Consider the following 55,893-nt stretch of genomic DNA (forward strand, 5'->3'; position numbering starts at 1 on the left):
CCGGCAGGACAGAGGGGGGCGCCGTAGGGCGCCAGCCGAAGCGATTTGCACTCCACAACCCATCACCACGAGGCGCTGACCCATGGCCATAACCCCGACCGACATCGCCAACATGGCGCTGGCTGTCCTCGACGAGGCGCCGATCGACAGCCTTGACCAGGACATCAAGGCCGCGCGCTTGCTCAATGTGCATTTCGACCTGACGCGCGAAGCCGAGCTGACGAAATACGCCTGGGTGTTCGCCATCCTTTCGGCATCCGTGGCCGGCAGCGATACCGGCAGCGGCGCCTGCACGCTGAACTTTGCCTATGAACTCCCCGTCGATTGCCTTCGTCCGCTGCCGCTTACCCACAATGGCGAGCCGGACGGTGTTGCGATCTCGTGGCGGCAGGAGGCAGGGCTGGTCTACAGCGACCAGGCGGGACCGCTGACCATCCGCTATGTCGCGAACCTCACCGATCCCAACGACTGGGACGCGCTGTTCACCGAAGTGCTGGTGGCGGCGCTCGCCATCAAGGTCGCGCATCCGCTGACGCACAAGGCCGGCATGATCGACATTGCACGTTCGGCCTATGACCGGGCGCTGGACGCCGCCTTCACCGCGCAGGCCATCCAGCGCGGCGGACGGCTTTCGATGTCGAGCTGGGCGCGGCAACGCGGCGATAACCGGTTTGTCGGCGTCGGGACCATGCGCTGATGGCGACGCTCTATCCGGTCCAGGACGTCTTCACCCGCGGCGAGATCTCGCCGCGCCTGCATGCGCGCGCCTCGCTCGATCTCTACCGGGCGGCGCTGTCGAAATGCGAGAACTTCGTCACCCTGCCGCATGGCGGCATCCGCAAGCGCGGCGGCACCTGTTTCGTCGGCGAAGTCAAGACATCCGGCAAGGCGACGCGGGCGATCCCGTTCATCTTCTCGGCCGACCAGGCCTATATGCTGGAGTTCGGCAATCTTTACATCCGCGTCTACGCCTATGGCGCGCGTGTCGGCACGGTCGAGGTGGCCTCGCCCTATCTTGAAGCCGACCTGTTCGATCTCGACTATGTGCAGTCCGCGGACCAGATGTGGATTTCCCACAGGGACTATCCGCTCAAGGTACTGACGCGCACCGCCCATACGGCATGGGCGCTCGACGATTACGCGATCGACGACGGGCCCTATGACGACATCAACGATACGCCGACCACGCTGACGCCGGCCGATTACGGCGCGCTGACGCCAAAGATGACGTCGAACACCGCGCCTTCCGGCACGGTCTCAGGCATGGGCGGGGCAGGAGACGCCTACCAACTTTTCGACAAGGCGACGGAGACGGACAGCGGCATCGCCGGCGCCACCAACGGCTCGGTCACCTACCAGCTTGCCGGTGGCGCCCAGGCCATCGTCGAGAACTATTACCTGACCGCACGCACAGGCGGGACGGTCGATCGCACGCCGACGATCTGGGTGCTCGAAGGATCGAATGACGGCGCGACATGGGTGACGCTCGACAGCCGCACCGGCGAGACCGGGTGGTCAGGCGGCGAAACCCGCTACTACGAATTCCTCAACAAGCTGGCGTTCGAATATCACCGCTTTACATGGAAGGCGATCAACGGAGCCTCGGACAGCGCGTTTTCCGAACTGAACCTCAACCGGGCGGCGGCGAGCCAGACGCCGTTCGACCTCACGGCGTCATCGACCGCCGGCATCAATGGCGGCGCCGGTTTCCAGGCTTCGGACGTCGGCCGGGCCATTCGCCTGCTTGCATCCGACGGCCGTTGGCGCTGGGCCAAGATCACCAGCCGCACCAGCGCCACGGCGGTGAAAATCCAACTGCATGGATTTGCCCTGCCGGACCTCAGCCCGATATCGCGCTGGCGCCTGGGCACGCTCGTGCCCGGGAAATATGTCGAAAGCGGATCGCTCTACGAGGAGCGCCTGGCCTTCAGCCGCAAGTTTTCGGTCTACGCCTCGGCAACGGGGGATTTCAACAATTTCGCATTGGGCGAGAAGGATGACGACGCGCTGGAATTCCTCCAGGCCGGCGGCGGCCAGGCGAACGACATCACGTGGATCGCGGAATCGGACGGTGCCCTGCTGATCGGGACGCTCGGCGGCATCCGCGCGCTCTCCGGCTCCGGCATCGACGAGGCATTGACGCCGTCCTCGTTCAAGAACCGGCGCTCGCGCACATCGGGCTGCGCCCGCATCCGCCCGGTCGATGCCGGCCAGTCGTTCCTCTATGTCACACGCTCGCGCCGCTCGATTGCCGAGCTGACGCAGGCTTCCACCGGCCGCTTCACCTCCGACGATATCGGCCAGATATCCGAACATATCCCGAAGAAAGGCGTGGTCGAACTGGCGTTCCAGACCGACCCCGACCCGATGCTGTGGTTTCCACTCGATAATGGCGAGCTCGGCGGCTACACCCACCAGCCCTCGCAGGAGGTGCGCGGCATGCACCGCCACCGCTTCGGCGGGGCCTTCAGCGGTTCCGGCTGGGCGGCCGTCGAAAGCGCCGTCGTGACGCCCGGCCAGGACGGCGTCGACGATATCTGGCTGATCGTCAGGCGGACCATCGGCGGCGTGACCAGGCGCTATATCGAGATCATGACGGCGCCGTTCGAGTATGGGGCGCTGGAGGACGCCTTCCAGGTCGATTGCGGCCTGACCTATTCGGGCGCCGCCGTGAACACCGTGTCCGGGCTCGGCCATCTCGACGGCGAAAAGGTCGACGTGCTGGCTGGCGGCAAGGTCTATCGCGGGCTGCCGGTCGCCTCCGGCCAGGTGACGCTGCCCGGCGGCGCCATCGCGGCCAAATGGCAGGTCGGGCTTGCCTTCCAGTCGCAGGCCGACACGCTGGAGCTCGACGTCGCCGGCCGGGACGGCTCGATCCTCGGCCGGCGCAAGAAGGTGGCGGGGGTGATCCTGTCCCTGCTCGAGACCGACACGACGGGGCTTCAGGTACAGTCGCTGATCCGCGGCCGCTGGGAAAGCGTGCGCATGCCCTCCATCGTCGCGTCCGACGGCAAGGCGAGCCTGTTCACCGGCAATGTCGAGGTGCCCATCGACGATAGCTGGGAAGGGCAGGGCCGGGTGCGGATCCGCCACGTCAACCCGACGCCCTGCACGATACGGGCGTTCACGCCCGTGTTCGACGCCGAGCCTTAGGGGGAGGCGCTGAAGCTGCCATCTCCCCCCTCGTGGGGGAGATGGCCGGCAGGCCAGAGGGGGGCGCTGTCCCGCCGGCCTGTCTGCAATTCAGCCCACTCCTATCAGGCGCTCGTCGCTCGTGACTTGATCAAAGCCGCGATCCTTCGCGCCCCCTCTGCCCTGCCGGGCGTTCGTTGCTCGGAAAGCCAGGCAATTGGCTTTCCGTCCGCTGCGCGGACCGCTCCTCAACCCCCACAAGGGGAGAGATCGGCGCTCCACCGCCTCCACCCCTACCACAAGGAACCCCACCCCGTGACCACATCCCCCCATGCCGAAAAGCTCGGCAGGGCGCGGACGGCTGCCGAATACGCTGCCGTCATCGCCTTGCTCGATACCGACCTCAACGATGCGATCGCCCGCCGGCGCGGCTGCGAACAGGCCGAGGACCGCGCCGTTTTCGGCGACGGCGATCTCTCCGCCGCGCGCATTGCGCTGGACGACTGCAACGACGTCGTCGCCCTGCTGGAGAAGATCATCGCGGCAGCGGACAAATGCCGTGCCGCGGCCGCCGCGGCAGAGGCGCGCGCCGCCGTCGAGGCGCTGGGCGAGCAGGCGAAAGCCAGGGCGGAGGTGCTGACTGAGCGCTGGCGCGCCGTGCGCCGCCTGGTCGAGCTGTTGCGCCAGGAACTGTTCGAGGCCGATGCGCTCGCCCGCGCGCTCGCCACCGCCAACGGCCTGTTCGACGCCGCCGGCATGCCTGACCTGACGGTGAACCTGGCCCTTGCCCGCCGCGCCGCCATGACCGGGCCGCGTGCGGCGGCGCCGGCGCGCCTCAGCCGCCCGGCGCTCCAGGCCGACAGGCTGCTTCTGTCGTTCACCAACCCCGGCGGCGCGCTTGACCCGCGACCGGCGCTCGGCGCGCGGACGGCCAGAAAAACCCCCATTGCCGCATCCGAGCGAGGCTGACCATGTGCACATTAGCCCTTCTCGGCACGGCCATCTCAGTGGGTGGCGCATTGTTCGAAGGCCGGCAGCAGAACCAGGCGGCCGGTTACCAGGCCAAGGCCTACGGGCAGCAGGCGCAGGCCGATGCGCAAAGTGCCGCCTTCGAACAGAGCCAGGAGCGCCACAGGCAGGATCTCCTGCTGTCGCAGGCGCGAGCCCAGGCGGGCGCCTCCGGCGTCGGCATACAGGGCTCGCCCGCCGAGGTGCTGGCGGCCAATGCCAGGCAAGGCCAGCTCGACCTCAAGGCGATCCAGTACGGCTCGGCGCTGCGCCGGAACAGTCTCGACAGCCAGGCCGCGCTCGCGCGCTTCTCCGGCAGGCAGGCGGCGACGGCGTCGGTCTTCAAGGCCGGCGGCAGCCTCGTGTCGGGTCTCTCGCGCCTCTACGACCCGACCAAAGCCGTGACCTTCGGCAAGGGCGCCTTCCCGCCGGCGCCGGGCGGCGCCTTCACGGGAGGGCTCTACTGATGGCGACGATTCCCCTCCAGATTGCGCAGCGCCGGCTCGACACCGGCAACGGCGTCTCCTATCCCGAGGGGTCGCCGGCCGGCAGGGCGATGCAGGATCTTGGCGACGAGCTTTCGGCCGTCGCCGAGCGCTACCGGCAGATGAAGGAACAGCAGGAGGCGTTCGATGCCGAGCTTGCGCGCCGCCGGTTCGCCGACCGCATCGCCCAGGCGGAAGACGAGGTGGCGGCGAATGCGCCGGCCGACGGCAGCGGCCTGCATGACGCGATGTATGGCGAGGTCGACCCGCGCAGCGGGCAGGTGGTCAAGCCCGGCCTGTTCGACAGGCTGTTCGACGAGGCTCTGCCTGAAATACCCGAGAGCCGGCGCGCCGATTTCGCCAGGCAGAAGGAGCCGATGCGCGCGGCCGGCTCGCCGCGCATGGCGGTAAGGCAACACCAGCGGCGCCAGGGCTATGAGCAGGCCCAGGTGGACACGGTGCTGCACACCAACGCCATTGCGATCGCGCAGGGCGACCCCGACGACGCCGTGACCTTCGAGGCCGCCCGCCAGGATGGGCTCGACCTCATCGACAAGATGAGCCTCGACCCGCAGATCAGGCAGCAGGTGGCGAAGGACTGGTTCAGCACCACGGCCAGGATGCGCTTCGAGGCGCTGATCGCCAAGGACCCGAAGCGAGCGCTTGAGATGTTCGGTGTGGGGGCGCCGGGAGAGTCTTCCAGCAGCGATGCCTCCGACGGTCAACCGGTCAGCTGGATCCGAGTTTCGGGCAACTCAGATGCGGCGGCAACGAAAGGCGATCGTGTTGGAAAGCCGACGCCGGATGAAATTGTGGCGCAAGCGTTTGGGGAAGACATTACCCAAGAAGATCGGCCAGCGCTGCTCCAACAGGCGCAGGCCGCCCACGCTTCTCGGCAAGTTGAAACGCGCACCCGGATTGGCCTCGCCGAGCAAGTCGCACCTAAGGCGATCAGAGAGACCGGCAGCTATTCAGGACCGACTTTTACGCCTGAGAATTTCGCCGCGCTCTATGGCACGACGGAAGGGACAAAGCGATTTCAGGCCTTCAATCAAGCGCTTGATGTCAGCCGCCAGTTCTACGGCATGCGCACGATGTCTAACGACGCCGTGCGGGCCATGGTCAAAGAGTCGGCGCCCAAGGCCGATAGTGCGACACCGGAAGAGGACCGGGTGCGTCATGACGCAATAGCCGCCGCGGCTGACCTGACATTGCAAGCGAGGCAGGACGATCCGGGCGGTTATGTACGCAAGACGTTCGCGAGCCTCGACGCTACCTGGAACAATCTTTCGAAGCCGGAAGACTATCAAGCTGCCATCATCGGCTCGATCGCCGCCCAGCAGCAGTTAGGTCTCAAATCCGTTCAGCCTCTGCCGAATTCCGTCGCTGAAGACGTCAATAACAAGCTCAGTGATGGGAGTCGGCTGCAGCAGGCCAAGGAAGCGGATCTGAGCAACATGCTCCAGGCAACACCTCCGGCGCTACGCCCAGCGATGCTTGATCATTTGCTGCAGACGAGGGTCGCTAAATCAAACGAAGGCATAGTCGACGACGGGTCCCTAGCATCGATGGTGGATCCGGAGAAATTGGCCAAGTCAGCTGAGGCTGTGCGGCGAGCGTTATCCGGAGAAGGGCGAAAGCCGGAATGGCTGACCAATTATATTCCGACCAACCAGGAATGGTTGGGAGGATTGATCGCCGGCGATAGTGAACGCGGAAGTCTACGGCGGCTTCTTGCTCAAAAGCTTGTGGGCTCTGACGGGCTCGGCGAAACCGGCATCTCCTTGGCTGATGCCACGCCGTTCGCGGTGTCGTTTGCGCTTGAAAAAACCGCGAACGCGGCACTGGACGGCAACTACGGCGAAGCATTGCTCAACGTGGCGGGAGCAATTCCCGTCGAAAGACTGGCCAGGCCGGCCTTGGAACAGGCCGGAAAGATTGCCAAACCTTGGATCGAGAGCTTTTCCTTATTTTCGAAGCGGTCGGCTGAACTTGCTAAAAGCAGCGAGGTACTTGTTCGTGGCGTCGATGCTGAAACCCTTCGATTCCAGCAGAAGCTCGCACGCTCAGTCTTCCCACGGCGTGCAAGGAAGAGGACGCGTCCGGGTGAAATATCTGAAAATGCTTTTAGTACCGCGTTACTGGCTTCGTTGCTCGCTAGGGATCCCTCTGCTATTAAATATGCTGGAGCAAAGGTTGGATGGACAAAATCAAAGAACTACCGAAAAACCTTCTTTGATGCCAATCCTACGCTCAATAGCAGCGACTATGTGGTTCATCACAGCGTCGAGAAGCGAGTGCTCAAAAAATATCCGGGGCTTTTTACGGAGGAAGAGCTGCATTCGCTTGAAAACCTTCGCGGAATAAGAGCGGATTTCGATATAAATTTGCATCTAAAAGTCATTCGATCAGAATGGGACGAATTTTATAGGACGCACGCAACCGCTACGCGGCAGCAAGTTCTTGACTACGCAACGCACTTAGACAAAAAATATGGGCATTTGTTTGATCCCCCGGTAGGTGATTGATGAGATACTATGAAGTAAAGCCTCTAGTAGCCGGTGAGCTAGGCGATGACACTGTCGAGGATGCCAGCGTTCATCCGCCCATTGTGAGCAAGCTCCACTATCATTTCGCGGGCTGGCTGGGAGATGCACTCGTGACCTCGTTTCCCTGTTTTCTTGTGACCGAAGAAGCCAAACGTGGGTTGCTCGCTATCGGCATCTCTGGCGCCACATTCGCCGACGCGCAGGTGACCATATCCGAGGATTTTCACCTGGTGCAGCCCGACGTCGTGCTCCCTCCGTTTGTCTGGCTCAAGGTGGACGGCAAGGCAGGTCACGACGACTTTGGGATTAATCAGAACCTGTACCTCGTTATATCGGAGCGGGCCCTCGATGTGCTTGATGAACTGGGGCTTCCTTCCGCATCCATCGAACCGTTCCACGTCGGCAACAAATAGTGTGGCACCCACGTCGTAGCAGACGTTAAAACGCCGGGTCAGGGTGGAGTTCAGAAGCGGCGTTATTACCCGGCTAGAAGTCCGAAGCCGCTCACTTGAAAGCGGTCGCTTTCGTCAACTTCTTTCGCCATGTTGATCGTGGAGAATAACGCCAAAGCTCATCTGGGCAGCGTCACATGCTAGTTTTCGGTCAATGTCAGCACCGGACTGGACGAGAAGATCTTCCCGTTGCCTCGCCACCGGTCGCGACTAGATGGCAATATGAACGGATGGAAATTCGAAGATCCAAGAAATTTAGCTGTCATTTCGACCCGAAAATATTTCGTGGCTGCGGCTGGATTGGATACGCTTCACATGATGCCGACAATGAGTCGTGGCAATTCTACGGACATGAGGCTGAAGTTGATGAAACTGACCTAATGCTGGTAGGCTTGGGCGAGGTGGTAGAGCTTGATCACACTATTGCGCAGTTAGCGGATTTACTGTTGGGCTGGCATGCTTGGCGCGATACAAAAACCTCGCCATGGCAGCGGGGGAAAGTCTCTTAGATGCATCCAGAGCTGAAGCGGAAATGGATGTTTCCCATGAAAAAGCTCTGGCCGATGGTGGAGCGGATCATGTATCAAATGTTCAGCCGCGTATCAGGGAAGACCACATAAGGCTCCATCAGGAGGCTGGTGATTTTCGGCGTTGGGCCAAGAGACGATGGCGGAAGAATAAATGAAGTAATGGAGAGGGTGTGTGAACGCAATTACCCCAGATCTCAGTACAGTAAGCCGTTTGCCGCTTCCTGAGCGTGATCAAGACGCCGATGATAATCTTGATGCAGCTCTTCAAGAGGCCCGTGAATATATAAAGTTTTATGATTGGGGAAAGAATATAAAAACAGAGTATCTTGGATATGGCGCCGAGGGAATAATATACATTTTTCTCTTCGAGATTTCACCGGGGAGACCAGATGTGCCCCAATGGATGTGGGTAATCGTGGGTGATGTGCCGCCAGCTTATATGCCCGGCGACGATGTCGAGACTCCGTACGAGGCGCTGGATGGATATATCGGCGCAATGGACGAGTGGGTTGAGGCCGCGCGTCAGGGGAAGTCAGTGGCGAAGCTGATCCCTGTGAATGTCCCGGCGAACCCCGCCAATGCCGAGATGTTGGGCGGACGTCTTAAATTCCTCGATGAAAAGATTCTGCCGCTGCTTGAAAAGTGATGTGTAGGCACTTGTATCGGCAATGAGGCGTTTTTGACCCGGATTGCCGAACAACGGCAAAGCGGTTGGATTCTGGGGGGAGAGGCAGGCGAAGAAGGAAATCAGTGCACTGTCACCGCCGCTTTTCCTGGGTGGAGAAGATGACATCTCAAATCAGGAGCTGTCGGACCTCGAGGTTTATTGGCATATTATGGGCCACGTCATAGCGAAGGTGAAGGGATTGCCTCCGGGACCCCCAATAAACCTCAAGTCGTAAATTGGAATGGCAGCCTCTAAATTGTTGCATTGGCTCTAATCCATATGCGCGGCGCTGGTCGCGGTGCCCAATCCTGACGATCGAACCAATTGACTAGACCGGGGAGAGACCAACCGCGGAAGAGCGCATTCTGCCCGAGCTCGGAGAGACGGCTACATTTTTCTGATGAAGCCACCTGAGCGGGAGGCCGGAGGCACCGGCTTCGAGAGGAAAGGGATTCCGATCGTTTCGATCCTATGCGGTGACAGGTGTTGGCTCTCGAGCTCGGCAGCGACAAGGTGGAGATGACCGAGGCGGATCTCTCCAAAGACCTGAAAAGGGGAATGCGGTGGTCGCAAGAATATGGCGTAGCCTTGTTGCGTTTGGCCAGATGATGGCTGGGGCGGAAGAACTTCGGCCCGTTGCCGTGACGGCAGAGAATTCGGTAATGAGATACTATGAAGTAAAGCCTCTAGTAGCCGGTGAGCTAGGCGATGACACTGTCGAGGATGCCAGCGTTCATCCGCCCATTGTGAGCAAGCTCCACTATCATTTCGCGGGCTGGCTGGGAGATGCACTCGTGACCTCGTTTCCCTGTTTTCTTGTGACCGAAGAAGCCAAACGTGGGTTGCTCGCTATCGGCATCTCTGGCGCCACATTCGCCGACGCGCAGGTGACCATATCCGAGGATTTTCACCTGGTGCAGCCCGACGTCGTGCTCCCTCCGTTTGTCTGGCTCAAGGTGGACGGCAAGGCAGGTCACGACGACTTTGGGATTAATCAGAACCTGTACCTCGTTATATCGGAGCGGGCCCTCGATGTGCTTGATGAACTGGGGCTTCCTTCCGCATCCATCGAACCGTTCCACGTCGGCAACAAATAGTGTGGCACCCGCGTCGTGGCCGACGGCGTCAAAGCGCCTCGGATCAGCGTGGAGTTCAGGAGAGCGTTATTGCCCGACTAGAGTCCAGAGCCGCTTACTTGTCGCTCCATCGCGCGGCTACTCGGCCGCCAACGCGATGGCCGGCCGGCGGACGGGAGGCAACGCCAAGATCCGCGGTATGAGCGAATCCGGCCTGCTATAGCGCGTTCCGGTTCCTCGCCTGGCTGCCGCAGTGCCAGCACGGGCCGCCCGGCCTTCCGACGCGTGTAGTAGGCCCGCTCACCGAACTCTGGCACGCCGTCGTCCAACTTCTTGGTTTGGGTGAATTGCTGGCCAGTCGGCGCCGATGGCTGAAGAAGACAATTTTAAGCAAATGTTTCCGGATTGGTCTATTCTGTTACCTGGGGGCAGTTCAGGTGCAATACAGCGGAAACACCCACGGAACACCTTGGCGTTAGGGCTGCCAGTGCACTTCGATGGCGCATTTGGCAGCTCTGCGATGGGTAATATTAGCTAGGCGTAACTTTGGCATGTTCGTTGCACCTTACCCCTCGAGGGGACCACAGGGGTTGGAACCGATGTATCGAAATGACGCAGATCTGTTCGCGCGGGCGAGCGCGCGGGGCATTACGATCTATCAACGCTCAAAGACGGTGTGGATCGCGGCGGGAAGCTACCGGGACCGCGAATATGCGGTGAAGGGGCGGACACCCGCCCTTGCGCTCGCATTGTGGAAGGAGGCCACCAGATACAGCGGGTCGGGACTTTAGAGCCTGTCCTTGCCGTCTGGATGAGGCCTCAAAGGCGATCTAGACGCCCGCTACGCGACAGAACATCTGCAACGCCGTCAGGGTGCGGGCTTCGGTCGGCTCTTCGCCTCCTGCCTGTAAATCCGCCGGCGCCGCCACCGCTCCAACGGATTTGTACCGGGAAGCGAACGGCCTTTCTTCTGCCGTGCGGTTGTCGTTTGCAGCCACGACAATCGCGGATTTTTTCATCGGAAATCACACCTTGTGGAATCGCTGCGACATTGACGCTCCCATAGCGCAAGGCACCGCAGTGCGCGGGTGTTAACACGGCAGCCAGTCCAGGTGCAAGCCGGCATTGCTGCTTGCCAGGAAGTGCGTGCCCAAAGACAGAAAACCGACCGCTGAATTGTCTCTCGCCTGGCCGAGCGGCCGTGACCAAATTTCTCAAAGAAGAACCTGAATGACCGTGGCGCCGTGGCCGCACGGGCCAGCGCTTATCCCTTCCGAACCCCTCGCCACGCCGCCAACCAACCCGAATTCCAAGCCTTGCTTTCGCGAGGCTTTTTTATGGAGCAAGCCTCATGGCCCGACCCGCAACTGCCGCCGTTCGCCTTTTGACGGGCGAGCGCGAACCCGTGCGCCTGGCGACGACGGCAAACCTGGAGACGGTCATCGTCGACGGCGTTGCCTGGATCCTGGGCCTGAAGACGATCGATGGGATTTCGACCGCCGTCGGCGACCGGGTACTGGTCAAGAACCAGTCGGACGCCCGGCTGAACGGCATCTATACGGCGAGCGAGGGCTACTGGTACCGCGCGGCGGACGCCCGCACCACGCGCACGATGCAGAAGGGAACGACCGTTCACGTGCAGGAGGGGGTCGTTTCGGGTGGCCTGGTCTACGCTTTCCAGACCCTCAACCCGGTGATCGGCACGAGCAACATCGTGATCTCCTACTATCTGTCGGATGATCCGCTCGCAGATATCGGTGGAGCGCTGGCGGCAGTCATCCACATCGCGGAACTCGCGCGCGACCTGGCCCAGCAATATGCCGCCGACGCCGCGCAGGTTTCGGGCGTCAACGTGCCGATCTACGCTTCCGTGGCCACGGCATCGGGCTCGACGATCGCTGCCGGCGTCAAGAGCATCAGGACCCAGTTCTACGCCCCGGTCTTCACGACCCCGGCAACCCTGGTGGGCGGCGCCAACTATGCCCGCATGTCGCGCGCGGCGATCAACGCCGGCGGCTACCCGGCGCTGGCCTATTTCCGCTCCGCCGACCGCTTCATGCCGGACGGGACAACCGATGCGGTCAATGGCGGCTTTTGGGTGTTGAATGAAAGCGTCGTTGACTTACGTCAACTCGGCAGTGGGCTCGGCAACGCAGCGGCCGACACGGCGGCGCTGATTGCGGCAGTCCAGATCGTCGACGGCAAGGATCGCGGCACAATCCGCCTGCCACCAACGAATATCACGATCAACCAAACGATCGATATCGCTCTCGGGCTATTCGATGTCGAAGGCTTCGGCCGCGACGTTTCGACCATCACGAGCGCAGTGATCAATGGCGCGCCACTGTTTCGTCTGGTCGGCCACACATTGCGGCTCGGATTTCGCGATTTTAAGGCGCTTGGCAATCAATTGACCGGGGCCGCCGGCAACGGCCATGCCTTCGCGCTATGGGATACGGATGGTTTTCAAAGCGGCTCCGCGCTGCCACAGGGAGTCATTATGGAGCGCGTCTGTATCGACGGCTTCCGTGGTACCGGCCCGGAGGGCGGATCCTTCGACAATGCGGGCACGATGCCTGCGTGTGGCGTCAACAACAAGGGCGGCCTCGGATGTACGTACCGAGATATTGAAATCCTGCGGTGTGGTGGCGGCATCTACATGGGTTATACGCAGAATTGCCTCATCGAAAACCCGCTCTTCTCACAGATTGACCGGTTCGGTATCCTCGATTACCGCTCCGCCTCTCTGCGCATTAAGAACGGCGACGTGCAGGATTGCTGTGGGGATGGAACGTCCCTCACTGTGCCGGCAGCAATTCCTTGCGCCAACATTTTATCCTACTTCGGCAATGGCACACAAATTGAGGGTGTGAAGACGAAGGGCGCTGGAGGCAATTGCCAAATCTGGATTGGTGACGGTGTGGGTGTGCAGGTCAACCGGAACTGGCTACAGGTCTACATGCTCAATGATGTGCCTCACAACGGTATCATCATTAACCGGACGACCGGATTTTCCTGTGAGGGAAACATGTTCGACCTGTCTCAGTCCACCTATAGGGCCACCCAGAAGAACCAAGGAATACAGATCACCAACGATCAGGCTAACGACCCCGTTAGTGGGGCAGTAAGGGGAAACCAGTTCCGGTTCTCTCCGGGCCAAGACATCTCGTCCTTTATCCGCATAGCGGGTAATGCCGGCAACCGGCTGTTCGCGGGCCTGATTGTGGAGGGCAATGTCCTCGGTGGCTTCCTCGCGCCCAGCATCGGCTGTACAGTGGATGACGGTATCCTTGTCCAGAATGCCAAGCTGGTGGGCTGCCGTATCGCCAATAACGTGTTCGATGCCACCACAGGGGTGACGTTCACCAACGGTCTGCGTTTCGCTAGCGTTACGGACGGCGGGAAAAACTGGCTGGGCGGCAACCACATGAACGTCAGCGGTGGCGCGATCATCACGTCCTTCAACGGCATCGCGGAAAGCGAGTTGCGTACCGTGGGGCAGGTTTTCGTAAACCCAACCCCGGGCATCCCAACGGGGACAACCCTGACTGTGCAGGTTGCCGTACCGGGTGCCGTTCGTGGTGACCTAGTAACGGGCGTTGGATTTAGCGCCGACCTGCTGGGTTGCACGATTAAGTACGCCGGGGTCGTCACCGCTGATCTTGTCGACATAATCATTGCAAACGACACAGGGGTAACGAAGGACCCAGGCAGCGGCGTGATGACTGTTGTAGTCCGCAAATGGCAGTTCGGAGGCTAATCAACGGATCAACCAATCACCAAAGAACATAGCCAGGAGGTTGCCGGCGACCATCAACCAGAAGAAGGCTTGGAAAAACGCGTTCCGCCAGATTAAGCCGAATACCTCGATACATGCAATCCGCCAACGATCTCCTTCGGCAAGATACTGGTGGGCCATCCATCGCAAGGTTTTCATTAGAGAATACCTTTGGCCCAATAGCCGAAGAAAACAACTTGTGACGTCAGAGCCGCAATTAGTGTAAGGCGGCGCCAGTGAAGATCAGGAATGCTGGAGATTGCAACGGCAAGCGCTGGAATCGCAAGAGCGACGAACCGGATGCCATTCTGATTGTAGAGGTACATCCCCAGGCAAAGTGATGAAGCGAGAACTACAACAAACGCGGCAAACTTCCTGCTGAACAGATGATTAAAGAAGAGGAAAGGGACAGCATACGCGGTTACCATCATCGTCAGCAGGAATCCGCTCGTAGTAATTTCTATCGTCGCTCGCCTGTCACCAATCGAGCCCAGAAGATAGCTTTTGAGGATGGTCACGGCAACAACTGCAGCCGCTATATAGCATGTGGAAATTAGCACATGGCGGCGCCCGCAAATATCGGAGCCCGTGATAATTTGGCCCACTGCGAACGCGCCGGCAAAGACCAGGACCGCAGAATGAATGAAGGGTGCAATCCCCGCCAATGCATATTTGACCAGGCGCCATGGCAATAGGAGGGCCAGATAGATTGCGGCCATGGCGACAGCCGATCGTACTTGAGAGAATACGAGATCGATTAACTGAGGGTGGATTAGCAAAAGGACGTAGGTTGGGGACGAGGCTTTGACTGCCACGTAGACGCTGATGACTACCAAGGAAACTAAGGTCAGGGTAGAAAAGATGCTGGCTAGTTCGAAGCTCTCTTTGAGAGCGTAGATACCCTTCCGCCAAAGGTATTCTTGGGCATACCAATCGATCAGTGAAGCGGCATCAGGAGAAACATAGTATGCTCCTTTGTCGAAATTCTGGATGTAGTTCTGCAGATCGGGAAATGGCGTTCCTCTGATCGCCATCCAGTTCACGATCCATATGCACAGGGCAACCGCTACGCCGATCGTAGGCTTTGTCAGTCTTTGTAGCTTCCCCATAGTCTGACGAGTCTGGGGGGCATACGATTGGTTCACCCACATTTCAGGCCCGACGCGCCAGCATAGTCTTTCTCTCAAAATGTTCGTCTTGAGTTGCAATTTTCTAACCATGCGCGGTCGGGCACGCAAGGCGATCTTGGGTTTGACACACATGGACAACTATCGCCGGTGGACAAAGCGTTAGCTTTCCCAACCTAAACTAAGCCGAGCCGGCGACTGAAACCCACGGCCGCGCGGTCAGGTTGAATCGCTGGGTGGTGCGCTAGTTCGGTTTCTTGCGCAGGATCAGCAGCGCTTCGTCGCCGTCGGGAATTATCACGCGCGTCTCGGCGGAGCGGGCGATCTTCAGGATGTCGATCCGCTGGCCGGCCGCATCCAGCGCAAGCTGCTTCAAAAGCCGCAGATTGGGAATGGCGACCGTGTGCTTGCCCCGCGCATTGCGCTCGATCGGCAGGGTGATGAAGATGATGCCGCCCGGTTCACAGACCCGCGCCAGCTCCCGCATGGCTTTCTTTGGATCCATCGTGTGTTCCAGTGTGTGCCGGCAGAAAACCAGGCCGAAAGAGCCGTCGGCGAACGGTAGTTCATGCAAGTCGCCCTGAACGACATTGCGTCCGTTGGCCTTGGCGTGCGCCACCAGCGGTTCGATCAGTTCCACGCCGGTGACGTTGTCCAGTCCGAGCTGGTTGAAGAGGCTGACGGTCCAGCCGTCGCGCGCCCCGGCATCCAGGATCGACGACGGCGGGCGGCGCCCTTCGAGGAACCGGATCAGGTACTGGACCGTCGAGATGATCTTTACGCGAGGCAGCACATATTCCAGCTTGTCGCCCCTGTACTGCACCTTCAGGTAGTCATCGGCCGCCATGGGACGGGTGTCGATGTTCCGGCGCGTGCCGAGATAAAGCCTGCGGGCGATATTTCTGAGCAAGGTCTCGCCTCCGATGGTTTATCCGGGCTGTCGTCTCGTCACCGCCTGATGCCCCAGGCATAGGTTCTTTGCCTGGATGCGTTCAGACGGCGCACCTCGTACCGGCCCTGCCGCTCGATCTCGGCGACCGCTTCGACCACGCCATCGAAGGACCCTGGCGTGACGTCGTCGAATACGACCATGTCGCCCTCGCGCTGAACGCCCGAAACGCAGCGATGCTCGGCCAGCACGTTCTTCCTGGTGTGCTGCGCGTCGATAAAGGCGAAATGGATCCGGTTCACGCCGACCCTGGGCAATTGAAAGAGTGAATCGCCTTGCAGGAAAATGATCCGGTCGGCCAGCGGCTGCCACGGCCGAAGCAGTTCGGCGCGCGACTTCCTGCCGTCATGGTCGTCGATGCAATTCCAGTAGAAGCGGTGATGGTGCGGCAGGACGTCAAGCGTGACGACATGCCCGCAGGCGCCGGCATCGGCGAGCGCCTTGGCCATGCAGATCGCGGAGAAACCACGCGCGGTGCCGGTCTCGACGACGGTGGTGAACGGCCTTGGGCTGTCGGCCAGCTGGCGGCGAAGAAGACTGTAAAGCACCCGCCCGTGCGGGTAGGCGAGCGCGTTGGTCTTGATGGTGATCTGGGTGTGGAGGGCCAGTTCGTCGAGCCAGTCGCGATCGACGGCAAAGCCGGTTTCGGTTTCGAGCCTGTCGATCTCAGGGAATGAGACGCGCCGGGTGGCTTCGAACAGCCTCAGATATTCCTCTTTCGTGGCACGCGGCGCCGAGCCCAGGGGGGCGACGTTCCAGCGGCGATCGATGGCGGCCGACAGGCTGTTGAAGGCCAGGCGCCGCGCGGCGCCAACAAAGTCTCTCATCCCAGACCTGTTCGTCCTGAAGTTGCATTTTTCTAACCATGCGCCGGCCGGCGCGCAAGGCGACCTTCGGTTTTGATGCACTGCAAGCAGGTACCGAGGCGCGCGCAACGGCGACTATCCGCACCCCTGTGCTGCCGGCGATCACCCACTCACCCCATCAACCAGAAATCGAAAGGGATATCATGGACCGCAATTTTACGCGGGCGCTTGCGCTCGTCCTCAAATCCGAAGGCGGCTGGTCGGACAATCCGGCCGATTCGGGCGGCGCCACCATGAAGGGCGTCACTCTCGCCAATTTCCGCCGCTACGTGAAGGCGGATGCCACCAAAGCGGATCTCAGGAAGATCAGCGATGCCCAGCTCGCCACGGTGTACCGCCGCTTCTACTGGGATGCGATTGCTGGCGCCGAGTTGCCCGACGGTGTGGATTACGCCGTGTTCGATTTTGCCGTGAACAGCGGGCCGGGCAGGGCGGCGAAATATCTTCAAGCAGTGGTCGGCACCGTCCAGGACGGCCGCATCGGGCCCGAGACGCTCGCTGCCGTCGGTTCCAGACCGGCGGCTGTCGTCATCGACAATCTCTGCGATGCCCGCCTGGCTTTCCTGAAGCGGCTTCCGACCTGGCCGACTTTCGGCAAAGGCTGGTCGAGCCGGGTCGGATCCGTCCGCGCACAGGCGCTGCTGCTGACGGCTGCCGGGGCAGGCGAGGCATCGGCCACGCGGCCAGATCCTGCACCGACCGCTGCTGCGGCGGCGCCGGGCGGCGCTGCTGCCGCAGATGCCGTCGAACCGCTCGCGGCGGCGCCTGCCGACTCCAACATCCCAGCCGCCACCAAGGCGGGCAGCATCATTGCCGCGTGCCTGCTCGTCGCCTACGCCGCCCGGCAACACATCGCCGCCGCCTTGCAAGGAATGTTCTGATCATGGCCACCATAACCCAGCCGACCATCCGCCCGACCAACAAGCTGACGGCCGCGACCATCGCCGCCGCCGCTGTTTCGATTTCCGGCGTCTTCGTGCGCAATGTCTGGCCATCCTGGTACGATGCCGAGACGTGGGCCACGTTGCTGCCGCTAGCCGTCTTTGCCGTCGGCTATCTCGTCAAGGACGCGCCAAACCAATGAACGCGCTCCTCTCCTTACTGCTCGGCAATTCGACCGTTCTCGGCATCGGCGCGGCCATCGTCGCTGTGTTTGGCTGGGGTGTTCGCCAGCGGCTTGCCGGCGAGCGCGCCGAACGCAGCCGGCAGGCCGCGGCCGAGGCGGCGGCGCGGGACGTCGCCGACCAGATTGACAACGATATCGGCGCGCTGCCCGCCGCAACTGCCCGAAAGGAGCTCAGGTCATGGGCAAGGGATTGATTGTCGCAGCGGCCGCAGCACTTGTCGCGGTAGCCGGCTGTACCACCGTCACCGGCGGATTTTGCGCGGTCTCGAGCCCGATGCGCTTGTCCGCATCCGCTGTCGCAGCGCTGTCGGATACGGAAGTCAGAACGCTGCTGGCGCACAACCGCAAGGGCGAGAAACTGTGCGGGTGGAAACCATGACGATCGTATTGCCGCTCGATTCGGGTCCTGCTGCTCGGGGACTGCTCATCTTCGGTGCCGGATCGGTCATCTGTTGCCTGATCGCGAGACAATGAAATGATGCATGATATTTTCGACCTGCTCGGTATCAAGGTGCCGGTGGTGGTCGCCGGCCTGTCCGGCGGCATATTGCGAGCGCTGTCGCGCCACCGCTACAAGCCGCGCGAGATGGTGGCCTCGCCGATCTGCGGCGCGCTCGCCGCCGCCTATCTGACGCTGCCCGTGGTCCAGTATTCCCGCGCCATGGGCCTGCCGATGGCCAACGACGACACCACGACGCTGGCGGCCGCATTCCTCATCGGCGTCTGCGCCATGTGGATCTCGGATATCGTATTCGAGGTCGTGGTGCGCAGGTTCAAGCCTGGGGAGTGACGCCGCGCGCCCGTGGTGATCGGCAGCAGGACGCGCCCGTCGACTGGACGAAGCCGACGACAATGCCCATCTATGGGAAATCCTGGAGCGGCTGTCATAGCGCCGGGCCTCCAGTTTTATCTTGCGCAAATCCGGACGGAAACGGCTACAACCTTTCCCGGAGTTGCTTTGGGGAGATTTGATATATGGCGACTTCAAGCGAACGCGCAGTGCTTGCCGGCGGCTGTTTCTGGGGCATGCAGGATCTGATCCGACGCATCCCGGGCGTCCTGTCCACGCGCGTCGGCTACAGCGGCGGCGACGTGCCTGACGCCACCTACCTAAACCACGGCACCCATGCCGAAGCCATCGAGATCAATTTCGATCCCGCCAGGCTGAGCTACCGCACGCTGCTGGAGTTCTTCTTCCAGATCCATGACCCGACGACACGCAACCGCCAGGGCAACGATGTGGGGATGAGCTACCGTTCGGCAATCTATTACACCAGCGATGAGCAGAAGCGCGTCGCCGAAGACACCATCGCCGACGTCGACGCCTCGGGCCTGTGGCCCGGCAAGGTGGTCACCGAGGTGGCTCCGGCCGGCGCGTTCTGGGAAGCCGAACCCGAGCATCAGGACTATCTGGAGAAATACCCGAACGGCTACACCTGTCATTTCGTCAGGCCGGGCTGGAAGCTGCCGGTTCGCGAAAAGGCTGTTTCGTAGGCGCCGGACCAATTCGTAGGCGCCGGACCGAACAAAGCCCGGTTCCTGCCAGGCTCGGCCGATGGCGGGTTGCGTTTTCAGGCGCCTGCCTGTTCGGCGAGGGTGAAACATCCAGAGACGGAGAGGCCACGGAACAGGCGTCCCGTGACGTTCTCCGGCAGTTTCGGCGAATGGCTACTTGCCGCAATGCTTGTCATTGACGGTCGGCGAAGCCGTGCCCGGAGCGGTGTGGCTGGCATCCGGCTGAGCACCTTGTGGGCTGGCCGGACAGTTCCGGTCCGCGTTCGAATTCATGCCGTCGGGCATGACGGTCGTGCTGCCGGTCGTGCCAGGATCCACCGTGTTCGGCGATGCCGGCGTGTTCGGGTCGACCGTGACCGATTGGCCACTGCCAGGCCCATTATCGGCGCCGTTTCCGCCAGTATTTTGCGCCATCGCCGAAGTGGCGAGACCAATTGTAAGAGCCGAAGCTGCGAGGATTTTCATGAACATGGTTTGTCTCCATTTCTGTGAAGTCGTCGCTCGTTTCTACGAAGTTCGTCGCGTTTGCGACTATAGGGACAACCACTCGTCGTGGCTAAGGTTCCGGACAAATTTCGCTCAGACCGGGCCCGACGGAACCGCCCATAAATCAGGCTTGGCGCAATGCATTTCCGGCGATGGTCCTGAAAAAACAGCTTTCATAGCCGTCCGATTGGTGCTTTAACGCGCTCATCCACAGGGGTGCTCCGTACGGTCGGGGCTGAGACGAGGGCGGCAAGCCCACGGACCCTAGAAGCTGATCTGGGTAATACCAGCGGAGCGAGGCGGGCGATGCTTTCAGGCGCACAGATTTCCCTATATCCCATGGCCGACGATTTCGTCGGTGTTATTCTTGGTGCGCTCGGCGCGCTCGATCCCTATCGTGATCGACTGAGGATTGAGACCGACGATATCTCAACCCTGCTGGTCGGACCGCCCGAGGTGCTGTTTCCTGCCATGCGCGACCTGTTCGTGGCGGCAGCGCGCAGCGGCAAGCATTGCGTGCTTTCGGCCGCCATCTCGCGCGGCTGCCCGGGCGAGCCGGACGATCCAATCTGCCGCTCCGACGCGTTTGGCGGACCTGCCGGGCCGCTCGGCCCGCGCAAGGAAGCCGCTATCACCGCTGTGCGCGGCGTGGCCGTCACCGGCCAGCCGGCGGCGGCGCAGTTCTCGCTTTATGTCATGGGCACCGACGACCACATGGACGAGATCTATGGCTGCATCGACTTCCTGAAGCAGTCGGGCGTATATGAGCGCTCCAAGCATTTCTGCACAAAGTTGCGCGGCGACGCAGGCGCCATTTTTACCGCACTCAACGAGGCCTTTTGCCGTTTCGGGCCGGGTGCCGGCCACGTAACGCTCGACGTCACCGTCTCGGCCAACAGCCCCACCGCCGTCTGACGGCGCGCCCCGCGCCATCCGCTCCGGGTACCTGTGTGTCCTCCCCGTCCGCCCCTTCGCGTCCGATCGTGGACCTCATCGCCAGAACCGCTCCGGCGATGCTTTCGGTGGGGCTACTGCTGGCCGCCTGGGAACTCTATGCACGCTTTGGTGGCGTCAAGCCGACAATCCTCCCGGCGCCATCGCGCGTCTTCGCTCAGGCAATGCTCAACCGGCACGCCCTGGCCGATAACGCCGCGCCAACCCTACGTGCCACGCTCGCAGGCTTTGCCTGTTCGCTCAGCGGTGCCTTTGTGCTGTCGATATTGGTCGACTTCTCCCAGCCATTGCGGCGCGCCCTTTTTCCGGTCTTCGTGGTCAGCCAGACCTTGCCGCTGGTGGCGATTGCACCGCTGGTGGTGCTGTGGTTCGGCTTTGGGCTGATGCCCAAGGTCATGCTGGTGGCGCTGGTCACCTTCTTTCCGATGTTGGTGGCTTTGGCCGAAGGCTATGAGGCGACGGAGACTGAGATCGGCCAAATGCTGCGCGCCATGGGGGCAGGGCGCTGGCGTGTCTTCGTCCTGGCGCGGCTGCCATCGGCGTTGCCCTACTTCTTCGCTGGTGTCAGGATCTCCATCACTTATGCCGTCGTTGGCGCCATCTTCGCTGAATATGCGGGCGCGGCGAAGGGCCTCGGCATCTACATGCTAAACGCCAAGAACAACTTCCGCCCGGACCTGGTGCTGGCCGCCGTTGCCGTCAGCGCCGTGCTGACGCTCGTCCTGTTCGGGCTGACGGTGCTGGTCCAGCGCCTTGCCATGCCCTGGGAACGGGCCGCCGGCGGTCAGGCCCCAGGAAAGGGGCCTTGGCGATGAACCGGCTCGAATTGCGGCATGTGCGCAAGGCCTTCGAAGGGCTCGACGTGCTTGCCGACATTTCGCTCAGCGTCGGTGCCGGCGAATTCGTCTCCATTCTGGGGCCCTCCGGCGCCGGCAAGTCGACGCTGTTCCAGCTTCTGACCGGCGCGCTTCACGGCGAGGGCGAGATATTCTTCGAGGGCAAGCCGCTCGATGACCACGGCCGGCATTTCGCTTTCATGCCGCAGCGAGACGCGTTGATGCCCTGGCGGCGCATTCTCGACAACGCCACGCTCGGGCTTGAGGTGCAAGGCGTCAGGCGCAAGGCTGCCCGCGCTCGCGTTGCGCCGCTGTTCGACGAATTCGGGCTTGCCGGTTTCGAACGGCATTTTCCGGCGCAGCTTTCCGGCGGCATGCGCCAGCGCGCGGCCTTGCTGCGCACCGTGGTGCAGGAACGCGATATGCTGCTGCTCGACGAGCCGTTCGGCGCGCTCGATGCGCTGACCCGCGCCGCCATGCAGCGCTGGTTGGAGCAGATGTGGCGGCGCCACTGCTGGACGGCGCTGCTGATCACCCACGACGTGCGCGAAGCTGTGTTCCTGTCCGACCGCATCTATGTACTGTCGGCGCGGCCGGCGCGCGTCGTCGCTGAGATCAACGTGCCGTTGCCGCGTCCACGCGAACTGGCCGGCGGCGCCGCACGGCAGGCCGGCACCCTCGAAGCCGAGATCCTCGACATCCTCCTCAACCCGAGCCACCAGAAGGACATGGACCATGACTGATCTGACGCGCCGGCAAGCCTTGCTGCTCACTGCCGCTGCTGGCCTTCCCCTTGTAGCTCGGCCAGGGCGATCTCTTGCCCAGGCGGCCGCCCGGAAAGTAACGGTGGCGCTGGACTGGACGGTCAACACCAACCATATCGGCCTGTTCGTCGCTCGCGACAAAGGGTTTTACGGCGAGGCCGGCCTTGAGGTCGACATCCTGCCCTACAGCGATACCGGTGCAGGCACGCTGGTTGCCAACCACGTTGCTGATTTCGGGATTAACGGCTCCATCGGCCTCTTCACCCAGAAAACCGCCGGCGCCGATCTCAAGGCGGTCTATGCCGTGGTGCAGTCCGAAACCGGGCGGCTGGTGTTCAATGCAGCGCGCGACGAGATCAAAAGCCCCAAGAATCTTGACGGCCTGACCTATGGCGGTTTCGGCAGTGCCTGGGAAAACGCGCTGATCTCGACCATCATCCGACACGATGGCGGCAAGGGGGCTTTCGAGACAGTGACGCTCGGCACGTCTGCCTATGAGGCGCTGGCCAACGGTTCGGTCGACTTCACGTTGGAGGTCTCGACCTGGGAAGGCGTCGAGGCAGAACTGAAAGGCGTCAAACAGCGAAGCTTCGTCTATGCCGACTACGGCGTGCCCGACGAGCACACCACATTGATCTCCTCTAGCGATGCGTATCTGCGTGCAAATCCGGAATTGGCGTCGGGCTTCATACGGGCAACGCGGCGCGGCTACCAGTTCACCGTCGATCATCCCGAAGAAGCGGCCACACTGCTGATATCAGCCAACAAGGATGCCCTGACCAATCCGGCATTGATCCATGCCTCGCTGAAGGCGCTAATCGACGGGCACTATCTGCGTGGGCAAAACGGCGCCATCGGCAGCATGGACCCAGCCAAGATGGAAGCGATCGGTTCCTATCTCTTCTCCGCAGGGATCCTCCGGAATGGCGACGGCGAGCCCGTTGCCGGGAAACCGGATTTTGGCAACTATTTCAATAACTTCTATCTGGGGTAGGGATCAAGTCGCATCGGCGCCAGCGCTGCTCAAGCTAATTGCCTTTCGTCAGTCTCGTCAAAGCTGCGGCCAAGGCAAAACCATTACCGCAATAAGCACAGAGCGGCGACTGCCGTTACGCCCAAACTACTCCAACGCAAAATCCGCGCCCCCTAAAGCCCGTCTAATCTACCCCGAGGCTCAGCGCCTTCTTGCGGTCGGCCTGAGCACGCTTGCGGTTGCCCTTGGCTTCCCACGCCCGGCTCCGCGCCTGGTAGGCGGTTGCGAAATCCGGCTTGAGCCTTATCGCCTGGCTGAAATCCGCGATGGCCCCTGCATAGTCCGCTCTGCTGATTCGGATCACACCTCGACCGAAATAGCCAAAGGGGTTTTTGTGATCGAGGCTGATGGCCTTTTCGAAATCGCGCAGCGCGGCGACGTCCTCGTGCCCTCCCATCCATAGGAGGCCTCGATCGGCATAGACCCTCGCGTCCGCGGGGTTGAGATTGATGGCCTTTTCGAAGTCGGCAAACGCCCCGTCGTAGTTTTCCTGGAAACTGAGGTTCTGGCCGCGACTGTAGTAGGTTTCGGCTATATTCGGATTGATCGCGATCGCCTGCGTGTAATCGGCAACAGCATGAGCGTAATCGTTCTTGGCCTCCCAAGCCATGGCCCGGGCCAGATAGGCGTCATGAAATGCCGGGACGAGTGCGATCGCTTTGCCATACAGAGCTATGGCGCCGTCATAGTCGTTTTTCTCATGCAGCCTCCGACCCTTGGCGAAAAGCGCCTTGGCGGCAGAATGAGTATCGCTCGGATTTGTCGAAGCGGCGGCTGAACTGGCGGCGACCGCCGCCGAGCTGACGGCGGCGGGCGTAGCGGCCGCCATATCGCCCTGTCCCCTCGCAGCCACAGCCGCCTTGCGGGCGACCGCGTAATCGCGATTGTCGGGATCGAGCTTGATCGCTTGGCCGAAGTCGGCGATTGCCTTGTCATAGTCCTTCCTGTCAGCACGCGCCATGCCGCGCCCATAATGGCTGGCGTCGTCTTTCGGATCGATCTCGATGGCTACCGAATAGGCGGCAATCGCGCGCGCCACGTCGCCCTTGGCGTGCCAGGCCATGCCCATGCAGAAGTAGGCGTCGCGCGCTTTTGGATCGAGTGTTGAGGCCCGGCTGCAATCGGCAAGAGCGCCTTCGGCATCGCCTGACGTGATCTTGGCGAGGCCCCGGCGAGAATGAGCCGCAGCAAAATTGGGGGCGAGCTGGATGACCGTGTCGAAATCGGCGATCGCTTGCGCGTAAGCGCGTTTTGCGGCCCGGGCCTTGCCGCGGCCGTAATAGGCGAACCGGTTGTTCGGATCGAGCGCAATGGCTTTGTTGTAGGCGCCGATCGCCTGATCGTACTTGCCCATGTCCAGGAAGGCATCGCCGCCAAGGATCGCTTCGAGGGCGCGCGGGTCGGTCGCCTCCAGAGCCCTTGCGGCCAGCGTGTCTTGGGTAGCAGCGATATCCGGAACGAGGGCTCGCTGCTTTTGCTGTTGGGTGCCCGGCAACAGTGCCGGCTTGCTCTGGTCGGTGGCAAGCTGATCGCCGCAGCTTCCTGCCCGCGTCGGATCAAGCTCGATGGCGCGCCGGCAATCCGCCGCCGCTCCGGCGCTGTCTCCCTTGAGCGTCCTTGCGCGGCTGCGGCCGAGATAGGCGTCCGCATTGTCGGGATCGAGGCTGATCGCCTTGTCGAAGTCGAGAAGCGCGCCCTCGATGCCATATTTCGACAGCCGCATCCCGGCGCGCTCGATCAGGGTCTTTGCGGCTGTGCGATTGCTGGTCGCATCCTTGGCGGCGGATAAATCCCCGCCGGGCGCCTGTTCGGCATCGTCATCGGTGACAGTGGGATCGAACTCACTCTCGGCGGCGCGGGCGATGCCGCGTTTGACATTGGCCAATATGTTGTTGGGATCGATACGGACCGCCTCGTCATACTCGGCCAAGGCCTGCTTCGAGTAGCCCTTCCTGTCCCAGGCGATGCCCAGGCCCGCATGCGCGTTGCCATTCTGAGGGTCGGCCTCGATTGCCTGTTGGAAATCGATGATGGCCGCGTCGGTCTTGCCCTTGTGCAGGAAGGCGAGGCCACGGTTGCTGTAGGCATCGCTGGAAGACGGCTCCAGGCTGATGACGATGTTGAAGTCCGCGATCGCGCGATCGTCTTCTCCATTGCTGAACCAGTCGGCGCCGCGGTTGAGATATGCGGATGCGTCGTTCGGATCGAGCGCGATCACCTCGCTGTAGTCGGCGATCGACCGGTCGTATTGCTTCTGGTCGCCCAGAGTGACGCCCCGTTGGAAATAGGCTGTGGCGCGGATGCCGGCCGGCTCTGCGGCATCCTCCGCGATCGCGGTGCAGGCGACGATGCGCTTGTCCGGCTCGATGTCCTCGCCGATGCAGGTGGCATAATCCTTCTCGGCAGCGAGCGCAGGCATGTTCAGGGCGAGTACGGCGCCAAGCGCGACTAAAGGCCACCAACTGGGCACAAGGGTTGTCAGCGCACGAAATTCAATCGCGGCGGCGGTCAGTCCCGCACCCTTCCAGCTCATCATGTCGCTGGTCCCCCAAAAAACTTGATCGCCTTGGCGGCAATGTTCTCATTGTTCCTTTTTTGTTCTTAATATGCAAGCATAAATTGCAAATCGTCCGGCGGATCTGATGTCATCGCAATGATCGAGACGGTTAACTTGCCGTCGATCCGATCTTGTTGGTTAACTGCCCGGCAATGGTTGCGTGCAAAGGTCGCCCGAGAGGACCATCGGGTATTCGCCTTGCTCATGTCAAAAAGTGAAACGCTTTCACGCGGCGACGAGGACGGGTTTTTCTCCGCGGCGCGCAAGCGCGAGATCCTGGTCGATCTGCGCGAAGGCTTCTTTCGCGCCTGCGCACTGGCTTGCGCGGGGTTGTTTGTCTATGGCGGCGTGTATCGACTCGTGCAGGATCCGACTCGGCTCAATGTCGCGCTGGTGGCGATTTCCGAGATACTCACCTTCACCTGGCTGCTCCTGTCGCGGCGACCGGTGGTGCGTGACTGGAACCCGCTTACCGTCATCGTCTCCGTGATCGCCAGTTTCGGTGCCGCCCTCATCAGTCTCGAACCGGGAGTGGCCGTCATTCCGGTCTATGTCGCCGCGCCGCTGCAGCTCATGGCGCTGTCTTTCGTCATCTGGGGAAAGATTTCCCTGGGCCGTTCCTTCGCCATCCTGCCTGCCAATCGCGGCGTGATGACGGGCGGCGCCTATCAGCTGGTGCGGCACCCGATCTATGCCGGCTATCTTACTGGCCACGTCCTATTTCTGCTGTCGGCCTTTTCGTTCTACAATCTCGCCGTCTACGCCGTGATCACGTTCCTTCAGCTGTATCGTATCCTGCGCGAGGAGGCATTGCTGGCCACCTTGCCGGAGTATCGCGAGTACATGAACCGCGTGCCCTATAGGCTATTTTACGGGATCGCCTGACGACCCTTCCCTGATTCGAGACACCTAGTTGCTGCCTTCTGGCCGACCCGCCCGGCCGGCGGCCCGTCTCGATGTCAGACATCAAATGGAACATGAACGCGATCAAAGCGTTCATCTTACCAGCAACATTCTCAACCCAGAAGTGCCGGAACCGGCGCGCAAGTGCCTGCGGGAGTGGAAGCCATGAGCCTTGGAACCATCCTTATCATCATCCTTATCCTCGCCTTGCTCGGCGGCTTCAGCGGCCTCGGCGGCGGTCCGTTCTATGGAACCGGTTATTATGGCGGCGGCGGGCTGGGGCTTGTGTTGCTGATCGTCATTATTCTGGTCGTGCTTGGACGCATCTAAGGTGCGTCGTGCACGTCGTTCTCACAAGGGCGAGAGCCGCTTTTGGGCGACATGCATTGGCCTTGATCGCGAGCCCGTGACCGTACCAATGCCGGCGCGCACCGGATCGTGATGCGGGCAAACAGGCTTGTGATCCGGAGTCTGGCGAAACTCCCGTAAGGTGATTTCGGTCCACACCCCCCGTGGAAAGCAAGAGGAAAGGTCCCACCCTTGTCCTCCTCCAAGGCCCGCCCCGGTTCCCGGAGCGGGCTTTCGTTCTTCTGCCGATAGGATCACCACCGCAAGATGCGTCCAGAGCGGCGAATCCTTCTTCGTCGCCTGCAGCCGGCTGATTTTGGAAAGCAGCGCACCGCGCACATACCCGGCCTGCCATTGACAAGCTCGGGACATCAGGAAATCTTAAACAGGATTAGACAGGTTCATTATACAGGTACTTATATGAAGCGGAGCGCGATCAAACTGTCTCCCGGCACGGGCAAGCCCGAGCAGATCGCCACCGTTCTCGAACACGAGATCCGTTCCGGCGTGCTGGGTTTCGGCGACCGTCTGCAAAGCGAAAATGAACTCGTCCAGCGCTTTTCCGTCAGCCGCAACACGGTGCGCAAGGGGCTGGAGGAACTGTCCAGCCGCGGGCTGATCACCACAAAGGTCGGCATCGGATCCTTCGTCACCTTTGACGGCAAGCCGGTCGATGATGCGATCGGATGGTCGCGCGCGCTGGCGAATGCCGGCGCCAACGCCGATACCCGGACGCTGCGACTGGAGGTGATCGAGGACCCCGACCTTGCCGTGCTGCTAGGCATCGAAAGCCCGCTCTTCATCGCCGTCGACCGGGTCCGCACCAATGCCAGCGACGGCCATGCCATCTCCATCGAACGCAGCCGCTTGCCGCTGTCGTCCGAACTGGAGGATGTGCCGCTGCGCGGCCTGCGCGAAGGCTCGCTGCACCAGACGCTGCGCGAAGCGGGGCTTGTACCCGACCATGGCGAGGAGTGGGTCGACATCGAGATGTTGAACGCCCATGACGCCGCTATCCTCGGTTGCCCGCAAGGCACGCCTTTCCTGCGCGGCCGTCGCCTGACGCGCGCGGCCGATGAGCGGCCGGTCGAATATGTCACCAGCCTGCTCAATCCCGCCCATTTCGCGCTGCATATGAGGTTCTGAGCAATGCCGGACAGCGAGCTTGAGATGGATCGCGCCATGGGTGCGCTCGTCGGCGGGGCGCTGGGCGACGCGCTTGGGATGCCGACGCAGCTTTTATCTCCGGGGCGGATTGCTGAACTCTACGGCCATGTCGAGGATTTTGTCGCGCCTTTCGCCGATCATCCGGTATCGAAAGGGCTGCCGGCCGGGACTATCACCGACGATACCGAACAGGCGCTGCTGCTCGGCCGCATCCTCGTTGCTTCAGGCGACCGCTTCGAGCATGCGCGCTGGGTCAACGCGCTGCTCGACTGGGAGCGCGAGGTCAAGGCGCGCGGCAGCTACGACCTTTTGGGACCGTCGACCAAGCGCGCCATCGACGCCATCAACAAGGGCGTGCCAGCCGAGGACGCCGGGCGCAGCGGCGATACCAATGGCGCGGCCATGCGCATCGCGCCGGTCGGCATCATGATGCCGCCGGAGCCGCTGGATGCGCTCGTCGACAAGGTGGCCGAGACCTGCCGGGCAACACACAACACCTCGATCGCCATTGCTTCCGCCGCGGCGGTTGCGGCCGCTGTCAGCCGCGGCACCGCCGGCGGCGACTGGCGCGCCGCGTCCGACAGTGCCGTCGTAGGGGCGAGGCGAGGGGCGACACACGGCTATTGGGTGACCGGCGGCGACATCGCCGCACGCATCGCCTGGGCGCAGGGTCTGGTGCGCGGTAAGGCGCCGCGAGATGCAGTCCGGGTGATCACCGATCTGGTCGGCACAGGTGTCGCCAGCCAGGAATCCGTTCCGGCCGCCTTTGCGGTGCTCGAGATCGCCGGCGGCGATCCTTGGCAGGCGGCCGTCATCAGCGCCAATCTCGGGGGCGACACCGACACGATCGGCGCCATCGCCGCAGGCATGGCCGGCGCCTGCACCGGCCTTTCACGATTGCCGCAGGACCGCATCGCCGCCCTCAAGGGCTTCGACATGTCGCACGTCCGAGCGCTGGCCGCCGACCTCGTGGCGGCGCGGACGTCGAAGGGCCGCCCGGCGCGGACCGGACCCGGCAAGGACGCGGCGGTATGAACGGGCGTCTCGTCCATGTCGGCAGCGCGGTGGTCGACTATGTCTACCGCATCGATGCCTTGCCGGCGCCGGGCACGGAGAAGACGGCGTCGAGCTATGCGCAGGTCGCCGGTGGCGGTTTCAACATGATGGTCGCGGCAATCCGTACCGGCATGAAGGTGGTATTCGCAGGCCAGCTCGGCAGCGGACCCAATGGCGACTTCCTGCGCGCCGCCTTCGCCGCCGAAGATATCAACATTCTGACGCAGCCTTCGCCTCTGATGGACAGCGGCAACTGCGTCGCCATGATCTCCAGCGATGCCGAACGCACCTTCGTGTCGTGGCCGGGGGCGGAGAGCGTGCTCAGCCTCGACATGATGGCGCCGGTGCTGGTCTCGACCGAGGATTGGGTGTTCACGTCAGGCTATACGCTGAGCTATCCCGGCAGCCGCGGCGCGCTCACCGACTGGATGGAGACGCTGCCGGCGGACATTCCACTTGTCTTCGATCCGACGCCGGTCGTTTCGGACATTTCGCGCGCCACCCTGTCGCGGGTGCTCGCCCGCACGACCTGGCTGAGCTGCAACGCGACGGAAGCCGCCGACATTGCCGGCCCGGGCGATGCCGACGCCCTTGCGGCACGATTGCTTGCCGATCATTGTCGCAAGGCCGACGGCGTCGTCATCCGCTGCGGCGCCAAGGGCTGCCATATCCGACTGGCGGGCGGCTCCGCCCGAACCATTCCCGGCTTCGAGGTCTCCGCTATCGACACCAACGGCGCCGGCGACGCTCATATCGGCGCCTTCGTGAGCGCCCTGGCGCGCGGCATGCCGCCTTTCGAGGCGGCGCGCTACGCCAATGCCGCGGCGGCCATTTCGGTCACCCGCCATGGCGGTTCATCGGCGCCAACAGACGCGGAAATCCAGACTTTCCTGAGCCATGCCGACGATCCCTCGACCGGCGCGCGAGGCCAGGACCGGAAGGCCCATCAGACAGCCTGACAAAGCCCGGGAAGCGGGCAAACGAAGAGAGGAACGAACATGCGCATGCCTGACTTGACTGTCCTGTTGACGGCGACTGCCGTCTTCACCTCCGCACTTACCCTTGGCGCCATGGCCGATGAGGTGCATGTGCTCAACTGGAAGGGCTACGGCGCCGACGAGCCATGGGCGATCGCCGCCTTCGAGAAGGCGACCGGCCATAAGGTGGTCAACGACTTCTTCAATTCCGAACAGGAAATGCTGACCAAGATCCGCACCAATCCCGGTCTCTATGACGTCGTTATGATCAACGCCGCCTTCAACGACCAGGCGATGGCTGAAAAGCTGATCCAGCCGATCGATACCTCCAAGCTGCCCAACTATGCCGACATCAGCAAGGACAAGGCGAACTCGCCGATGCTCGACCATGACGGCAAGGTCTATGGCGTGCCGTGGGTGTGGGGCCTGACCGCCCTGGCCATCAACGAAAAGTCCTTCGACAAGCCGCCGACATCGATCGCGGAAATGTGGGATCCCGCCCATAAGGGCCGCGTCGTCATCCGCGACGATGCCGTCGAGGCCGTGCAGTTCGGCGCCATCGCCACAGGCCAGAACATCAACGACATCAAGGACATGGATGCGGTCAAGACGAAGCTCACCTCGCTGATGCCGCAGATCAAGACCTTCTGGAGCTCGGAGAACGACTGGAACCAAATGGTGGCTTCCAATCAGATCGACATCGGCACCTATTGGAGCGGTTCGGCCGACCGCGCCAAGACGCATTTCAAGCTGCCGGTCTCGCTCGTCATCCCGCAGGAAGGCGCGGTCGCCTGGCTGGACGCCTTCTCCATCCCGGTCGGCTCCAAGAATGTCGCGGGCGCCGAAGCCTTCATCAATTACATGATCGACCCGAAATTCTATGTCGAATGGGTCACCAAGGTCGGTGCACCGGTGTCGGCCAACACCAAGGCGGTGGAAGCGCTGCCCGAGGATGCGTTCAACCGCAAGGTGATGGGTGATCCCGCGGTCGCCAAGCGCATCCAGTTCCAGGCGCCGATCACCGATGCCCAGCGCGAAGCTTATCTTACGCTCTGGCAGCAGCTGAAGGTTGACGTGAAGTAAAACGCGCGTGGGGGTCGGCCGGTGTTCTCGCCGGTTGGTCCTTCCAATCCGGGGGAGGAGGATAGCATGGCAGCAGAGGGCGCGGTCGCAGCGCGCGGCGGGCTGAGATCGGCGCTGCCGCTGCTGGCGCCCGCCTATCTCTGGCTGACCGTGGCGATCTTCCTGCCGTTGTCGGCCATGGTGTTCTTCTCGTTCATGACCGACCTGCCGCTGACGGGAAAGCCGTGGGCGTTCACGCTTGGCAACTACGCCGCCTTCTTCTCGCAAAGCCTCTACCTGACACTGCTGCTTGCCTCGCTGCGCCTCGGCCTCGAGGTGACCTTGTGGTGCATCGTCATCGGCTATCCCGCGGCTTACGTACTGGCCAAGGTGCTGAAGGGGCGCAGCCGCGAGGCGATCTTCCTGCTCGTCATCCTGCCGTTCTGGTCGAACGGGCTGGTGCGCATTTTCTCCTGGGCGATGGTTTTGCGCGAAGGCGGCATTCTCGATACCGCGCTCAATGCGGTGCTGCCGTTCAAGATCAATATCGATCTCATGTATTCCTATCCGGCGATCATCATCGGACTGGTGCACTCCTATGTGCCATACATGGTGCTGACCTGCTATCTCACTTTGCAGGCGATCGACGATTCCTTGATCGAGGCCGGACGCTCGCTCGGCGCCTCGCGGCTGCAGGTGCTGAAGCGCGTCATCATCCCGCTGTCCATGCCGGGCCTGTTGGCGGGCGCGGCCCTCATCTTCGTGCCGGTTGTCGGCTCCTTCATGGAGCCGCGCATACTCGGCGGCCGCAGCGGCACCTTCTATGGTACGGTGATCGAGGATCAGTTCGTCGCTGTGTTCAACTGGCCGCTTGGGGCGGCACTCTCCTTCATCCTGTTGGCCGTGGTGCTGGTTATTCTGGCGCTGGCCGCACCGGTGCTGCGGAGGACGGCGTGATGGCGACGACGCGTATCCTGGAATGGCTCGGCCGCCTCTATATCGCGGTGCTGCTCGCCTTCCTGTACTTGCCCATCCTCATCATGGCGCTGATGTCGTTCAACGTCTCGCCTTTCTACCAGCTGCCGTTCGAGTGGACGACGGGATGGTATGCCTCGCTGTGGCAGAACGACCAGCTCATCGCCGCCACCTGGAACAGCATCAATATCGCCGTCATCACCACGGTCATCTCGACCGTGCTCGGCTCGGCGGCGTCCCTGGCGCTCTACCGCAATGAATTCCGCGGCAAGAAATTCCTGCAGGCACTGCTGTTCCCACCGATCGCCATTCCCTGGCTGATCACCGGCACGGCGATGCTGATCTTTTTCTTCGGCATCGGCATTGGACGCGGCCTGTTCGCCATCCTGCTCGGCCATGTCGCATTGGCGCTGCCCTATGTCATCGTGGTCGTCTCGGCGCGATTGCAGACCTTCGCGCCGGAGCTGGAAGAGGCGGCGCGCTCGCTCGGGGCCAATCAATTGCAGGTGACGAACCGCGTTACGCTGCCCTGGATCATGCCGGGTGTGATCGCCGGCGGCTTGTTTGCGTTCGCCGTGTCGTTCGACCAATTCGTGGTGTCCTATTTCCTGGCGACGCCGGGGCAGACGACGCTGCCGGTCGAGATCTACGCCGCGATCCGCAAGGGTTTCACGCCCGAGGTTAACGCGGTCTCCACCATCATCATCGTCGTGTCGATGGCGCTGATGCTGCTCACGGCGCGCTTCTTCAAATTCGGCGGAGAGAAATAATGGCGGGCGTCCAGGTATCAAACGTCTCGCGCAGCTTCGGCGCACACAAGGCGCTGGACGATGTCTCCATCGATTTCGCCGATGGCGGCTTCTACGCGCTGCTCGGGCCATCGGGCAGCGGCAAGACCACGCTGCTGCGCCAGATCGCCGGCTTCGATTTTCCCGACAGCGGCCGCATCGCCATCGGCGGCGAAAGCGTTGAGCGGGTGCCGGTCGAGAAGCGGCGCATCGGCATGGTGTTCCAGAACTACGCGCTGTTTCCCAATATGAGCGTCGCCGACAATGTCGCCTTCGGTCTGTCGGTGCGCGGCGAGGCCAAGGCGGCGATTGCCACCGAAGTGCAACGCGCGCTCGACCTCGTTCAGCTCAGCTCGCTCGGCGGTCGCAAGCCGCATCAGCTCTCCGGCGGCCAGCGCCAGCGGGTCGCGCTGGCGCGCGCCATCGTCACCAAGCCGCGCGTGCTTTTGCTCGACGAGCCGCTCGGCGCGCTCGACAAGGCGCTGCGCGTCGACATGCAGATCGAGCTCAGGCGCATCCAGCGCGAGATCGGCATCACCACCATTTTCGTCACCCACGACCAGGAAGAGGCGCTGACGATGAGCGACCGCATCGGCATCTTGCGCGACGGTCGCCTGGTGCAGGAAGGGCCGCCGGAGGATATCTACGACCGGCCGAAAAGCGAATTCGCCGCCACCTTCCTCGGCGACGCCAATATCTTTCGCGGCGATACCACCGGCAACGGCATTCGTCTGCCGGACGGCACGACGATCGCCGCCGGGGCCGGCGCCAGGCTTGCCGCCGGCGCAAAGGCAAGCTGCGCCGTGCGTCCGGAGCGTATTCGGATTGCCCTAGATGCCGGGACTTCGGACGGCGATGCCAACATGCTCAAGGGCCAGGTATCCAAACGCATCTTCGCCGGCAACAACAGCACCTACTTTGTCGAGCGTGCCGGCCAGACGCTGAAGGTCATCGTCCAGAACACCGGCACTGATAGGCTGGCGGAAGGTCAGCATGTCGTACTACGCTGGTCGCCGGAGAGCACGGTGTTGATCGCGGCGGGGTAGTTCACTGAACTGTTGGCGTTCCTCCGCGCCATAAGATCGAGCAGAGGCCGGAGCGCCAATGACGTTGGAATTGACTGCCGAGGACCAATCCATGCTCGATGGCGAGCAAGGGCCGTCGGCGGCCGCGGCCATGAAGATCCTTGTCGCCTTCTCCAAAGCCATCGGAGCAGAGAGCCTCCTCGACATTGCCGGCGCCCATATCGATGGCTGCCTCTACCACGGCAAGGCAGGGCTCGATTTCGTCGAACGGCTGGTCGAAGGCGGCGGCCGCGTTCAGGTGCCGACGACGCTCAATGTCGGTTCGTTCGATCTCATCCATCCCGGTCTGGTGAAGATGCCGGCGGCGGAGGAAGCGCCGGCGCGGCGGCTGATGAAGGCGCATATCGAGCTCGGCTGCCAGGCGACCTTTACCTGCGCGCCCTACCAGACGCGGTTCCGGCCCGGTTTCGGCCAGCAGATCGCCTGGGGCGAATCCAATGCCATCGTGTTTGCCAATTCGGTGATCGGCGCGCGCACCAACCGTTATGGCGATTTCATCGACCTGTGCTGCGCCATGACCGGACGCGCGCCGGCCTGGGGCCTGCATCTCGACGAAAACCGGCGCGGCCGCATCCTGTTCGAGCTGGACTTTGCTGAGCCAGAGCCGAGCGACGGCTTGTTCGTCGGCGTCGGACTGATCATCGGGCAAGCGAGCGGCGATCGCGTTCCGGTTATTACAGGCCTGCCGCGGCCGCGCGACGAGGACCAGCTGAAGGCGCTGGGCGCGGCGGCAGCGACGACTGGCGCGGTGGCGCTGTTCCATGCAGTCGGCATCACCCCGGAAGCGGGAACGCTTGACCAGGCGTTCCAGGGTCAAGCACCGGAAGACACGATCCGCATCACGCGGGCCGATATCGATCAAGCGCTGGCCAGGCTGTCGCGCGTACCCGACGGGGCGCCGCTGGCGGCCGTGTCGCTGGGCACCCCGCATTTCTCGCACGCGGAATGGATGCGCCTGCTGCCACTACTGCGCGCCGTCGCGCCGGGCAGGGGCATCCCGATCTATGTCAACACCGGTCGCGCGACGCTGATGCGATTGCAGGAGGAGGGCGCGCTTGACGGCACGCAGGCGTTCGGCCTGATCCCCGTCGCCGACACCTGCACTTATGTGACTGCCATTCTGGAACGGCTCGACGGCGTGGTGATGACCAATTCCGGCAAATGGGCGCATTACGCGCCGGGCAATATCGGCGTGACGGTTGCGTTCGCCGATATGAAGGATTGCGTCCGCTCCGCCGCGATGGGGCACGTCGTGCGAGGCGCGTCATGACCGCGCCGGCGGGAACGAGAGTCGTCGAGCGATCCGGCATCTTCCAATTGACCGGCAGTGCCGAAGGGCGGGCGCTGGTGTTTTCGCAGACGCTCAGCTTCTGGGGCGGCATCGATGCGGGGATCGGGGACATAACGGATCACTCGCATCCTGGCCTTGGCCAGAACGTCGCCGGGCAAATCCTGGTGATGCCGAGCGGGCGCGGCTCCTCGTCCTCATCCTCGGTGTTGGCCGAGGCGATCCGAAGGGGCACGGCGCCTGCCGGCATCCTCCTCGAACGGCCCGACCCGATCCTGGCGGTGGGTGCCATCGTTGCGGAGTTTCTCTACGGGATCAGCATGCCGCTGGTGGTGTGCGACATTGACGGCATTGTTTCCGGCGAGCGGATCGCGATCGGTGTCGGCGGGGATAATAGGGCAATTGTCCGCAAAGAAAGCGTTTCCTGACCAAGTTCGACGCGGACGACACAGGCAGTTGGCGCTTCGCTCCCCACCCAAATCTCATTTCTTTCAAAACAGCCTTCCGCTCGAACAAACTTTTCGCCCGGCCCGAAACATTGGCACGATATTCCAAGCGGCGCGGTTGACCGAGGGCGGGTTGTCTAGCCTATAATTCTACTAATTTCATAGACTAACTTAGTCCGGCGCTGCACGGCATGCTCCATCTGAGCGGCAGCAAGAAGGGAACGCATCGATGCCGAAGACAGAATCCAACTCGATCGAGCTTGGCACCAAAGCGGCCGATTTCCTGTTGCCCGACGCACAAGGCGTGCTGTACCGGCTCGGCGATTTCGATGCAAAGCCCGCCTTGCTCGTCGTCTTCATCTCCAACCGCTGCCCGTTCGTCGTTCTGATCCGCGAGCAGCTTGCCGCTTTCGCCAGGGAATATGCGGGCAAGGGGCTGCAAGTGGTGGCGATCAATTCCAACGACCATGAGGCGCATCCCGAAGAGACGCTGGCCCGCATCGGCGAGGAAGTGAAGAAATTCGGCTATTCCTTCCCCTATCTCAAGGATGCCTCGCAGCAGACGGCGAAAGCTTATGGCGCGGCCTGTACACCCGACTTCTTCCTGTTCGGCGCCGACCGGCGGCTCGCCTATCACGGCCAGTTCGACGATGCGCGGCCGGGCAACGGCAAGGCGGTGACGGGCGCCGATCTGCGCGCGGCGCTCGACACGGTGCTGGAAGGCGGCAGGCCCGCCGCCGACCAGGTGCCGTCGATCGGCTGCAACATCAAATGGAGCGCCGGCAATGAGCCGGCGTGGTTCTCGGGCGCTGCGCGCGCTGCTTAGCGCCTCGCACTCCTTCGCAGAGCATCCATGTCCATGCCTCAAAAATCCGCGTCCGACAGGCTGCAACTCCAGGCCGACGTGCTCGTACTGGGCGGAGGCCCGTCCGCAGCCTGGGCGGCGGTCGCCGCTGCCGAAAGCGGCGCGCAGGTGGTGCTGGCCGACAAGGGCTATCTCGGCACCAGCGGCGCCACCGCGCCGTCCAATACGGGTACCTGGTGCGTACCGCCGGGCGACAACAGGCATGCCGTGGTCGAGCGACGCTGGCAGCGCACCGGCGAACTTGCGGACCAGCGCTGGATGCTGCGCTGCGTCGACACGGCCTATCGCAACCTGCTCAGGCTTTCCGAGTGGGGCTATCCGTTCCCAAGCGAGGATGACGGCCGGCTCTACATCGCCAATCTGCGCGGGCCCGACTACATGCGCTTCATGCGCCGCCGTGTGCTTCTGGCTGGCGTTACCGTGCTCGACCACCATCCGGCGCTGGAACTCCTGTCGGATGGCGATGCCGTCGTGGGCGCGGCCGGTATCGGCCGGCAGGCCGGCCAGGACTGGCGCGTCGACGCCAACGCGGTGGTGCTGGCGACCGGCGGCTGCGCTTTCCGTGAGCGCATCCTCGGCGGGACTGGACTGACCGGCGACGGCTATCTGATGGCGGCAGAGGCCGGCGCAAGCCTGTCGGGCATGGAGTTTACCGGCAAATACACGTTGGCGCCCTTTGGATCTTCGCTGAACAAGGGGTTGCCGTTCCGCTGGGCCTCGTTCCATCGCGAGGATGGGTCGCCGATCCTGGGCCCTACCGGTGAGCCGCTGCGCAACGGCATCGGTGAACGCGAGGACGAGGTGGCGCGCGCATTGATCGAGGGACCGGTTTATGCGCGCCTCGATCAAGCGGAACCCGCGCTGCAAGGCTGGTTGCGCCAAGGGCAGCCGAACTGCTTCGTGCCTTATGACCGCGCCGGTGTCGACCCGTTCACCGAGCTGTTCCGCATCACCCTGCGCGCCGAAGGCACGGTGCGCGGCACCGGCGGCATCGACATCGTCTCCGACGACTGCGCCACCGGCGTGCCCGGCCTCTATGTCGCAGGCGACGCCGCCAGCCGCGAGATCATGACCGGAGCGGTATCGGGCGGCGGCGCCGTCAATTCCTCCTGGGCGCTGGCCAGCGGCTGGTGGGCGGGCAAGGGCGCCTCGACCCATTCGAAGCGTCGCGGCGGCAAGGCGTTCCGCGACACCGTCGAGCCACTCGGCCAGGCCGGCCTGCGCCCGGCGGCCTCGCCGCGTGCCGACATCGCGGCAGGCGAGATCATCGAGGCGGTGCGCAACGAGATGACGCCGCTCGACAAAAATTTCTTCCGCAACGGCGAGAGCTTGGAGAAAAGCCGGCAGCGGCTGGAGAGTGTCTGGCGCGACGTGCGCGACCATCTGCGGGGCGAAGGGGTGGACCGGGTCCGCACGCGCGAGGCGGCGTCGATCGCCGCCGCCGGGCGCTGGTCGGTGGCGGCCGCGCTGCATCGGACAGAAAGCCGCGGCATGCATAGGCGCACCGATCTGCCGGGCAAGAACCCGGCCCTCGCGCATCGGCTGGTCATATCAGGCGTCGACGACTTCCGCATTGCCGGGGCGCCGAAGCGCCTGGCGGAGCTGGCGTCATGATCGAGATCGTCTCGGCCGCGCGCTGCGTCGAATGCGACATTTGCGTCAAGGTGTGCCCGACCAATGTGTTCGACGCTACCAGGGACGGCGCGCCTGTGATCGCCCGTCAGGACGATTGCCAGACCTGTTTCCTGTGCGAGATCTACTGCCCGACCGACGCGCTTTACGTTGCCGAGTTCGCCGAGGGGCCGACCGGTATCACCGAAGCGCAGGTCGAGGCACGTCAACTGTTCGGCGGCTACGCCCGCGCGCTCGGCTGGAAGCGCGGCAAGGCCGGCGGCTCTGAATTCGACCCGACGCACCGCATCCGCGTGGCGCAATAGGAAGCGACAGGACATGGACCGCATCGTCGTCAGCGATATCAAGAAGACCTTCCTGCTCAAGCCGGGGCAGTTCGTCACCGTCGACGGCGAGGAGACCGACCGCGTCACCGTGCTCGACGGTGTCGATCTTTCGGTCCGCAAAGGCGAGTTCATCACTTTGGTCGGCCCGAGCGGCTCGGGCAAATCTGTGCTGCTCGACATCATCGGCGGGCTGACGCAGGCAAGCGGCGGCGACGTCCAGCTCGACGGCCGGCGCATCACCAGGCCGGATCCTAAGACCGGCTATGTCTTCCAACAATATGCGCTGTTTCCCTGGCGCACGGCGCTGGCCAACATCGAATACGCACTGGAAGTGCGTGGTGTCGCCAAGGCCGAGCGCACGGCGACGGCGCGCCACTTGTTGTCGTTGTTCGGTCTTGCCGGTTTCGAGGACCGTTTCCCCAACCAGCTCTCCGGCGGCATGCAGCAGCGCGTGGCGATCGCCCGCGCCCTGGCGAGCAACCCGGAAGTGCTTTTGATGGACGAACCCTTCGCGGCACTCGACCAGCAGACGCGCGAGCTCCTGCAAGGCGAGCTCTTGCGGATCTGGGGCAAGATCAAGACGACGGTTATCTTCGTTACCCATTCGATCGACGAGGCGATCTTCCTCGCCGACCGCGTGGTGGTGATGACGGCGCGTCCGGGCGCAGTGAAGGAGATCATCGACATCGACCTGCCACGGCCGCGCGACGGAGACATCCGTGCCAGCGCCGGATTCAACGGATATCGCGCCCGCGTCTGGGACGCGCTGCGCGACGAGGTCAACAAGGCGCAGAAGGACTGGACGTTGTCGCCAGCCTTCAGTCATTGAGGAGCTAGAGCCATGGCCTATCTCACCGAAAAGTTCGGCCCTGCCGGCGCTCTTCACCTGTTTGCCGGCGCCGGCGAAACGGCGGCCGCCGCGAGAGTGCCGGCCATCAAGGCCCACAGTGCCAAGGCCCGGCGCAAGGGGACGAGCCACGGGACTTTCCTTTACGGCTTGCCGCTGCTCGGCCTGTTCTTCCTCGTGTGGGAAATCGCGCCACGGCTCGGCTGGCTGAACCGTATCTTCTTTCCGCCGCTGAGCGAGGTGCTGGTCGCTTGGTGGAACCTGCTCGCCTCGGGCGTTCTGGTCGAACATATCGGCATCAGCCTGCAGCGCGCGGCGATCGGCTTTGCTCTCGGCGTGGTGGTGGCCATTCCGCTGGGCCTGCTGATGGGGCGCTACTCGCTGTTCGAGAAGGTCTCTGACCTGCTTGTGCAGACGCTGCGCAACACCTCGCAATTCGCGCTGCTTCCGGTGTTCATCCTTTTGCTCGGCATTGGCGAGGAATCGAAGGTGGCGATCACCTTCTACTCCTCGGTCTTCTTTCTGCTGGTCAACACGATCAGCGGCGTCAAGTCGGTCGATCCGCTGCTGATCAAGGCGGCGCGCTCGATGGGTACGTCCGACTTCGACCTGTTCCGGAAGGTCATCCTGCCGGCCAGCATCCCCTCTGTTGTCGCCGGCGCAAGGCTGGCGGTGAAGTCGTCACTGTTCGCGGTGATCGGCGCCGAGATGCTGGCGGCCAAATCCGGCCTCGGTTTCCTTATTCAGAACTCGCAGTTGATGATGGAAACGGCGGACATGTATGCCGGCATCCTGACGCTGACCGTCATCGGGCTCACCGTCAACTATTTGCTCGTCTGGTTCGAGCGCTGGGCGACCGCCTGGAAAGGCCAGTCCGAGTCCTCGCTCATCTGAGCCGTTCACTCATTCCAATCAGCAAGGATTTTCCTCATGTCCAACATTGCATTCGACGGATTTCGCCGGCTGTTCCTGAAGGGCGCCATTGCCGTCGTCATCGGCCTTGGCGGCATGCCCGCCTTCGCGCAGGACAAGCCCGAAGTCATCCGCATCGGCAGCACCGCGCCGGGGCACCTCAAATTCGTCCTCGCCCAGAAGGACGGCTGGTGGGAAAAGGAGTTCGCCAAGGACGGCATCAAGGTCGAACTTGTCACCTTCAATGGCGGCTCCGAGGCGACGACGGCTTTGGCTACCGGCGCAATCGAATTCACCTATACCGGAAACAATCCCGCGTTGCGCGTCGCCGCCTCGGGCGCCGATGTCAAGCTGATCGGCCTGTCGAGCTATGTGCGGTCGGGAGGCTCGTATGTCGTGGTTAAATCCGACTCTCCCCTGAAGACGCTGCAGGACCTCAAAGGCAAGAAGGTCGCCTATCTCACGGGCACGGTGCGGCATTCCAATTTCAGCAAGGCGCTGAACAGCGTCGGCCTGACGACTGGTGACGTCGAGGGGTTGAACCTGCCTTTCGAGGCCTCCGGCCCGGCACTGCTGCGCGGCGACATCGACGCCCTCGTCGAGACGGATTCGACCGCGGCTAAGCTGGTCGATACCGGCGAAGCGCGGGTACTCTTCGATACCAGCACCTACCCGGAATGGAACGTGCCGAACGTCATTTCGGTCAACGGCGCCTTCGCGGCGAAATATCCCGACCTGGTCAAGCGGCTGCTGAAGGTCGACATCGAGATTTCGCGCTGGGCTGATGCCCATCCCGACGAGACGATCAAGACATTCGTCGAGGCGACCAAGTCGTCGGAGAAATCGGTGCGCAAGACCTATGCGGACGGCGTTTTCCACCAGGATCCGAGGCTGACCGACGATGCGATCGAGGCGCTCAAGGGCGAAGAGAAATTCATGGCCGGTGCCGGGCTTTTGAAGGGCTCGATCGACTATGGCAAATGGATCGACAAGAGCTTTGTCGATGCCGCCGCGGCGGAAGTCGCCGTCGTACAGTAGGCTTTGGGCTTGGGCGGGCCTCACGGCACTCCCCCCAATCGTCGAAGGTCAGTCAGATCTCCGGGATGTTCTCCTTGAAAATCACCTGCAGCCTCGGCTGGTGCGGTTCGTAGGGCAGTGCCCGGACCGCATGGGTCAAGGTGTTGAGCGCTTCGCGAGCTTCGACGCGCGGGTTCTGGTCGATGACCGCGTCAAGCGTGCCGTCGAGCAGAAGCTCCTTGGTGCCTTCGGTTACCTCATGGCCAAGGAAAACCATCGACTGCGCGCGGCCGCGCTCCTTGAGCGCGCGGGCAATGCCGGTATTGCCCGCGCCGACATTGTAGATCGCGGCCAAATCGGGGTGTCGCTCCAGAAGGGCTGACGCCTCCGAATAGGCCTTCTCGCGGTCGTCAAGCATCTCGCGCATCTCGACGATCTCCAGATTGGGCGATTCCTCGGCCAATATGTGGCGAAATCCCATCTCGCGTTCCTCATGGCCGCGATAGGAGAGCGAACCGGCGAACAGCGCCACCTTCCCGGGACGTTCCGACCCCATGAAACGGTTCAGCAGGTAGCCGGCCAGTCGCCCGGCGGCCCGGTTGTCAATGCCGATATAAGCGACCCTTGGCACATGCAGGATATCGGAGGCTATGGTCACCACCTTGACGTCGTTGGCCGATAGCGAGCGGATCGCCTCGCGCACCGTCGGATGATCGAGCGCGATGACGCCGACGCCCTGCGTCTGGCCGCGCAGATCCTGCAAAAGGCGTGCGAGCCGGTCGGGATTGAAACCCTCTATGGTGGCGATGTGGACGTCGAGATCGGGCCGCGCCAAGGCCTGCGCCTCGATGTGGCGGTGCAGCATCTTGATGAAGGAATTGGTGCCGGCCGGCAGCGCGAAGTCGAGCCGGATGACGTCGCCGGGCAGGGCGCGCGGCGACGTCGCGTTCGGACCTTCGGCGATGTAGCCAAGACGCTGTGCCATTTCGAGCACGATTTCGCGCGTGCGCGCCCTCACGCCCGGACGGTTGTTGAGAACACGGTCGACGGTGGCGGCGGAAACGCCGGCTTCCCGGGCTATGTCAGTCAGGGTGGAACGCACCGTCTTTCATCTCCTCAATGCATCAGGATCCCGCAATGCCGACGCCGGCCGGGCGGCGACTGCTCTTCGCCATCCGCGATTCTGATGGGAAATGATGTATCCGGCCTTGGCCCTTGCGCAAGCCGCCGGGCTAAATCAGATCGCCCGGCAGGATCGCGTCGGCGTGGGAAGATAGATTTCCCATCAAATCGAGGCAGCAGGGGCGCAAAATGGATCTCCGTATGACGCATTTTCCTGTCTTGTTGCGATGTTGTGAGGTGTTTTGATTATTTATGATGTTGACAGCCTTCCCGCACTGCCGTCAATATCCCTCATGGGCTGTGGAGGAAACATTGGCCCTGAGGGAGGAATTCCAATGTCTGATCTGATCCGCATGTCGCGGCGCCGATTGCTGGCGTCCGGAGGAAAGGCGGCGGTGTTCGTGGCCGCCGCAGGCATCGCACCGCAATTCATCCGTCCCGGCCGCGCTTTCGCGGCCGACGCGCTGGCGCCGGGCATGATCGGCGGCCCGACCGGCTTCGAAGGGGCGGAGCGCTATCAGTACGGGCCGGACACGCCGGAGGGACGCGCCATCGAGGCGGTCAAGGCAATGAAGGGCGCGGGCAAGGCGCCATCGAAGATCGTGCTCGGCCTGTCCGATGGTTCGATCGGCCAACTGACCCAGCCTTTCCCGGCCGGAGCACCATCGATCAAGGAACTGTGGGAAAAGGAAACCGGCATCACGCTCGAGATCGTCGGCGTGCCGAATGGCCAGGAATTCACCAAGACGATGCAGGACATTTCCACCAAGGGTGGAGCCTACGACATCTACGCCGTCGAATGGAACCGTCTCGGCGATCTCGCCGAGACCGGCGGCATCCTGAAGCTCGACGACTTCGTCGCCCAGCACAAGCCTGAATGGGACGATCCGGAACGTGGCTATGTCAACGGCGCCAAGGGTGTGTCGCTGCTCAACCAGTATCGCGGCTCGACCTACGGCGTGTCGCTGGATGGCGACTTCCAGACCTGGGTCTACCGCACCGACCTGTTTGGCGACGCGGCCGAGAAGAAGGCATTCAAGGACAAGTTCGGCTACGATCTGGCGCCGCCCAGGACATGGAAGCAGCATGACGAGATTGCCATGTTCTTCCAGCGCCCAGACAAGGGTCTGTTCGGCTCCACCGACATCCGCAATCAGGGCTGGGGCTACACCAACTGGTATCAGCGTTATGTCTCGATGGCCTCGCCCAACCAGTATCTGTTCGGCGATGACGGCAAGCCGCTGATCAACTCCGAGCAAGGCATTGCCGCCACCAGGGAATATGTCGAGTCGCTGGCGCATCATTCGCCGGACGCGATCTCGTGGGGCTGGCCGGAACAGTATGGGAATTTCGCCAAGGGCGGAGCGGCCATGACCTGCGCCTTCTCCAACCTGCCGAAATTCCTCGACAATGCCGGCAACAAGGATTCGGCCGTGACCGGCAAGATCGGCTCGATGCTGCCGCCCGGCCGCGAGATCGACGGCAAGCTGATCAGCCGTTCGGTGTTGTGGCTCAACCTGTCGGCGTCGGTCTCCTCGCAGGCCAAGAACCCGGAGGCCTGCTACCTGTTCCTGCAATGGCTGGGTTCGAGCCGCATCTATGCCTGGATGACGGCCAATCCGGGTGGCTATTTCGATCCGTTCCGGCTGTCGGACTTTTCCGATCCGCTGGTGCGCCAGACCTACCACGCCTACCACATGGACGTGGTGCGCGAGACGGTCGCCCGCACCGTGCCGACCATCAACTATCCTGGCGCCACAGCTTTCCACAACGCGCTGGACGAAAACCTGGTGGCGTCGCTGACCAAGGCCAAAACGCCTGAGCAGGCGATGGCCGACACCGAGACCGAGTGGAAGAAGATCGCCCGGCGCATCGGTGAGGACAAGCTTCTGGAAGCCATCAAGACCAACAAGGAGGCATGGCCGACCGTTCTCGATCCGATCAGCTGATCCGTCTCCCTTGGATCAGAGCCGGAGGGGAGGAGCATCCGCTCTTCCCCTCCGCAACCGACGCCACCAGCAAAAGCAGCCAGATGAAGCGTTCCGTCCTCTTCGAGATATTCCGCTACGCCGCGATCCTCGCGGCGATCGCGGTGACGCTGGTGCCGATCCTGTGGATGGTGTCGATGGCCTTCAAGCCGATCGCCGAATGGTCGGCGACGGGGGCTGACCTGACATGGTGGCCGAAGAACCCGACGCTCAGCAATTTCCAGTTCGTGTTCGGCGAATCGACCAACAATCTGATCGTGGCGCTCGACCGCACCGCGCTGAAGCCGATCGTCTCGTCGCTTCTGTCGGCGGTGTTCGGCACCGCGATCGCCATGTCGGCGGGCACCGCGGCGGCCTATGGGCTGTCGCGCTTCGGCTCGGGACAAAACCTGCCGCTGGCGCTAATCCAGCTCAGGCTGTTTCCGCCGATGGCGGTGATGATCCCTGTCATGATCATGTGGGCCTTCCTCAATTTCACCGACAGCTGGTGGGGGCTGGCATTGATCTACGGCATCGTCACCTTGCCGTTCGCCTTCTGGTTGATGAAGACGTTTTTCGACGACATGCCGCGCGAGATCGAGGAAGCCGCTTTGGTCGAGGGCTGTTCGCGGTTGCGCGTCTTCACGCGCATCACACTGCCGATGATGCGCGCACCTCTGGCCAGCGCCGCCTTGTTCGTCTTCATCCTCAACTGGTCCGACTATCTCATCGCACTGCTTTTGACGACACGGGAATGGGTGACGATCCCCGTCTACATGGCCTCGCTATCGTCCTCCATGACCGGGCAGCTCTATGGCGCCAAGGCGGCGCTCGGCCTGATCGCAGCGGTGCCGCCCGTCATCATGGGCATCGCCATCCAACGCCATCTGGTGCGCGGGCTGACTTTCGGAGCGCTCAAGCAATGAGCGCTGCGACCGCGACGATTCCGGAGGGCGAAATGGGCGCCGCGCGTGCGAAGGCGGCCTTGCGAGACGAGGGCGTGCGGCTAGGCTTCCGGCTGACATTGCCGGCGCAGATCCTGGTGCTGTTCATCTCGGCCTTTCCGCTCTTGATGCAGCTCTACATCAGCGTCACCGACTGGTCGCCGCTTTCGGGCCTCGGCTGGTGGAACGCCTGGGAGATGTGGAACAGCTTCGCCAACTATACCGATCTCGTCGCCGATGCGCGCTTCTGGAGCGCGCTGAAGCGCACCGCCATCGTCATGATCGTGTGCGTGCCCGCCGAATTCCTGCTCGGCCTGGCGCTGGCGACGCTGTTCGCCGACGATTTTCCGGGAAAGCGCATCTTCTATTCGATCCTGCTGATGCCGATGATGGTGGTGCCGGCGGTGGCGGGCTACATGTTCTTCATGCTGTTCCAGTCCGGCGGGCCGGTGAACGACATATTGTCGTCGCTGACCGGTTCTCCCGTCACCATCGCCTGGCTGTCGGACCCGACCTTGGCGCTGGTGGCGGTGATGATCGCCGACATCTGGCAGTGGACGCCGCTGATGTTCTTGATCCTGCTCGCAGGACTGGTCGGCGTGCCGCAGGACCAGATCAAGGCGGCGACGCTGCTCGGCGCCAATCCCTGGCAGCGCTTTACCACTATCGTGCTGCCGAAGATGAAGACCATCATCATCATCGCGCTAGCGATCCGGGTGATCGAGAATTTCAAAATTTTCGACACGCTCTACATCATGACCGGCGGCGGCCCCGGCGTCGCCACGGAAACGATCTCCGTCTACATCTACAAGGTCACCACCCAGGATCTGATCTGGGGCTATGTCGCGGCCATCGCGCTCGCCATCCTGGTGGTGCTGTCCGTCGTGGCGGTGTTCGCCATGAAGCGCATGGCGAAGGCGAGGCAGGTGTCGGCATGAGCGCGATCCGGCTGCAGAACCTGGTCAAGACCTTCGGCGATTTCACCGCGCTGAAGACCATGGATCTCGAGATCGCCGATGGCGAGTTCATGGCGCTGCTCGGGCCGTCCGGCTGCGGCAAGTCGACGACCATGAACATGATCGCCGGCATGGAAGAGCCGACAAGCGGGAAGATACTGTTCGGCGAACGCGATATGGCCGGTGTGCCGATGGGCCGGCGCGGCGTTGGTTTCGTGTTCCAGAACTACGCCATCTTCACCCATATGACGGTGCGCCAGAACCTCGCTTACGGACCAAGGATGCGGGGCGCGGCGAAAGCCGAGATCGACCGCCGTGTCGGCGCCATTGCAGAAATGCTGCAGCTGACCTCACTTCTCGACCGCAAGGCCGATCGGCTGTCGGTCAACATATTGCAGCGCGTGGCGATCGGCCGTTCGGCGATCATGGAGCCTGCGATCTTCCTGCTCGACGAGCCGCTGTCCAATGTCGATGCGGCTTTCCGGGCGATCATGCGCACCGAGCTCAAGCAGCTGCAGCGCCAGTTCCGGCAGACCATGGTCTACGTTACTCACGACCAGCTCGAAGCCATGACCATGGCCGACCGCATCGCGGTGATGGACCATGGCGTGTTGCAACAGGTCGGAACTCCGCTCGAAGTCTACAACAATCCGGCCAATGTCTTCGTCGCCCGTTTCATCGGCGCGCCGGGGATGAACCTGCTCAAGGGCAGGCCGGCGGAGAGCGACCGTGGGCTGGTCGTCGACCTCGGACCGCTGGGCATCACGCCACCGCTGCCGGACGAACTCGCGGCCGCCTTACGCGGTGCTGGCGGCGACGTTCTCTACGGTTTCCGGCCGGAGCAGGTGATGCTCTCCGACCGCGGGCTGTCGATGCCGGTGACCTTTGTCGAGCGCATCGGAGCGCGCACCATCGTTCATCTCGGCCACGGTGAGGGTGCTGTGAAGGCGGTCTTCGAGAATGATGTCGGGTTGTCGATCGGAGAAACGGCGATAGTCGCGCCAGAGGCGGCGTCGGTGCGCGTCTTCGATGCTGTCAGCAGCCTTGCGATAAAGGCGGTTTGAACCATGGCCGACATCGTCTTCCGCAACGTCACGAAACGCTACGGCGCAACGCTCGCCGTCGACGATGCCTCGTTCACGGTCAACGACAACGAGTTCTTCTGCTTCTTTGGTCCGCCACTATCGGGCAAGTCGACAATCCTGCGCCTAGTGCTCGGGCTGGAGATGCCGGACGCCGGAGAAATCCTGATCGGCGGCAAGCCGGTCAACGCCGTCTCGCCGGCCGAGCGCAACGTCGCCATGGTGTTCCAGAACCTGGCGCTGTTTCCGCATATGAGCGCGCTCGACAATGTCCGCTTCCCGCTGGTGGAACGCAAAATCGCCGAGCTCGACATCAGGAGACGTGTCGCCGATGTCGCCGCCAAGCTGCATATCGGCCATGTCTTGCATAAGCCGCCAGCGCAGCTTTCGGGCGGTGAACGCCAGCGCGTGGCGATCGCGCGGGCGCTGGTGCGCGATCCCGCCGCCTATCTGATGGACGATCCGATCTCGGCGCTGGACGCGCGGCTGCGCGAGGAAACACGGGTCGAGCTGAAGCGCATCCAGCGCGAGCTTGGCAAAACGCTGATCTACGTCACGCACGACCAGGAGGAAGCAATGTCGGTCGCCGACCGCATCGCCATACTGGAGAACGGCCGCATCCGGCAGATCGGCGCGCCGGCAGAGATCTATGACCGGCCGGCAAGCGCCTATGTGGCAAGAATGCTCGGCTCGCCAATGATGAACATCCTGCCTTCGGTGCGGAGCAGAGGCGGCGTCGAGGCGGCGGATGGTGCAATCCGCATCGCCGACGACAAGGCGCCGGCCGAAGCGGTCGAAATCGGGCTCAGGCCCGAGGACATCAAGGTCCGCCCCTGGACCGATGGCGAAAAGATGGAAGGTGCGCCAAGCCGTCCGGCACAGGTATTCGAGGTCGAGCCGCTTGGTGGCTACACAGTCGTGACGCTTGCCGCCGGGCAGGCGCGGCTGAGGGTCCTGTTGCGCGGCCAGCCCGAGATCAGGCCCGATGCGATGGTGGCGATATCCTGCGTGTCGGCCAGAGTGCATTATTTCGCTCAAGGCGGAGGCGCGTTGTGACAGCGGCCGCAAGGAAAGAGTTTCGGGAGGAAGACATGGCAGGCAGAGACTTCGAGCCGGACGTGAGGGTTCGCACCAGGGAATTCAAGATCGGCTGCGTCGGCGCCGGCATGATCATGGCCGAATGCCATCTCGCGGCCTATAAGGAAGCAGGCTTTCCTGTCGTGGCGATCGCTTCGCGTACAAGGGCGAATGCGCAGAAGGTCGCCACGCGCTGGGGCATTCCGACCGTCCACGACACGCCGGAACGACTGATTGAGGATCCGCAAGTCGAGATCATCGACCTGGCTTTCCCGCCGGACCAGCAGCCGGCGCTGATCCGCCACGCGCTGAAGCAGAAGCACATCAAGGCGATCCTGGCGCAGAAGCCGCTGGCGCTGTCGGTCGAGGAAGCGGTGAAACTGCGCGACGAGGCGGCGAAGGCCGGCAAGATCCTCTCGGTCAACCAGAACATGCGCTACGACCAGTCGATGCGCGTGCTGAAGCAGATCATCGACAGCGGGGCGCTCGGCGACATCGTCTTCGCGCAGATCGACATGCATGCCATTCCGCACTGGCAGGGCTTCCTCGAGGATTATGACCGGCTGACGCTCGCCAATATGAGCGTGCATCATCTCGACGTGCTGCGTTTCCTGTTCGGCGATCCCGATGAGATCACCACACTGACGCGCAAGGATCCGCGCACGACATTCGACCATTCCGACGGCATCACGGTTTCAACCCTGCGCTTCCCGTCCGGCGTGCTGGCCGTGTCGCTGGAGGATGTCTGGTCCGGTCCGCGCCAGCAGGGTTATCGCGACGACCAGCACATCAACTGGCGCGTCGACGGCACCAAGGGCGTGGCCAAGGGTACGATCGGCTGGCCGACCGGTGCGGCCTCGACGCTGACCTACGCTTCGGCCGAGACGACAAGCGGCGAGTGGGTCAGCCCAAGCTGGGACACGATGTGGTTCCCGCATGCCTTCATCGGCGTGATGGAGCAACTCCAGCACGCGGTGAAGACAGGCACGCTGCCGGCGCTCTCGGTCGCCGACAACGTCAAGACCATGGCGCTGGTCGAGGCGGGCTACCGCTCGATCGCTTCGGGCCGCACGGTCAAGCTTTCCGAAATCTCTACAAACCCGATCAATTGAAATCACTGGCAACTGAATCGCTTACAGGGAGGAATTCACACCATGATGCAGGCAGGTATTTTCACGGGCTATTTCCCGTACGGCCTCGAAGAGACGGCGAAAAAGATCCGCGGGCTCGGTTTCAACACGGTGCAGCTCGACCTGCATTTCAAAGATGTCGATCTCTCGGCCGGGCAGATCACCAAGGAAAAGGCTAAGACGGTGCGCGATGTCTTCCGCGACCACAACCTGCCGGTCTGCTGCGTGTCGGGATACACCAACATCATCCATCCCGACAAGGCGGAGCGCGAGAAGCGCGTTGGCTACCTCAAGGAGATCATCCGCAACGCCCGCCATTTCGGCTCGCCTTACGTGATCTCGGAAACCGGCACTTACAACACCGAATCCGACTGGGTGCACCACCCCAAGAACAAGACCGAGGAGGGGTTCGAGGAATGCCGCAAGGTGATCGCTGATCTTGCGCAAACCGCCTATGACCATGGCGCGGTCTTCCTGCTCGAAACCTATGTCAACAACGTCGTCGGCTCGGTCGAGGAGACGGTCAAGATGTTCGCGCAGGTCGACCATCCAGGCCTTGGCCTCTTGATGGATCCGACCAACTATTTCGAGACGCACAACATCGACCGGATGGACCAGATCCTGAACCAGGTGTTCGACACGTTGACGGACAAAATCAAGATAGCGCACGCCAAGGACGTCAAGCGCTCGGGCAGCGACAAGTCGGAAAAGCACGCCGACATCGGCGATGAGGATGCCATGGAAAGCCACACCTTCCGCGGCGTCGGCGAGATCGAACTGCCGGCGCCCGGCCTCGGCTCGCTCAACTACGACCTTTATCTTCAGCGGCTTGCCGAGAAGCACCCGAACATTCCCGTCATCATCGAGCACCTGTCGGAAGACGACGTGCCGCGCGCCAAGAAATTCCTCGACGGGAAGTTCCGCGCCAACGGGCTTTGATGGCTCCAAACAAGGGAGGAAAGAATGTTGAAATTCGCTTGGAAATTGACGGCCGCCGCGGCGGTGCTCGCTGGCGTGGCGCTTGGTTCGGCCGCGCAGGCACAGGACGGCCAGAAGACGTTCTACCTGCTGTCGCATGGCGGCCCGTCGGACGCGTTCTGGATCGACTGGAACGCGGGCGCCACCAAGGCTTGCGACCAGCTCAAGGTGACCTGCAAGATCTCCTTCAGCGGCGGCGACATGGCGGCGCAGAAAGAGGCATTCAACTCGGCATTGGCGGCCAAGCCCGACGGCATCGCCACCACCTCGGCGCAGCCGGGCCTATGGACCGAAGAGGTCAAGGCGGCGAAGGCCGCCGGCATCCCGATCGTGTTCTTCAACACCGACGACCCGGCGACGGGGCGGCAGGCCTATGTCGGAGCCGACCTGAAGGAGGCCGGCGCGACCTGGGCAAAGTATCTTGTCGACCACAAAATGGTGAAGCAGGGCGACAAGGTCTTCCTGCCGGTCGAGGTTCCCGGCGCCAGCTATCAGCAGCTCGAGACCGAAGGCATCGCCGGCGTTTTCGATCCGCTCGGCATCAAATATGACATCGTCGATTGCGGCACCGATCCGGCCGGCATCATCGCCAAGATGACCGACTATATGGTCGCCAACAATCCGCCGGCGATCATCGCGCTCGGCGATTCCGTGGCGGCCAGCGTCAAGCGGGTCTTCGACGGCGCCGGCGTGCCGGCCGGCAAAATCCCGGTCGTCGGCTGGGGCAATTCGAAGGAGACGGCGCAAGCCGTCAAGGACGGTTTCGTCAACGCGGCCGCCTGGCAGTACCCATCGGCGCAGGGCTTCATGCCGGTGGCGCTGCTCGGGCTTGCCGCCTCGGGCGAGCCGATCGGCTACGACATCCATACTTTTGGTCTCTACGACGCCTCGAGCGTCGAGCCGATCCTCAAACTCTACGACAAGAAGTGAAAAATGGACGCCTGCCGCGCCGGCGGCGGGCGCCCTGCAAGCAGTATGGTTCAGAACCTTATGACAGTCACCGCGGAAGAGGGCGCAACAAGCGCCAGGAGCAGGTCGAGGCTGATGCGCTCGCCGCAATTTTCCTCGTTCATCATCCTCGTCGTCCTTCTCGTGGTGTTCGCGGTCGCGGACGGCAATTTCCTGTCGCCGCTCAACATCTCCAACATGATGGCGTTTCTGCCCGAGCTCGGCATCATCGCGCTCGGCATGACGTTGCTTCTGACGGCCGGCGAATTCGACCTGTCGGTCGGCGCCGTATTCGGCCTGGCGCCGGTGGTGGTGATGCTTCTGGTGCAGAACGCCGGGGTGGATATCGGCGTTGCCCTTCTGGCCGGACTTTTGCTGTGCATCGCGATCGGAGGGATCAACGGGGTGATCGTCACCAAGATCGGCATCTCGTCGTTCCTGGTGACCCTGTCCATGCTGCTGATCGTGCGCGGCGCGGCCCTCTACATCACCCAGGGTTTCCCGCTGAAGTCCTGGGACCAGCCTGGCTTCTTCGTGACGCTGCTTGCCGGCAGCTTCAATATCGGCTCGTTCCGCTTCTACACCTCGCTGTGGTGGTTCGTCGGCCTGTCGCTGCTGGCAATCTACGTGCTGCGCTATGCCAAGCTCGGCAACTGGATCAGCGCCATCGGTTCCAACCGCAACGCGGCGGTGGCGCGCGGCGTGCCGGCGGACGCCGTCAAGATCTGGCTGTTCATCGCCACCTCGGTGCTGGCCGGGCTTGCCGGCATGATCAGCGCCTTTCGTATTTCGGCCGCTTCGCCGGTGGCCGGCACAGGCTATGAGCTCGAAGTGATCGCCATGGTGGTGGTCGGCGGCACGGCGCTGACCGGCGGACGTGGCACCATCCTGGGCACCATCGTCGGCGCGCTGATGCTGCGTGCCATCCGCAACGGCATCGTGCTCGTCGGCGTGCCCGGGCTCGCCTACAACATCTTCGTCGGCGTGATCATCCTCGCCATGCTCATCCTGCATGCTTTGGTGCAGAAAAACGCGGCAAGGAGCTGACTGTGATGCAAGAAGTGCTTCGGCTGCAGAACCTGCAAAAATCCTTCGGCAGCGTGCGCGCGTTGAAGAATGCCTCGCTGACGCTGCGGGAAGGCGAGATAGTGGCCCTGCTCGGCGACAATGGCGCCGGCAAATCGACGCTGATCAAGGCGATCTCCGGCGTCTTCCCGGTCGATCGCGGCGACATCTATGTGCGTGGGCAGAAGGTTTCGATCCGCTCGACGCGCGACGCGATGGATCTCGGCATCGAGACCATCCACCAGGATACGTCGCTGGCACCGGATCTCAGCATCGCGCGCAATCTCTTCCTCGGCCGCGAACCGGTCAATCTCAAATGGTTGGGCGTGTTTGCGCCGCTCGATCTCGCCAAGCTGCGCGATGCTGCCTCCTCCCTGCTGAAGCGCGTCGGCATCTCGAAGAAACTCGACGCCGACGCGCTGGTCTCAACGCTGTCGGGCGGCGAGCGCCAGTCGATCGCCATTTCACGGGCCATGCAGTTCGCCGCCAAGGTGATCATTCTCGACGAGCCGACCAACAATCTCGGCGTCGAGGAAACCCACGGCGTGCTGCGCTTCGTCAAGGAGATGCGTCAGGCAGGCCATTCGGTGCTGCTCATCACCCACAACATCCATCACGTGTTCGAGGTTGCCGACCGCATCATCGTCATGCGCCGCGGCGAGATCGTTGCCGAGCAGACGGTCGCCGATACCGATCTGCTGACCGTGGAAAGCATCATCACCGGCGCCGACCTGTCGGCTCTGATGAAGAGGGCGCAGTGACGGCATGGTAGAGCTTTACGGCAGGACGCTCTCGCGCCGGCAGGTTTCGGAACGCTCAGGCATGCTGTCGCAGTTCGCCGGCGTGCGGCTGATGACGCTCGGCGACGGGGTGGAGCGCGGTATCCGCATGCTGGAGTTCCGCACCGGCTCCGGCCTGCGCTTCACCGCACTCGTCGACCGGGCGCTCGACATCGCCGATTGCGACTTCAAGGGCCAGGCGATCGGCTGGCATTCGCCGAGCGGTTTTCGCAACCCCGGTCTTCACGACTATGAGGGGGAAGGGGGGCTGGCCTGGGCACGCTCCTTTTCCGGCTTGCTGGTCACCTGCGGCCTCGACCATATACTGGGTCGGGAAGAGGTGCCGGCCGAGAACTACAACTATCCCGGCAAGAAGACCGTGATCCATTCGCTGCATGGCCGTGTCGGCACCATCCCGGCGCGGCTGACCGGCTATGGTGAGGCGTGGGACGGCGACCGCTGCGTGCTGTGGGCCGAAGGCATCGTGCAGCAATCGGCGGTGTTCGGTGAGGATCTGCATCTGATCCGGCGGATCGAGGCGGATGTCGGCGGCAACGAGATCCGACTGTCCGACCGTGTCGTGAACCATGGTTTCAATCGCACGCCGCATATGTATTTCTACCATGTGAATGTCAGTCATCCCCTGCTTGACGAGGGCTCGCGCTACCTGGCGCCAATCCGCGACGTGGTGTGGGCCGGCCATGCCGGCGAGCGCTATGAGGCGCAGAAGGTCGGCTATCGCACCGTGCCGGAACCGCGGATGGGGTTCAGCGAACAGGTCTGGCAGCACGAGATGGACGCCGATGGAAAGGGCGAGGTACCTGTGGCGGTGGTCAACGACCGGCTCGGCCTCGGCTTCGAAATGGTGACGCGGAAAGACCAACTGCCTTGCGCCTATCAATGGCAGAATTTCCAGGCCGGACAGTATGCGCTGGGCATCGAGCCATCGACGCATCATGTGCTCGGCGATCTCGCCGCGCGCGAACGCGGCGAAATGATCTGGCTGGAGCATGACGAAGGCCGCGCCTACGACGCCGTGTTCCGGGTCCTGGACGGCAGGGAAGCGATCGCCGGCGCCGAAGCCAGGATTGCGGCGATCGCCCGCCAGCCCGAACAGGATTATCCTCGGCCTTCCGGCAATTTCCCAAGACTGGCGGGCCCGGCATGAGCGCGACATGTATTCAAAGCAAGCCCTCCGGCCGGCGGACCGGATTGCGAGTGGTGCGAGTTTGGAGGCCCGTGTGACAACGATGGCAAAAAAGCGGGATTACAGCCTGGTCGGTGAAAGCACTAGGGCCGCGATCGAGACCGGCCTGGCCTACGCCGAATGGTATCACACCGATGTCCCCCGCAAGGTGATGAAGGAGCTGATGCAGCGTTCCGACGGGCCGGCGATCCGCGACACCATCATCTGGATTGTTGCGATCCTGGCCTCGGCCGCCGGCATCGTCTGGTTCTGGGGCTCATGGTGGGTGGTGCCGTTCCTGTTCGTCTACGGCGTGCTCTACGGCTCGTCGAGTGACTCGCGCTGGCACGAATGCGGCCATGGCACGGCCTTCCGCACGCGCTGGATGAACGATGTCGTCTACCACATCGCCTCCTTCATGCTGATGCGCAATCCCGTGCAATGGCGCTGGAGCCATGCCCGCCACCACACCGATACCATCATCGTAGGCCGCGACGCCGAGATCGCCGTCATGCGTCCGCCGGACCTGTTGAAGGCGGCGCTTGCCTTCACCGGCATTCTTGATTTCCGCTATTCGCTGCCGACGCTGGTGCGTCAGGCGTTCGGCAAGCTGTCCGACGAGGAGAAGAGCTACGTTCCGGAAATGGAGTGGGCAAAGGCGGTGACGGCCGCGCGGTGGCATGTCGCCGTGTATATCGCGACGATCGCTGTCGCGGTCGCGCTGAGGTCATGGATACCGGTTGTGCTGATTGGTTTGCCGCGCCTCTACGGCACCTGGCACATGGTAACGACCGGCCTGCTGCAGCATATCGGGCTGGCCGACAATGTCGTCGACCACCGGCTCAACACGCGCACCGTCTACATGAATCCGATCAGCCGGTTCATCTACTGGAACATGAACTATCATGTGGAGCACCACATGTTCCCGATGGTGCCCTATCACGCGCTGCCCAGGCTGCATGAGCTGATCAAGCACGACCTGCCCGAGCCCAACCCGTCGATGTGGCATGCCTACCGCGAGGTCTGGCCGGTCCTGCTCAGGCAGCTGAAATACGAGGACTATTACCTCAAGCGC

The 55,893-nt window shown here is 62.7% G+C and carries 56 protein-coding genes and 1 riboswitch (1 of these 57 only partly in view); of the genes, 48 read left to right on the forward strand and 8 right to left on the reverse strand.

Going from position 1 to position 55,893, the window contains the following annotated elements:
* The first annotated feature begins 82 nt into the window (after positions 1 to 82).
* From LB551_RS27950 to LB551_RS27985, 8 genes are all read left to right on the forward strand, one after another.
* Positions 83 to 697, forward strand: a complete 615-nt coding sequence (locus tag LB551_RS27950; RefSeq protein ID WP_224661214.1) for a hypothetical protein — start codon at positions 83 to 85, stop codon at positions 695 to 697.
* Positions 697 to 3,153 (forward strand): hypothetical protein, encoded by a 2,457-nt coding sequence (locus LB551_RS27955; RefSeq protein WP_224661215.1) that lies wholly within the window; start codon positions 697 to 699, stop codon positions 3,151 to 3,153. The genes LB551_RS27950 and LB551_RS27955 overlap by 1 nt, the downstream gene beginning before the upstream one ends.
* Before the next feature lie 294 nt (positions 3,154 to 3,447).
* Positions 3,448 to 4,101 (forward strand): hypothetical protein, encoded by a 654-nt coding sequence (locus LB551_RS27960; protein ID WP_224661216.1) that lies wholly within the window; start codon positions 3,448 to 3,450, stop codon positions 4,099 to 4,101.
* Positions 4,102 to 4,103: 2 nt separating this feature from the next.
* Positions 4,104 to 4,607, forward strand: a complete 504-nt coding sequence (locus tag LB551_RS27965) for a hypothetical protein (RefSeq protein WP_224661217.1) — start codon at positions 4,104 to 4,106, stop codon at positions 4,605 to 4,607.
* Entirely contained in the window at positions 4,607 to 7,153 is a 2,547-nt protein-coding gene (locus tag LB551_RS27970) for a hypothetical protein (RefSeq protein ID WP_224661218.1), read from the forward strand. The genes LB551_RS27965 and LB551_RS27970 overlap by 1 nt, the downstream gene beginning before the upstream one ends.
* Complete coding sequence (locus LB551_RS27975) at positions 7,153 to 7,587, forward strand: hypothetical protein (protein WP_140553726.1); 435 nt, start codon at positions 7,153 to 7,155, stop codon at positions 7,585 to 7,587. Before LB551_RS27970 ends, LB551_RS27975 begins: the two co-directional genes overlap by 1 nt.
* 741 nt (positions 7,588 to 8,328) lie before the next feature.
* Positions 8,329 to 8,802 carry a hypothetical protein gene (locus LB551_RS27980; protein WP_224661219.1) on the forward strand — a complete coding sequence of 158 codons (474 nt, stop codon included), beginning with the start codon at positions 8,329 to 8,331 and terminating at the stop codon, positions 8,800 to 8,802.
* A 683-nt stretch (positions 8,803 to 9,485) separates the two neighbouring features.
* Positions 9,486 to 9,920, forward strand: a complete 435-nt coding sequence (locus LB551_RS27985; protein ID WP_140553726.1) for a hypothetical protein — start codon at positions 9,486 to 9,488, stop codon at positions 9,918 to 9,920.
* A gap of 809 nt (positions 9,921 to 10,729) precedes the next feature.
* Here the strand turns inward: LB551_RS27985 and LB551_RS27990 are convergent.
* On the reverse strand, positions 10,730 to 10,918 hold the full coding sequence (locus tag LB551_RS27990; RefSeq protein WP_140553728.1) for a hypothetical protein: 189 nt from the start codon (positions 10,916 to 10,918) through the stop codon (positions 10,730 to 10,732).
* Positions 10,919 to 11,250: 332 nt separating this feature from the next.
* Here LB551_RS27990 and LB551_RS27995 point away from each other — a divergent pair, with 332 nt between their 5' ends.
* Positions 11,251 to 13,659: a hypothetical protein gene (locus tag LB551_RS27995; RefSeq protein ID WP_224661220.1), complete on the forward strand. Its 2,409-nt coding sequence runs from the start codon at positions 11,251 to 11,253 to the stop codon at positions 13,657 to 13,659.
* Here LB551_RS27995 and LB551_RS28000 read toward each other — a convergent pair whose 3' ends face one another.
* The 4 genes from LB551_RS28000 to LB551_RS28015 form a co-directional block, all read right to left on the reverse strand.
* Positions 13,660 to 13,836 (reverse strand): hypothetical protein, encoded by a 177-nt coding sequence (locus LB551_RS28000; protein ID WP_224661221.1) that lies wholly within the window; start codon positions 13,834 to 13,836, stop codon positions 13,660 to 13,662. It lies immediately after the preceding gene.
* On the reverse strand, positions 13,836 to 14,720 hold the full coding sequence (locus LB551_RS28005) for a hypothetical protein (protein ID WP_224661222.1): 885 nt from the start codon (positions 14,718 to 14,720) through the stop codon (positions 13,836 to 13,838). Before LB551_RS28005 ends, LB551_RS28000 begins: the two co-directional genes overlap by 1 nt.
* A 328-nt stretch (positions 14,721 to 15,048) precedes the next feature.
* Positions 15,049 to 15,714, reverse strand: coding sequence for a class I SAM-dependent methyltransferase (locus LB551_RS28010; RefSeq protein WP_224661223.1), 666 nt, complete (start codon positions 15,712 to 15,714; stop codon positions 15,049 to 15,051).
* A gap of 38 nt (positions 15,715 to 15,752) precedes the next feature.
* Positions 15,753 to 16,580: an O-methyltransferase gene (locus LB551_RS28015; RefSeq protein ID WP_224661224.1), complete on the reverse strand. Its 828-nt coding sequence runs from the start codon at positions 16,578 to 16,580 to the stop codon at positions 15,753 to 15,755.
* Positions 16,581 to 16,762: 182 nt separating this feature from the next.
* Here LB551_RS28015 and LB551_RS28020 point away from each other — a divergent pair, with 182 nt between their 5' ends.
* The 6 genes from LB551_RS28020 (at position 16,763) to msrA (ending at position 19,239) form a co-directional block, all read left to right on the forward strand.
* On the forward strand, positions 16,763 to 17,500 hold the full coding sequence (locus LB551_RS28020; RefSeq protein ID WP_224661253.1) for a glycoside hydrolase family 108 protein: 738 nt from the start codon (positions 16,763 to 16,765) through the stop codon (positions 17,498 to 17,500).
* A 2-nt stretch (positions 17,501 to 17,502) separates the two neighbouring features.
* Positions 17,503 to 17,703 (forward strand): hypothetical protein, encoded by a 201-nt coding sequence (locus LB551_RS28025; protein WP_140553738.1) that lies wholly within the window; start codon positions 17,503 to 17,505, stop codon positions 17,701 to 17,703.
* Complete coding sequence (locus LB551_RS28030) at positions 17,700 to 17,939, forward strand: ABC transporter permease (RefSeq protein WP_224661225.1); 240 nt, start codon at positions 17,700 to 17,702, stop codon at positions 17,937 to 17,939. The genes LB551_RS28025 and LB551_RS28030 overlap by 4 nt, the downstream gene beginning before the upstream one ends.
* Positions 17,924 to 18,124 carry a hypothetical protein gene (locus LB551_RS28035; protein ID WP_224661226.1) on the forward strand — a complete coding sequence of 67 codons (201 nt, stop codon included), beginning with the start codon at positions 17,924 to 17,926 and terminating at the stop codon, positions 18,122 to 18,124. Before LB551_RS28030 ends, LB551_RS28035 begins: the two co-directional genes overlap by 16 nt.
* Positions 18,125 to 18,223: 99 nt before the next feature.
* Entirely contained in the window at positions 18,224 to 18,535 is a 312-nt protein-coding gene (locus LB551_RS28040) for a hypothetical protein (RefSeq protein WP_140561129.1), read from the forward strand.
* 185 nt (positions 18,536 to 18,720) lie between these two features.
* Positions 18,721 to 19,239, forward strand: a complete 519-nt coding sequence (gene msrA, locus LB551_RS28045) for a peptide-methionine (S)-S-oxide reductase MsrA (RefSeq protein ID WP_224661227.1) — start codon at positions 18,721 to 18,723, stop codon at positions 19,237 to 19,239.
* Between the two features lie 174 nt (positions 19,240 to 19,413).
* Here the strand turns inward: msrA and LB551_RS28050 are convergent, their stop codons facing one another.
* Positions 19,414 to 19,731, reverse strand: coding sequence for a hypothetical protein (locus LB551_RS28050; protein ID WP_224624426.1), 318 nt, complete (start codon positions 19,729 to 19,731; stop codon positions 19,414 to 19,416).
* Between the two features lie 217 nt (positions 19,732 to 19,948).
* A riboswitch (TPP riboswitch) is annotated at positions 19,949 to 20,062 on the forward strand.
* Between LB551_RS28050 and LB551_RS28055 the strand changes: the two genes are divergently transcribed.
* The 4 genes from LB551_RS28055 to LB551_RS28070 all read left to right on the forward strand — a co-directional run bounded on the left by LB551_RS28055 (position 20,053) and on the right by LB551_RS28070 (position 23,294).
* A complete protein-coding gene (locus tag LB551_RS28055; protein ID WP_224661228.1) occupies positions 20,053 to 20,661 on the forward strand; it encodes a Ykof family thiamine-binding protein in 609 nt (202 codons plus the stop codon). It overlaps the preceding riboswitch by 10 nt.
* A gap of 98 nt (positions 20,662 to 20,759) precedes the next feature.
* On the forward strand, positions 20,760 to 21,515 hold the full coding sequence (locus LB551_RS28060; RefSeq protein ID WP_411970970.1) for an ABC transporter permease: 756 nt from the start codon (positions 20,760 to 20,762) through the stop codon (positions 21,513 to 21,515).
* On the forward strand, positions 21,512 to 22,279 hold the full coding sequence (locus LB551_RS28065; protein ID WP_224661254.1) for an ABC transporter ATP-binding protein: 768 nt from the start codon (positions 21,512 to 21,514) through the stop codon (positions 22,277 to 22,279). The genes LB551_RS28060 and LB551_RS28065 overlap by 4 nt, the downstream gene beginning before the upstream one ends.
* Positions 22,272 to 23,294 carry an ABC transporter substrate-binding protein gene (locus LB551_RS28070; protein ID WP_224661230.1) on the forward strand — a complete coding sequence of 341 codons (1,023 nt, stop codon included), beginning with the start codon at positions 22,272 to 22,274 and terminating at the stop codon, positions 23,292 to 23,294. The genes LB551_RS28065 and LB551_RS28070 overlap by 8 nt, the downstream gene beginning before the upstream one ends.
* Positions 23,295 to 23,457: 163 nt before the next feature.
* On the opposite strand, the gene LB551_RS28075 is transcribed toward LB551_RS28070, so the two are convergent.
* Entirely contained in the window at positions 23,458 to 25,869 is a 2,412-nt protein-coding gene (locus tag LB551_RS28075; RefSeq protein ID WP_224661231.1) for a tetratricopeptide repeat protein, read from the reverse strand.
* Between the two features lie 117 nt (positions 25,870 to 25,986).
* Here LB551_RS28075 and LB551_RS28080 point away from each other — a divergent pair, with 117 nt between their 5' ends.
* The 17 genes from LB551_RS28080 to LB551_RS28160 all read left to right on the forward strand — a co-directional run bounded on the left by LB551_RS28080 (position 25,987) and on the right by LB551_RS28160 (position 41,605).
* Complete coding sequence (locus LB551_RS28080) at positions 25,987 to 26,775, forward strand: methyltransferase family protein (protein ID WP_224624430.1); 789 nt, start codon at positions 25,987 to 25,989, stop codon at positions 26,773 to 26,775.
* 183 nt (positions 26,776 to 26,958) lie between these two features.
* Positions 26,959 to 27,123, forward strand: a complete 165-nt coding sequence (locus LB551_RS28085; RefSeq protein ID WP_023757858.1) for a DUF3309 family protein — start codon at positions 26,959 to 26,961, stop codon at positions 27,121 to 27,123.
* Between the two features lie 438 nt (positions 27,124 to 27,561).
* A complete protein-coding gene (locus tag LB551_RS28090; protein ID WP_140553753.1) occupies positions 27,562 to 28,287 on the forward strand; it encodes a GntR family transcriptional regulator in 726 nt (241 codons plus the stop codon).
* Between the two features lie 3 nt (positions 28,288 to 28,290).
* Entirely contained in the window at positions 28,291 to 29,343 is a 1,053-nt protein-coding gene (locus tag LB551_RS28095; protein WP_224661232.1) for an ADP-ribosylglycohydrolase family protein, read from the forward strand.
* Complete coding sequence (locus tag LB551_RS28100; protein ID WP_224624432.1) at positions 29,340 to 30,323, forward strand: PfkB family carbohydrate kinase; 984 nt, start codon at positions 29,340 to 29,342, stop codon at positions 30,321 to 30,323. Before LB551_RS28095 ends, LB551_RS28100 begins: the two co-directional genes overlap by 4 nt.
* Positions 30,324 to 30,362: 39 nt before the next feature.
* On the forward strand, positions 30,363 to 31,424 hold the full coding sequence (locus LB551_RS28105) for an ABC transporter substrate-binding protein (protein WP_318012771.1): 1,062 nt from the start codon (positions 30,363 to 30,365) through the stop codon (positions 31,422 to 31,424).
* Between the two features lie 66 nt (positions 31,425 to 31,490).
* Positions 31,491 to 32,360 carry an ABC transporter permease gene (locus LB551_RS28110; RefSeq protein WP_140553760.1) on the forward strand — a complete coding sequence of 290 codons (870 nt, stop codon included), beginning with the start codon at positions 31,491 to 31,493 and terminating at the stop codon, positions 32,358 to 32,360.
* Complete coding sequence (locus tag LB551_RS28115) at positions 32,360 to 33,148, forward strand: ABC transporter permease (protein WP_224661233.1); 789 nt, start codon at positions 32,360 to 32,362, stop codon at positions 33,146 to 33,148. Before LB551_RS28110 ends, LB551_RS28115 begins: the two co-directional genes overlap by 1 nt.
* Positions 33,148 to 34,212: an ABC transporter ATP-binding protein gene (locus LB551_RS28120; protein ID WP_224661234.1), complete on the forward strand. Its 1,065-nt coding sequence runs from the start codon at positions 33,148 to 33,150 to the stop codon at positions 34,210 to 34,212. Before LB551_RS28115 ends, LB551_RS28120 begins: the two co-directional genes overlap by 1 nt.
* Before the next feature lie 58 nt (positions 34,213 to 34,270).
* On the forward strand, positions 34,271 to 35,521 hold the full coding sequence (locus LB551_RS28125) for an aconitase X (RefSeq protein WP_224661235.1): 1,251 nt from the start codon (positions 34,271 to 34,273) through the stop codon (positions 35,519 to 35,521).
* The gene (locus tag LB551_RS28130) at positions 35,518 to 35,967 is read left to right on the forward strand and encodes an aconitase X swivel domain-containing protein (protein WP_224661236.1); all 450 of its coding nucleotides are present in this window, start codon (positions 35,518 to 35,520) and stop codon (positions 35,965 to 35,967) included. The genes LB551_RS28125 and LB551_RS28130 overlap by 4 nt, the downstream gene beginning before the upstream one ends.
* Before the next feature lie 247 nt (positions 35,968 to 36,214).
* On the forward strand, positions 36,215 to 36,811 hold the full coding sequence (locus tag LB551_RS28135) for a thioredoxin family protein (protein ID WP_224661237.1): 597 nt from the start codon (positions 36,215 to 36,217) through the stop codon (positions 36,809 to 36,811).
* A gap of 27 nt (positions 36,812 to 36,838) precedes the next feature.
* Positions 36,839 to 38,464, forward strand: a complete 1,626-nt coding sequence (locus tag LB551_RS28140; RefSeq protein ID WP_224661238.1) for an FAD-binding protein — start codon at positions 36,839 to 36,841, stop codon at positions 38,462 to 38,464.
* Positions 38,461 to 38,787 carry a ferredoxin family protein gene (locus LB551_RS28145; RefSeq protein ID WP_224661239.1) on the forward strand — a complete coding sequence of 109 codons (327 nt, stop codon included), beginning with the start codon at positions 38,461 to 38,463 and terminating at the stop codon, positions 38,785 to 38,787. Before LB551_RS28140 ends, LB551_RS28145 begins: the two co-directional genes overlap by 4 nt.
* Before the next feature lie 13 nt (positions 38,788 to 38,800).
* Entirely contained in the window at positions 38,801 to 39,637 is an 837-nt protein-coding gene (locus LB551_RS28150) for an ABC transporter ATP-binding protein (RefSeq protein WP_140553774.1), read from the forward strand.
* A gap of 12 nt (positions 39,638 to 39,649) precedes the next feature.
* Positions 39,650 to 40,549 (forward strand): ABC transporter permease, encoded by a 900-nt coding sequence (locus tag LB551_RS28155; RefSeq protein WP_140553776.1) that lies wholly within the window; start codon positions 39,650 to 39,652, stop codon positions 40,547 to 40,549.
* 36 nt (positions 40,550 to 40,585) lie between these two features.
* On the forward strand, positions 40,586 to 41,605 hold the full coding sequence (locus LB551_RS28160) for an aliphatic sulfonate ABC transporter substrate-binding protein (protein WP_140553777.1): 1,020 nt from the start codon (positions 40,586 to 40,588) through the stop codon (positions 41,603 to 41,605).
* A 52-nt stretch (positions 41,606 to 41,657) separates the two neighbouring features.
* On the opposite strand, the gene LB551_RS28165 is transcribed toward LB551_RS28160, so the two are convergent.
* A complete protein-coding gene (locus LB551_RS28165) occupies positions 41,658 to 42,686 on the reverse strand; it encodes a LacI family DNA-binding transcriptional regulator (RefSeq protein ID WP_224661240.1) in 1,029 nt (342 codons plus the stop codon).
* 355 nt (positions 42,687 to 43,041) lie between these two features.
* Here LB551_RS28165 and LB551_RS28170 point away from each other — a divergent pair, with 355 nt between their 5' ends.
* The 12 genes from LB551_RS28170 to LB551_RS28225 form a co-directional block, all read left to right on the forward strand.
* Positions 43,042 to 44,655, forward strand: a complete 1,614-nt coding sequence (locus LB551_RS28170; protein ID WP_224661241.1) for an extracellular solute-binding protein — start codon at positions 43,042 to 43,044, stop codon at positions 44,653 to 44,655.
* A gap of 83 nt (positions 44,656 to 44,738) precedes the next feature.
* Positions 44,739 to 45,599 (forward strand): carbohydrate ABC transporter permease, encoded by an 861-nt coding sequence (locus LB551_RS28175; protein ID WP_140553782.1) that lies wholly within the window; start codon positions 44,739 to 44,741, stop codon positions 45,597 to 45,599.
* Positions 45,596 to 46,555, forward strand: a complete 960-nt coding sequence (locus LB551_RS28180; protein ID WP_224661242.1) for a carbohydrate ABC transporter permease — start codon at positions 45,596 to 45,598, stop codon at positions 46,553 to 46,555. The genes LB551_RS28175 and LB551_RS28180 overlap by 4 nt, the downstream gene beginning before the upstream one ends.
* On the forward strand, positions 46,552 to 47,637 hold the full coding sequence (locus LB551_RS28185) for an ABC transporter ATP-binding protein (RefSeq protein WP_224661243.1): 1,086 nt from the start codon (positions 46,552 to 46,554) through the stop codon (positions 47,635 to 47,637). The genes LB551_RS28180 and LB551_RS28185 overlap by 4 nt, the downstream gene beginning before the upstream one ends.
* 3 nt (positions 47,638 to 47,640) lie before the next feature.
* Positions 47,641 to 48,711 carry an ABC transporter ATP-binding protein gene (locus LB551_RS28190; RefSeq protein ID WP_224661244.1) on the forward strand — a complete coding sequence of 357 codons (1,071 nt, stop codon included), beginning with the start codon at positions 47,641 to 47,643 and terminating at the stop codon, positions 48,709 to 48,711.
* Positions 48,712 to 48,746: 35 nt separating this feature from the next.
* Complete coding sequence (locus tag LB551_RS28195) at positions 48,747 to 49,844, forward strand: Gfo/Idh/MocA family protein (protein ID WP_224661245.1); 1,098 nt, start codon at positions 48,747 to 48,749, stop codon at positions 49,842 to 49,844.
* Positions 49,845 to 49,886: 42 nt separating this feature from the next.
* Positions 49,887 to 50,801: a sugar phosphate isomerase/epimerase family protein gene (locus LB551_RS28200; protein WP_140553790.1), complete on the forward strand. Its 915-nt coding sequence runs from the start codon at positions 49,887 to 49,889 to the stop codon at positions 50,799 to 50,801.
* 24 nt (positions 50,802 to 50,825) lie between these two features.
* Positions 50,826 to 51,770, forward strand: a complete 945-nt coding sequence (locus LB551_RS28205; protein WP_224661246.1) for a substrate-binding domain-containing protein — start codon at positions 50,826 to 50,828, stop codon at positions 51,768 to 51,770.
* 45 nt (positions 51,771 to 51,815) lie between these two features.
* Positions 51,816 to 52,835, forward strand: coding sequence for an ABC transporter permease (locus tag LB551_RS28210; protein ID WP_411970969.1), 1,020 nt, complete (start codon positions 51,816 to 51,818; stop codon positions 52,833 to 52,835).
* 2 nt (positions 52,836 to 52,837) lie between these two features.
* Positions 52,838 to 53,614: an ATP-binding cassette domain-containing protein gene (locus LB551_RS28215; RefSeq protein WP_224661248.1), complete on the forward strand. Its 777-nt coding sequence runs from the start codon at positions 52,838 to 52,840 to the stop codon at positions 53,612 to 53,614.
* A gap of 4 nt (positions 53,615 to 53,618) precedes the next feature.
* On the forward strand, positions 53,619 to 54,800 hold the full coding sequence (locus LB551_RS28220) for an aldose 1-epimerase family protein (protein WP_140553796.1): 1,182 nt from the start codon (positions 53,619 to 53,621) through the stop codon (positions 54,798 to 54,800).
* An 82-nt stretch (positions 54,801 to 54,882) separates the two neighbouring features.
* Positions 54,883 to 55,893: the 5' portion of a fatty acid desaturase family protein gene (locus LB551_RS28225; RefSeq protein WP_224661249.1), read on the forward strand. Its footprint extends 72 nt past the window's final position; only the first 1,011 of its 1,083 coding nucleotides appear in the window; the start codon lies at positions 54,883 to 54,885; its stop codon lies beyond the right edge, outside the window.

Source organism: Mesorhizobium sp. BR1-1-2 (genome assembly GCF_020165435.1).
GTDB lineage: Bacteria > Pseudomonadota > Alphaproteobacteria > Rhizobiales > Rhizobiaceae > Mesorhizobium.

Excerpts from the sequence above, each read along its gene's own strand:
- LB551_RS27950 (WP_224661214.1), top strand. The coding sequence starts at position 83 with ATGGCCATAACCCCGACCGACATCGCCAACATGGCGCTGGCTGTCCTC.
- LB551_RS27955 (WP_224661215.1), top strand. The coding sequence starts at position 697 with ATGGCGACGCTCTATCCGGTCCAGGACGTCTTCACCCGCGGCGAGATC.
- LB551_RS27965 (WP_224661217.1), top strand. The coding sequence starts at position 4,104 with ATGTGCACATTAGCCCTTCTCGGCACGGCCATCTCAGTGGGTGGCGCA.
- LB551_RS27970 (WP_224661218.1), top strand. The coding sequence starts at position 4,607 with ATGGCGACGATTCCCCTCCAGATTGCGCAGCGCCGGCTCGACACCGGC.
- LB551_RS27975 (WP_140553726.1), top strand. The coding sequence starts at position 7,153 with ATGAGATACTATGAAGTAAAGCCTCTAGTAGCCGGTGAGCTAGGCGAT.
- LB551_RS27985 (WP_140553726.1), top strand. The coding sequence starts at position 9,486 with ATGAGATACTATGAAGTAAAGCCTCTAGTAGCCGGTGAGCTAGGCGAT.
- LB551_RS27990 (WP_140553728.1), bottom strand. The coding sequence starts at position 10,918 with ATGAAAAAATCCGCGATTGTCGTGGCTGCAAACGACAACCGCACGGCA.
- LB551_RS27995 (WP_224661220.1), top strand. The coding sequence starts at position 11,251 with ATGGCCCGACCCGCAACTGCCGCCGTTCGCCTTTTGACGGGCGAGCGC.
- LB551_RS28000 (WP_224661221.1), bottom strand. The coding sequence starts at position 13,836 with ATGAAAACCTTGCGATGGATGGCCCACCAGTATCTTGCCGAAGGAGAT.
- LB551_RS28015 (WP_224661224.1), bottom strand. The coding sequence starts at position 16,580 with ATGAGAGACTTTGTTGGCGCCGCGCGGCGCCTGGCCTTCAACAGCCTG.
- LB551_RS28020 (WP_224661253.1), top strand. The coding sequence starts at position 16,763 with ATGGACCGCAATTTTACGCGGGCGCTTGCGCTCGTCCTCAAATCCGAA.
- LB551_RS28025 (WP_140553738.1), top strand. The coding sequence starts at position 17,503 with ATGGCCACCATAACCCAGCCGACCATCCGCCCGACCAACAAGCTGACG.
- LB551_RS28030 (WP_224661225.1), top strand. The coding sequence starts at position 17,700 with ATGAACGCGCTCCTCTCCTTACTGCTCGGCAATTCGACCGTTCTCGGC.
- LB551_RS28035 (WP_224661226.1), top strand. The coding sequence starts at position 17,924 with ATGGGCAAGGGATTGATTGTCGCAGCGGCCGCAGCACTTGTCGCGGTA.
- LB551_RS28040 (WP_140561129.1), top strand. The coding sequence starts at position 18,224 with ATGCATGATATTTTCGACCTGCTCGGTATCAAGGTGCCGGTGGTGGTC.
- msrA (WP_224661227.1), top strand. The coding sequence starts at position 18,721 with ATGGCGACTTCAAGCGAACGCGCAGTGCTTGCCGGCGGCTGTTTCTGG.
- LB551_RS28050 (WP_224624426.1), bottom strand. The coding sequence starts at position 19,731 with ATGTTCATGAAAATCCTCGCAGCTTCGGCTCTTACAATTGGTCTCGCC.
- LB551_RS28055 (WP_224661228.1), top strand. The coding sequence starts at position 20,053 with ATGCTTTCAGGCGCACAGATTTCCCTATATCCCATGGCCGACGATTTC.
- LB551_RS28060 (WP_411970970.1), top strand. The coding sequence starts at position 20,760 with ATGCTTTCGGTGGGGCTACTGCTGGCCGCCTGGGAACTCTATGCACGC.
- LB551_RS28065 (WP_224661254.1), top strand. The coding sequence starts at position 21,512 with ATGAACCGGCTCGAATTGCGGCATGTGCGCAAGGCCTTCGAAGGGCTC.
- LB551_RS28070 (WP_224661230.1), top strand. The coding sequence starts at position 22,272 with ATGACTGATCTGACGCGCCGGCAAGCCTTGCTGCTCACTGCCGCTGCT.
- LB551_RS28075 (WP_224661231.1), bottom strand. The coding sequence starts at position 25,869 with ATGATGAGCTGGAAGGGTGCGGGACTGACCGCCGCCGCGATTGAATTT.
- LB551_RS28080 (WP_224624430.1), top strand. The coding sequence starts at position 25,987 with ATGATCGAGACGGTTAACTTGCCGTCGATCCGATCTTGTTGGTTAACT.
- LB551_RS28085 (WP_023757858.1), top strand. The coding sequence starts at position 26,959 with ATGAGCCTTGGAACCATCCTTATCATCATCCTTATCCTCGCCTTGCTC.
- LB551_RS28090 (WP_140553753.1), top strand. The coding sequence starts at position 27,562 with ATGAAGCGGAGCGCGATCAAACTGTCTCCCGGCACGGGCAAGCCCGAG.
- LB551_RS28095 (WP_224661232.1), top strand. The coding sequence starts at position 28,291 with ATGCCGGACAGCGAGCTTGAGATGGATCGCGCCATGGGTGCGCTCGTC.
- LB551_RS28100 (WP_224624432.1), top strand. The coding sequence starts at position 29,340 with ATGAACGGGCGTCTCGTCCATGTCGGCAGCGCGGTGGTCGACTATGTC.
- LB551_RS28105 (WP_318012771.1), top strand. The coding sequence starts at position 30,363 with ATGCGCATGCCTGACTTGACTGTCCTGTTGACGGCGACTGCCGTCTTC.
- LB551_RS28110 (WP_140553760.1), top strand. The coding sequence starts at position 31,491 with ATGGCAGCAGAGGGCGCGGTCGCAGCGCGCGGCGGGCTGAGATCGGCG.
- LB551_RS28115 (WP_224661233.1), top strand. The coding sequence starts at position 32,360 with ATGGCGACGACGCGTATCCTGGAATGGCTCGGCCGCCTCTATATCGCG.
- LB551_RS28120 (WP_224661234.1), top strand. The coding sequence starts at position 33,148 with ATGGCGGGCGTCCAGGTATCAAACGTCTCGCGCAGCTTCGGCGCACAC.
- LB551_RS28125 (WP_224661235.1), top strand. The coding sequence starts at position 34,271 with ATGACGTTGGAATTGACTGCCGAGGACCAATCCATGCTCGATGGCGAG.
- LB551_RS28130 (WP_224661236.1), top strand. The coding sequence starts at position 35,518 with ATGACCGCGCCGGCGGGAACGAGAGTCGTCGAGCGATCCGGCATCTTC.
- LB551_RS28135 (WP_224661237.1), top strand. The coding sequence starts at position 36,215 with ATGCCGAAGACAGAATCCAACTCGATCGAGCTTGGCACCAAAGCGGCC.
- LB551_RS28140 (WP_224661238.1), top strand. The coding sequence starts at position 36,839 with ATGTCCATGCCTCAAAAATCCGCGTCCGACAGGCTGCAACTCCAGGCC.
- LB551_RS28145 (WP_224661239.1), top strand. The coding sequence starts at position 38,461 with ATGATCGAGATCGTCTCGGCCGCGCGCTGCGTCGAATGCGACATTTGC.
- LB551_RS28150 (WP_140553774.1), top strand. The coding sequence starts at position 38,801 with ATGGACCGCATCGTCGTCAGCGATATCAAGAAGACCTTCCTGCTCAAG.
- LB551_RS28155 (WP_140553776.1), top strand. The coding sequence starts at position 39,650 with ATGGCCTATCTCACCGAAAAGTTCGGCCCTGCCGGCGCTCTTCACCTG.
- LB551_RS28160 (WP_140553777.1), top strand. The coding sequence starts at position 40,586 with ATGTCCAACATTGCATTCGACGGATTTCGCCGGCTGTTCCTGAAGGGC.
- LB551_RS28170 (WP_224661241.1), top strand. The coding sequence starts at position 43,042 with ATGTCTGATCTGATCCGCATGTCGCGGCGCCGATTGCTGGCGTCCGGA.
- LB551_RS28175 (WP_140553782.1), top strand. The coding sequence starts at position 44,739 with ATGAAGCGTTCCGTCCTCTTCGAGATATTCCGCTACGCCGCGATCCTC.
- LB551_RS28180 (WP_224661242.1), top strand. The coding sequence starts at position 45,596 with ATGAGCGCTGCGACCGCGACGATTCCGGAGGGCGAAATGGGCGCCGCG.
- LB551_RS28185 (WP_224661243.1), top strand. The coding sequence starts at position 46,552 with ATGAGCGCGATCCGGCTGCAGAACCTGGTCAAGACCTTCGGCGATTTC.
- LB551_RS28190 (WP_224661244.1), top strand. The coding sequence starts at position 47,641 with ATGGCCGACATCGTCTTCCGCAACGTCACGAAACGCTACGGCGCAACG.
- LB551_RS28195 (WP_224661245.1), top strand. The coding sequence starts at position 48,747 with ATGGCAGGCAGAGACTTCGAGCCGGACGTGAGGGTTCGCACCAGGGAA.
- LB551_RS28200 (WP_140553790.1), top strand. The coding sequence starts at position 49,887 with ATGATGCAGGCAGGTATTTTCACGGGCTATTTCCCGTACGGCCTCGAA.
- LB551_RS28205 (WP_224661246.1), top strand. The coding sequence starts at position 50,826 with ATGTTGAAATTCGCTTGGAAATTGACGGCCGCCGCGGCGGTGCTCGCT.
- LB551_RS28210 (WP_411970969.1), top strand. The coding sequence starts at position 51,816 with ATGGTTCAGAACCTTATGACAGTCACCGCGGAAGAGGGCGCAACAAGC.
- LB551_RS28220 (WP_140553796.1), top strand. The coding sequence starts at position 53,619 with ATGGTAGAGCTTTACGGCAGGACGCTCTCGCGCCGGCAGGTTTCGGAA.